The sequence below is a fragment of the Bacillus sp. IS1 genome (assembly GCF_032461585.1).
GTDB lineage: Bacteria > Bacillota > Bacilli > Bacillales > Bacillaceae > Bacillus > Bacillus velezensis.
In genome coordinates this window covers 804,538-862,208 of sequence record NZ_JAWCWR010000001.1, presented here as the reverse complement: position 1 = coordinate 862,208, position 57,671 = coordinate 804,538, and the positions used below count along the sequence as shown (strand labels likewise).

Genomic DNA, 57,671 nt, shown 5'->3' with positions numbered 1-57,671 from the left:
GAGGGATAAGCAGAATGTCCTTTTCTATCATTTCTATTTCATCCGGAAAACATCTCAGCGCGTAACGGCTGAGAAGAGCTGATCTGCTGATTGCCGGCCGATGTCCCGTATAGTTTTTCTGTTTATAAAAAACAGGGTGTTTGATAACGGACGTTGTATGAAGAAGCTCCCGTTTTGAATCAAATAACCGGGATGAATCCTCAACGTGAAGCGCGGCCGGCAGACCGCATTCATTAAGCATTTCGATGATGTTCTGTCTCATTGAACCGGAAAGTCCGGCCGCTTTTTTTGTTTCATACGCTATTGTTTCAAGAGTTGCGCCTTCTTTTAAAAGCTGTGCCGCTTTTTTGTAAGCCAGCTGCATTTGAAAAAAACCGGGTGTGATTCCGGAAATGGCAACGACTGCATGAGGGTTAATATATTCATTATGAGGCGAATAATACAAATCCAGATCTCCGTCCTTGGCTAAATGGAAAGCCGGAGTCAGCAAATCCGATTTTGTAAACCCTTCCGAAGAAGATGGTGATTTAAGCTGCTGCAAAAAAAGCTCAAGCCGCTCACGATCGCAAATCATGTTATGCCTCCTTGAATCCGCCGGTTTCTCTTAGTGTCATCAAAAACGTCGGGTGACATGCAGGCTCATACATCACTTTTACCGGCGTTCCAGAGCATTTTTAAGACGTGAGACGTTCCTTTAACTTCGGCCGCCGTCGTTTGCACGGCTGTTTTTTTAGTGAGAAAATCTTCCTGCAGTTCTTTTTGCTTTTGCGATAACAGATCGGTTTCTGTTTTGATTTCATCAACGGCCGTCTGCATGGACGCTGTCGCGGCATTAATTTTCTTTATATCAGGCGCTGTGTTTCTTTTAAAACGCACGGCGGATACGGCTGCATAAATTAAAGCGGCAGCCGCAACGGCAGCACTGATATACAAAATGATGATCATCTGCTTTTCACTCCTTTTTTTCAGTTGATACCCTTTACGGATCGTGTTGAATCATTTTATTTGCTAATTGTTTTTTTTCTGCTTATAATGTGAAATCGTACATAAGGACATTCAGAAAGGGTGAAAGACGTGGAAAGCTTACAAAACAAAACGGCTCTTATCACGGGTGCGGGCAGAGGAATCGGCCGCGCCGCCGCTATCGCTTTAGCCAAAGAAGGAGTCAATATCGGTTTAATCGGCCGCACAGAAGCAAATGTCGAAAAGGTTGCGGAAGAAGTGAAAGCCCTTGGTGTAAAGGCATCATTCGCTGCTGCCGATGTAAAAAACCAAAAAGAGGTTGAGCAAGCCGTCTCCTCTATTAAAGAAGAACTCGGTGAGATTGACATCTTGATTAACAATGCCGGAATCAGCAAATTCGGCGGATTTTTGGATCTTACGCCTGAAGAGTGGGAAGACATCATTCAAGTTAATGTAATGGGTGTATACCACGTGACACGCGCCGTTCTTCCAGAAATGATTGAGAGAAAATCAGGAGATATCATTAATATTTCTTCTACGGCGGGCCAAAGAGGCGCCGCGGCGACAAGTGCGTACAGCGCTTCTAAATTTGCCGTTCTCGGTCTGACTGAATCTCTCATGCAGGAAGTCAGAAAACACAATATCCGTGTCAGCGCAATGACTCCGAGCACGGTTGCCAGCGACATGTCTATTGAATTAAATCTGACAGACGGCAATCCGGAAAAAGTCATGCAGCCTGAGGATCTTGCAGAATATATGGTTGCTCAATTGAAATTACATCCGCGCATTTTCATCAAAACTGCCGGTTTGTGGTCAACTAATCCTTAAACAAAAGGGGACCTGTCTTCGTGACGGGTCTTTTTTTGTTTCCGCAACCCGAATAAATAGGCATAAAGATCCGTTTTTGCAGAAAAAAGAGTGAAAAAGAAACCGATATCAGTTATAATTAAACTAAATAAACTATGTACCAAATGTTCATTAAAATTATTTTCCCCGCTCTCCAAAAAACAAATCAATACAAATCAAACTGTCCGAACGATAAAAAGGAAAAACGGGATATAAAGAGAATATTTAGTACATGGAATAATTTGTTAGAAGGAAGGGTGTGCACATATTGAAAGAAGAAAAAAGAAGTTCAACCGGTTTTTTAGTGAAACAAAGAGCTTTTTTAAAGCTTTACATGATTACAATGACAGAGCAGGAACGGCTTTACGGACTGAAGCTTCTCGAGGTGCTGCGTTCGGAATTTAAACCCATCGGTTTTAAGCCGAATCATACCGAGGTGTACCGTTCACTTCACGAACTTTTGGATGACGGGATTTTAAAGCAAGTGAAAGTGAAAAAAGAGGGAGCCAAACTCCAGGAAGTCGTTCTCTATCAATTTAAAGACTATGAAGCTGCGAAGCTTTACAAAAAACAGCTGAAGACAGAGCTTGACCGCTGCAAAAAGCTGATAGAAAAAGCCATTTCAGATAATTTTTAAATCCGGCCGGAACGCACCCGGCCTCCCGGGCTCAAAAGATTTGTAAGGTTTGTTTTGTGATTCATTATACATAATAACAGGCTCGGAACAATACACATCAATAAAACCTTCAAACTTGACATCGACTCCTGAAGTGGTAACATAAAAAACGTGTGAAAAATACGAACAAAATACGAACAAGGGAGATGTTACCGATCTTAGATCAAAAGAAAATTGCTTTTATCGGAGCAGGATCAATGGCTGAAGGAATGATATCAGGCATGGTCCGCGCAAAAAAAATTCCCAACCAAAACATCTGCGTGACAAACCGCCGCAATACAGAGCGACTCGCTGAATTGGAACATCAATATGGAATTCAAGGCATTGCTTTTGACAGCATGAAAACCGAAGACATTGATGTCTTTATTTTAGCCATGAAACCGAAGGATGCTGAAATCGCTCTTGCTACGCTGAAACGGCGTATTCAACCTCATCAAATCATCCTGTCTGTTCTGGCAGGCATAACAACCTCATTTATACAACAATCATTACATGACCGTCAGCCAGTTGTAAGAGTGATGCCGAACACATCCAGCATGATCGGCGAATCGGCAACAGCTGCGGCTTTCGGAGACCATGTCTCTTACGGTTCAGCAAAAACCGCGGTATCCCTTTTGGAATGCCTCGGGGAAGTATACGTGATCAAGGAAGATCAGATGGACATTTTCACCGGCATCGCAGGCAGCGGACCGGCGTACTTTTATTATTTAATGGAGTTTATTGAAAAAGCAGGTGAAGAAGCCGGCTTAGACAAACGGCTGTCCCGCAAAATCGGCGCGCAAACGTTATTGGGCGCAGCTAAAATGCTGATGGAAACGGGTGAAAAACCGGATGTGCTTCGGGAAAACATCACCTCTCCAAACGGCACGACGGAAGCCGGCCTCGATGCGCTCAGGTCAGAAGGCGGCGGAGAAGCCATTGCCAAAGCCATTAAACACGCGACCGAACGTTCTATTGAGATCAGCAAAACAATTGAAAAAACGGCAGCACTATAATCGTTAAAAAACAGGAGTGATACAGTGACGTCTCGGACGAAGATCAAAAGAGTCGCGGTGAAAATCGGCAGCAGCTCACTGACGAGCCTGCACGGGGAAATCAGCAGAAGAAAGCTGGAAGCATTGGTGGATCAAATCGCACAGCTGAAAGACAGCGGCTATGAAGTGATTTTAGTATCTTCCGGCGCAGTGGCGGCAGGTTATCGGAAGCTCGGATTTATTCAGAAACCGGAAAGCCTCCCTGAAAAACAGGCTTCTGCTTCCATCGGGCAGGGATTATTAATGGAGGCTTATTCAAAGCTGTTTTTAGCGCACGGTTATGTCGCATCACAAATATTAATTACAAGAAGCGATTTTTCCGATGAATGCCGCTACCATAATGTCCGCAATACGATGAACGTCCTTTTGGAACGGGGCATTATTCCGATTATTAATGAAAATGACACGGTCACAGTCAACCGGCTGAAATTCGGAGATAACGATACACTCGCAGCGAAGGTGGCAGGTTTAATTGATGCCGACATGCTTGTAATTTTATCAGACATTGACGGTTTATATGATGATAATCCGCGCAGCAACCCGAAAGCGAAAAGAATCAGACATGTGAGTGACATCACTCCGGAAATAGAAGCAAGCGCGGGAGATGCCGGGAGTGAAATGGGAACCGGCGGAATGCGTTCGAAACTGGATGCTTTTAAAATTGTGATGGCCTCCGGTATTAAAGGCTTTCTCGGGCAGGCTAACATTCCGGACATTCTGCTTCAAGCGGTAGATGAGGCGGCTGAAGGAACTTATTTTGAAGCGGAAGGAACCCTGCCGTTAAACCACAAAGAACAATGGCTTGCGTTTAATTCCGGCCCCGAAGGCGAAATTGTGATGGAAAAAGAAAGCAGCCGTGATGTCGCGAACGGAAATATGGAGCTGTCACCGCAGGACATCGAGCAGATTAAGGGCAGATTCAGCAGCGGAGCGGTTGTCAGGCTGCTTGATCAGCAGGGAGAAGAGCTCGGACTCGGCATCGTCAACTATTCCTCAGCCCAGCTGAAGACATTTAAAGAAACGCCGCATAAACAGGGCGATCAATCAGTCATTGATCCGGAAGCATTTGTCTGCCACGTTGAACTATCCATTCCGATCGGCTGAGAAAGATCTATAAAAATATGAAAAAGCCCGAGGCTTCGTTTTGAAGCTCGGGTTTGTTTTTTATTGATATTGTTCAAGTTTGGAGAAAAATTGAATGACAAAATGATAGAAATCATTTGCAGACGGAGCCAGTTCCCTTCCTTTTGGTTTAATAATGCCTACGGTGCGCTTCACTTGAGGAAATTCAATCGGAATTTTGACCGTGAACCGGGGTGTGGTTTCTGCAAAGGTGCTTTCAGGTAATAAAGTCACTCCCATCCCCGCGGAGACTAATCCTTTAATGGCATCTAAATCCTCGCCCTCCGTCGATACAAGCGGCGCAAAGCCGGCCTGTCTGCAAGCGTCAATCGCCATGTTTCGGAGAATAAACCCTTCAGGAAATAAAACGAATTGGTCGCCGCGCAGATCAATTAAATGAATATTTTTCTGTTTGGCAAGCGGATGATGCAGCGGAACAAGCGCGTAAATCTTTTCCGTGAATAAGATATGGCCTGTTATGTCGGGGAATTCCGTCGGAACGGGGCCGAGCAGCGCCGCATCTATATCCCTGTTTCTTACGGCTTCAATTAAAAACTTATAAGACCCCTGACGGAGCAAAAACTCAACGTTCGGGTATTCCTCTTTAAATGCCGAAATCACCGTCGGCAAAAGCTGGCTTGCAAGGCTCGTCGGAAATCCTATTTTGACGGTTCCGCGATTCGGATCAAGATATTCATCAATTTGTTCCTTCGCGTAATCAATTGCTTTCATCGCCGTTTTAACATGTTCTAAAAATTGCTTGCCGATCGGCGTTAATTTAATATTTCTGCCTTCCCGTTCAAATAAAGTGACTTTCAGCTCTTCTTCAAGATTTGCAATCTGCCTGCTGATAGCGGATTGTGCGACATGCAGATGATCAGCCGCTTCTGACACATGTTCCCGTTCTGCTACCTCCATAAAATACCGAAGCTGGCGTAATTCCATTGCGTTCACACCCATCTATCTCATTTTGAGATGTATTTGATCTAAATTATATATTGTTTATATTGTTTTGAAAACTTACAATTAATTTAAAGTTGTCAGATTTTATGACCGATAATTAACGGAAACTGATCGGGGGAGAGGAATTATGACTTACAATCAAATGCCGAAAGCACAAGGTCTCTACCGTCCGGAATTTGAGCACGATGCATGCGGAATCGGCTTGTATGCCCATTTAAAAGGGAAACCTTCACATGACATTGTCAAAAAAGGACTGAAGATGCTTTGCCAGCTGGATCACAGAGGAGGACAGGGCAGTGATCCGAATACGGGTGACGGCGCCGGCCTGATGGTTCAGATCCCTGATGCTTTTTTTAAGAAAGAGTGCGGAGAAATGAGACTGCCGGAAAAAGGCCGTTACGGGGTAGGAATGGTCTTTTTCTCGCAAAATGAAGAGGAAAGAAAAAAGATCGAAAAACAGGTGAATGCATTCATTGAGCAGGAAGGACAGATCGTTCTCGGCTGGAGAACCGTCCCTGTAAATGTCGGAAAAATCGGAACAGTGGCACAAAGTACTTGCCCGTATGTGCGTCAAGTATTCATCGGCGCCGCAAACGATTTGAAAGACAGCCTTGCTTTTGAACGCAAACTGTATGTCATCCGGAAGCAGGCGGAAAATTGGGGCGTTCAAGAACAGCTTGATTTTTACTTCGCAAGCTTGTCAAGCCAGACTATTGTTTATAAAGGATTGTTAACGCCTGAGCAGGTTGACGCTTTTTATTTGGATTTGCAGGATGAAACCTTCGTATCTGCATTTTCACTCGTGCATTCAAGATTCAGCACAAATACCTTTCCTACTTGGGAACGTGCCCATCCGAACCGCTATCTGATTCATAACGGAGAAATCAATACGCTCCGGGGCAACATCAATTGGATGAGAGCGAGGGAGCAGCAGTTCGTTTCAGAAAGCTTCGGAGACGATCTTCACAAAGTACTGCCGATTTTAAATGCTGAGGGAAGTGACTCATCCATTCTTGATAATGCGTTTGAATTTTTCGTGATGGCGGGGCGGAAACCGGCACATACGGCAATGATGCTGATTCCGGAACCATGGACGGAAAACACTCACATGTCTAAAGCGAAACGGGCTTTTTATGAATATCACAGCTCTTTAATGGAGCCGTGGGACGGGCCGACCGCCATTTCGTTTACGGACGGAAAACAAATCGGCGCCATCCTTGACCGTAACGGCCTGCGTCCGGCACGTTACTATGTGACAAAAGATGACCATATTATTTTCTCATCTGAGGTCGGCGTTATTGAAGTAGAGCAGGAGAACATTCTTCATAAAAAACGTCTGGAGCCCGGAAAAATGCTGCTCATTGACTTAGAGGAAGGCCGGATTATTTCAGATGAAGAAGTGAAAACAGAAATCGCCAATGAATTCCCTTATCAAAAATGGCTTGAAGAAGAATTGGTTCAAGTGAATCCTGACCCGGAAATCCGGGAAGAGGAACAATTCGATGATCTTCTCGTCCGTCAAAAAGCGTTTGGCTATACGTATGAAGATATTCAGAAGTATTTAATTCCTGTTATTAAAGAAGGCAAAGACCCGCTCGGCTCTATGGGAAATGATTCGCCGCTCGCCGTTTTATCCGATCGCGCCCAATCACTGTTTCATTACTTTAAACAGCTGTTTGCGCAAGTCACAAACCCGCCGATTGACGCGATCCGCGAGCAGCTTGTGACCTCCACGGTGACATGGCTCGGAGCTGAAGGCGATCTGCTGCATCCGAGTGAAAGAAATGCACGCCGTATAAAATTGTATACTCCTGTATTATCAAACGAACAGTTTTATGCGCTGAAAACACTTGTGCATCCTGACATTAAGAGCCAGAACATCCGCACGCTGTTTTCCGATGACCTGGAAAAAGGCCTGAAGGATTTGTTTCAGCAAGCGGAAAAAGCGATCAAGGAAGGCGTATCTCTGTTAATTTTATCTGACAGGGCAATGAGTAAAGAGTTGACGCCGATTCCGCCGCTTTTGGCCGTCAGTGCGCTGCATCAGCATTTGATCCGCCAAGGTCTGCGAACAAAAGCAAGCATTATCGTTGAATCCGGGGAAGCGCGTGAAGTTCATCACTTTGCGGCTCTCATCGGATATGGTGCCGATGCTGTCAATCCGTATTTGACTTACGCTACGTATAAGCAGGAAATCGATGAAGGCCGGCTTGATATTCCGTATGAAGAAGCTGTCAGCAAATACGGAAAGAGCGTAACAGAAGGCGTCGTGAAAGTGATGTCAAAAATGGGAATTTCAACTGTGCAAAGTTACAGGGGCGCCCAAATTTTTGAAGCGGTCGGCATCGGTGAAGACGTTATCACCAAATACTTTACCGGTACTGCATCTCAGCTTGGCGGAATCGATATCGAGACGATTGCGCAAGAAGCGAAGAAGCGCCATCAAGCGGCGTACAAGGATGATTACAGCCAAACTCTTGATCCGGGAAGTGAATTCCAATGGCGGAACGGGGGAGAGCACCACGCTTTCAACCCGAAAACCATCCATACCCTGCAATGGGCCTGCCGCAAAAATGATTACAGCCTGTTTAAGCAGTATTCTCATGCAGCGGATGAAGAACGAATCGGATTTTTACGCAATCTGTTCGCCTTCAAAGAAGACCGCAAGCCTTTAAAATTAGAGGAAGTTGAATCAGCTGCGTCCATTGTGAAACGTTTTAAAACAGGAGCGATGTCATTCGGTTCATTAAGCAAGGAAGCCCATGAGGCTTTAGCGATAGCGATGAACAGGCTTGGCGGAAAAAGCAACAGCGGAGAAGGCGGCGAGGACCCGAAACGTTTCGTTCCGGATGAAAATGGCGACGACAGAAGAAGTGCGATTAAACAGATCGCTTCCGGCCGTTTCGGTGTAAAGAGCCATTATCTCGTCAATGCGGATGAATTGCAGATCAAAATGGCGCAAGGGGCGAAGCCGGGAGAAGGCGGTCAGCTTCCGGGCAACAAGGTATATCCTTGGGTCGCGGATGTCCGCGGTTCTACACCAGGTGTAGGGCTGATCTCACCGCCTCCTCACCATGATATTTATTCAATTGAAGATTTGGCGCAGCTGATTCATGATTTGAAAAATGCAAATCGAAGCGCGCGAATCAGCGTCAAGCTCGTGTCAAAAGCCGGTGTCGGCACGATTGCTGCCGGTGTGGCAAAAGGCACTGCGGATGTCATCGTCATCAGCGGCTACGATGGCGGAACGGGCGCGTCGCCGAAAACAAGTATTAAACATACGGGTCTTCCGTGGGAGCTTGGTCTTGCAGAGGCTCACCAAACGCTGATGCTGAACGGTTTACGGGATCGCGTGGTATTGGAAACGGACGGTAAGCTGATGACAGGCCGAGATGTCGTGATGGCCGCCTTGCTCGGTGCGGAGGAATTCGGCTTTGCTACAGCGCCGCTTGTCGTTCTCGGCTGTGTCATGATGCGCGCCTGCCATTTAGATACATGTCCTGTAGGTGTCGCCACGCAAAATCCGGAGCTCCGCAAGAAATTCATGGGCGATCCTGACCATATCGTAAATTACATGCTGTTTGTCGCAGAAGAAGTGCGTGAATATATGGCAGAGTTAGGCTTTAAGACGCTTGATGAAATGATCGGACGGACAGACGTTCTTCATGTCAGTGAACGTGCGAAAGCGCATTGGAAAGCGGGCCAGCTTGATTTAACCACACTGCTGTATCAGCCTGAAGGCGTACGCACTTTCCGTACGGCGCAAAATCATAAAATCGACCAGTCGCTTGATATGACGGTTATTCTTCCGGCGGTGCAGGCTGCAATTGAAGCCGGTCAGGAAGCGGAAGCTGAAATCAAGATCAATAATACAAATCGCGTAGCCGGAACCGTGACGGGAAGTGAAATTTCTAAACGCTACGGAGCGGAAGGCCTGCCGGATGATACGATCAGACTTCATTTTACCGGATCAGCCGGACAGAGTTTCGGAGCATTTGTCCCTAAGGGGATGACGCTTCATTTGAACGGGGATTCAAATGACTACGTAGGCAAAGGGCTTTCAGGCGGAAAAATCATCGTGAAAGCGCCTGATGCCTTCCATTGTGAAACACACGATAACGTTATTATCGGGAACGTCGCATTTTACGGAGCAACAAGCGGGGAAGCGTACATTAACGGGCGCGCCGGTGAACGTTTTGCAGTCCGTAACAGCGGAGTCAATGTCGTTGTAGAAGGTATCGGAGACCACGGCTGTGAATACATGACAGGCGGCCGGGTTGTCGTCCTCGGCGAAGTCGGCAAAAACTTCGGGGCGGGAATGTCAGGCGGTATCGCATACGTCCTGAGTGATGATGCCAAAGCATTTAAACGCAAATGCAACATGGAAATGATTTCATTTGAAAAGCTGACGGATGAGGCTGAGATCAAAGAAGTGCAAGAAATGGTCAAACGGCACGCGGCGCTGACAAACAGCAAAAAAGCCGCAGATCTCCTGGACAATTGGGAAAAAGCCGCAGAAACCTTTATCAAAGTTATTCCGAAAAACTATAAACAAATGCTCCTCAGCATCGAAGAACAAAAAGCGGCGGGTTTATCAGAAGAAGACGCAATTATGTATGCTTTTGAAGCCAATACAAAGGTTCACCAAACGCCTGCCAAAGACCATAAACAAGCGGTAGTACAGTAAGAAAGGGGAGAGGAACATGGGGAAACCAACTGGATTCATGGAAGAAAAACGAGAAAAACCGGCTGAGCGGGACCCTCTCACTCGCTTAAAGGATTGGAAAGAGTATTCGGCTCCATTTTCAGATGAAGCGTCAAAGCGGCAGGGGGCGCGGTGTATGGATTGCGGCACACCGTTTTGCCAAATCGGCGCTGATATCAACGGTTTTACCTCCGGCTGCCCGATTTATAATCTGATACCGGAGTGGAATGACCTCGTCTATCGGGGGCGCTGGAAAGAAGCCTTGGAGCGCCTTCTGAAAACGAATAACTTTCCTGAATTCACAGGGCGGGTCTGTCCCGCTCCTTGTGAAGGATCTTGTACGCTGGCCATTTCAGATCCGGCTGTTTCAATTAAAAACATCGAGCGGACGATCATTGACAAAGGGTTTGAAAACGGATGGATTCAGCCGAGAATTCCAGCGAAACGCACAGGTAAAAAAGTCGCTGTCGTCGGTTCAGGCCCGGCAGGTTTGGCAAGCGCTGATCAGCTGAATCAAGCCGGTCATTCCGTAACAGTCTATGAGCGTGCCGACAGAGCCGGCGGCCTGCTGATGTACGGCATTCCGAGCATGAAGCTTGAGAAAAATGTCGTCGAACGCCGTATAAAGCTTTTGACGCAGGAAGGTATAGATTTTGTGACAAATACCGAAATCGGCGTTGACATAACAGCAGATGAGCTGAAAGAACAATTTGATGCCGTCATTTTGTGCACAGGCGCCCAAAAGCAGCGCAATCTGCTGATTGAAGGCCGGGAAGCAAAAGGCGTCCATTATGCGATGGACTATTTAACACTGGCGACGAAAAGCTATTTAGATTCCAACTTCAAAGACAAACAATTTATAGACGCTAAAGGGAAAGACGTCATCGTAATCGGCGGAGGAGACACAGGAGCTGACTGCGTGGCAACCGCGCTGCGCCAAAAAGCGCGCAGCGTGCATCAGTTCGGGAAACATCCTAAACTTCCTCAGACGCGCACGAACGACAATATGTGGCCTGAACAGCCGCACGTCTTTACCCTTGAATACGCCTATGAAGAAGCGCAGGCAAAGTTCGGCAAAGACCCGAGAGAATATTCAATTCAGACAACAAAAATGGTGGCCGATAAGCAGGGCCGCTTACAAGAGATTCACACCATTCAAATGGAAAAAGTCAGAAACGAATTCGGAAAGTATGAATTTCATGAACTGCCCGGTACAGAAAAAGTATGGCCTGCTCAGCTGGTGTTCATCGCCATCGGTTTTGAAGGGACAGAACAGCCATTATTGAAACAGTTCGGTGTCGATTCGGCAAATCATAAAATTCAGGCGGCATATGGGGATTATAAAACGAATGTTGACGGTGTTTTCGCCGCAGGGGATGCGAGAAGGGGCCAAAGCCTGATTGTATGGGCGATTAATGAAGGCCGGGAAGCAGCGCGCGAAGTCGACAGTTATTTAATGGGGAGCACTGTTTTACCGTAAATAAAGGGGTTTATTTATAAAACCGGCTGGGATCAGCCGGTTTTTCGTATTGAAATGAAACCTCCTTCTTCCTGTATTGGTCATATATGGGAATGGAGGATAACAAATGGAATTTTGTTTTACAGGGTGGAGAGATTATTTTCGTAGAAATCAATCAGCAGTCAAGGAACTGAACTGTAAATATGATCAGCTTTCTGAAACTGAGCGCCGCGTTATTTGTTCTTCAGTTCAGATGTATAAGTTCCGGCCGCAATACAACACGACAAATTTAAGGATTTTTTAGGGATCTAATTCGAACAGCATAATCTGTTAGCTCAAAAATAATAAAATGTAATCAATGCTTTTTATATTTACAAAATATTTGAAATTAATTACAATTAATTCTATAATATATAAAAAAAGGATCCGCTAGGGGGATTGTAAATGAAAAATCCAGTAAATGTTAGGAATAGAGACTTAACTGTACAATCAACAAAAACAAGAAGAAATAAACTTTTATATGATTGGCTGACAGAAACTGGCCATATGAAAGTTATGGGGCGGACGTTTAAAAACATTCCACATCGTTATGTTTCTACTGCATATTCAGTAGAGTCCACTACGTCCCTTCCGAAAGAGGAACAGTATAAAAAACTGTTACACCTTGGTTCATATAACTATTCTGGACTCAATGGTCATCCCCTTGTATTAAAAGCATCTAAAGAAGCATTAGAAAAGTACGGAGTAACAACTAGTGGAGTTAGACTGCTGAATGGGACAACCGACTTACATGTTGAATTTGAAAAAAGACTTGCGAAATTCCTTTGTGTAGAAGACGTGTTAACATACAGCAGCGGATTTTCAGCAAATGTATCTGTGATTTCAGCTCTGTGTTCAGAACAAGATGTCATATTATCCGACGAGTTGAATCATCAATCAATTATTGATGGCATTAAATTATCTGGCGCTAAATATATTAAATACAAACATAGAGACCCGAACAGCTTAAAAGGTGCTCTAGAAGGATTGCCATACGTTCAGAGAAAGTTTATTATCACAGACGGCATTTTTAGTATGGATGGTGATGTAGTTAAGTTAGATGAGCTTGTTTTATTAGCCGAAAAATACAATGCATTTATTATCGTAGATGATGCGCACGCAACCGCAGCTTTTGGGCCTAATGGAAGAGGGACACCATCTCATTTTAAAGTTGAAAAAGAGATTGATATACTGACTGGAAGCCTTAGTAAAGGATTACCAGGTGTTGGCGGTTTTGCTGCTGGATCAAAAGAAGCAATAGATATTCTTCGCTGGGGATCAAATGGCTATATGTTCTCTGCATCATTGCCACCATCAGTTATCGGAGGTTTAATTGCGGCTATTGATATTCTTGAGAAAAATCCGGACATCCAGGACAAGTTACACGAAAACGAGAAATACTTAAGAGAAGGCATTCAACAAATGGGTCTTAATGTATTGCACAGTGAATCACCTATTATTCCAATTATTCTTGCAGATCGCGACACAGCTTTATGTTTTGCAGACTCACTTCATCAAGAAGGAATCTACGTTAACCCAGTTTTCTTTCCAGCCGTTTCAAGAAAATTGCCTAGACTTCGCTTAAATACGAGTGCAGCCTTAGAAAAATCCGATCTAGATTACACATTAAATGCACTTGAAAAAGTTGCGTTGTCTATTCTGAAATAAGGAGTGTAAGTATGAATTGGATAATGGACAGACGAAAAGATTTAACATGGATTATCGGCCCGGCAGTAATCAGCTTTATTGTGGTTATTTTATATTATGGTATGACGGGGTTGGGGCTAGGAGTAACTTTAACTCTAGGCATTCTTTATTTAAGTTGGACATTACTATTTGATGGCACCCATGTTTTTGCTACATATACAAGAACATACTTTGATAGCGAGTTTCGAAGCCAAAATAATAAAGCTTTACTTTATAGTCTTTTGATCTTAGTAGTTGGTCCTTTACTTATTTTATTTTTCTATATAACACAGGGGATAGAGACCACAAGAGCAGCCGCAATCACATTCAATCGCTTTGGTTTAATCTATGCCTATTATCACTTAGTTAGACAGCATTGGGGTTTTATTTCCTATTATAGAGGAAAAAACGGTGAGAAAGATTTTAAAACAAAGAGATATGATGCGTTCTTGCTAGGATTTGGGAGCCTGTATCCGCTTCTTCAAAATCATTTACTATACTATCATCCTTTTTCATTAGCAGAACACTTTTCAGTTTCCTATTTGTATTGGCAACAGACCGCAAATTCTTTATTTTTGATCGGTCTCTGTTTAGTGATAGGAGGATTGATTTTAAAGTATTTAAATAACTCTGAAAAAAGTAATGTTATGAATATTTTATTTAAAAGTTCTTTTGTATTCATAGGAATTACAGTTTTTATTCATCTTTCTCTAATCTATAGTTTATCTTCCGTTTTAAAAACATTGGCTGTTATATCATTGGTTGGGTTTTTCCTATCTGCAATTTTCGCAATATACCATGCATTATCAAATCTAAAACATAACGCTTTCAATTTACCTAAATGGTTACTAATTGGTGCTGTTTTAATAACTCATAATGTTATATTGCTGATTAATGTTCCTATCACTATCCCTTTTATAGCTCTAACAATATTTCATAATATTCAATACCATCGGTTTATTAGGTTTCATAATGTAAATAAATACTTAGTCAATGAAGGAAAAGTAAAGTTTGGTTTAGCTTTTTCAGTTACTGAAAAATTAATTTTATTTGCAGCCCTGGCTTTTTTGTTTGATATGTTCATAACTCTTCCAAGAGCAATAAACAATCAGATAATGACTTATGAGTTGCTGAACTACACATTAGGTGCTTTATTTTGGGGAGTGGCTTTTCATCATTATATTTTAGACGCTTTTATTTGGAGCAGGAGAAAAAACAAAGAACTTAGTCAAACATTAAAAATACAACAGGATATTCAAATGAGACATGGAGGTTAACAACTATATGAATTTGGAGTTTACAAATTGGAGAGAAAGATTTAAGAACGAATTAACAGATTTAGGGATATTATTTGAGGATGGGAGAATGCCTGTATCACCAATAATTTTAAAAAAAGAAAAAATATCTGAGTGGGAAAAAGAACTACCCAAATTATTAGAGTTGGGACGCAAGATTACATTTAAGAATAAATCTCAGGTGCGATCTGATCATAAAGAAATTGCGGAGTTATATAAGAATGAATTAATCCCTGGAATCATGCGTCCAGATGGTATATTAGTTGGTGATCAGCTTAAGATAATTGAAATGAATATTGAATCCGCAGTAGGAGGGACATGGGAAGTCGATTTCATTCAGTATTGGTTACAACAGAATCCATTAAGTCAATTACCAGGTCATGTTGAATACCCTAGTGTAAAAGACGGAATAAAGAGATTTTTAATCGATATAAAAAGGGAGATTCAAATAAATAAAAAGGAAGAAGAAATCAATATTGCACTAATGGGGTTTAACGATTTCGATCAATTTTATAAAGATTTAACGGAAGAAATGGTTGAATGGATTGAAGAGGCAGTTGGTATTAAAGCTTTTTTTGTTACACCGGAGAATTTAAGGGCAACAGCAGATTACATCACTGATGGTGTTCGAAATTTTCATATATTATACCGAATCGGAACGTTGGTACATCCTCAGGAAAAAGTAAAAGAAATGATTCGAGTTATAAAAGAGGCATGGAACACCGATACAAAAGTTTACTCAAATCCTACGGATCTTTTTATGGATCATAAAGGGATTGTTGCTGAACTGAGTGAGCAAATAGAAAATAATGCCCGTTTAGCATCTTGCGAAATTGATTTGATCAATAAATATATCCCTTGGACACGGACAATTAAGAAGAGGGATGTTATTTATAACGGCAAACAATATAACCTTCTTGATCTTATCCTCTCAAATAAAAACCAATTTGTCATAAAAAGATCGCATTCTCATATTGGAGAATACGTTTTTATGGGAGCTGAAACAAAGGAAGACAGGTGGGAAGACTTAGTTCATAAAATAGTTATGGATTCAACCCAGTGGATTGTACAGGAAAATCTGGAATCACCATTATATGATTTTAAATATTATCATTCTACAAAAGGTATTATAACTGAATCTAAAAGGTTTACACTAAGTCCCTATATATTCGGGTCACATTTGGGAGGGATTTTAGTGAGAATAGAGGATGATTCTAATAATCGAGTATTAGCATTACCTTCAAATAGTTGTATGAGCTCAACGGGGGTGGCTGTCATATGATTATACCAAATGAGATGTACTCAATTGATCAAAGAAAGATGAAGCAGGGTATTGAAGAGAAACAAATATTTTTTGATGGTAAAACTCCTATACCTGTTTCTTTAACTCCCTTTTTAATTGATAGATGTAAGTATGATCACCTAAAATCTAAATCAGAACTCGTTTTAGAAGCAATGGAAATATTCTTGCGAATCTATATTGAATATGATGATATCCAGGAGGAGTTTCCTGAATTATCTGTATTTAGAGAGCTGAGTAGGATAAAACCCCTTTATAAACACTGGATACACTTGGCACGATTTGATGTAGCTGAAACAATTGACGGACGTTTTAAACTTATGGAAACAAACTGTGATTGTCCAGGTGCCATTCTTTGGGTTTCTTATATTAAACAAATATACGAAACTCTTGACATTTTCAAAGAAATCTCGAATAAATATGAAATAAATGCACAGGCAACAGATGATCCGCAACTTTTTATAAGGAGTCTTATAGATGTTTATAAAGAAGTAAACGGAAAGAAACAAGATCCCAATATCGGATTTTTAAGTAGTGAGTATCACCCAGTGCTTACTGATTTGGATTTGCTTGAAAAACTTGCTACTACAATGGGACTTTCAGCAAAACATATATCTATTCAAAAATTACAGTCTGTTGATAACCTTCCTGGTTGGGGTAATAAACCTCTTCAGATGGCGTTCCATAAATTTGACGCATTTATCGATGAAAATGATCAATTTAAATATTGCCTTTACGAAGGATCAGTATCAGAGATCGAGAAGTATTGGAATGGATTAAAAAACAATCAATTTATTTATGTTAACTCATTTCCCTCTGCATTGGTCGCCGAAAATAAAAGAATATTATATCTACTAAAAGACAAACACATTCAATCTTTTTTCTCTAAGGAACAAAAAGATGCTATTGATATGTTGATTCCAGAAACATTTTCTTTAACATCACAAAAACCAGAGCAAATAAAAGAGGTTATAAATAATAAAGATCAATACGTTTTAAAGCGAGTTATTGATACAAGGGGTAGAGGAGTTATCTTGGGGAAATTTTGTCCTAATGACTTATGGAATAGACATGTTAGTCATGCTATAGACAAACCTTTTATTATGCAAAAGTATATTGATCAATCAAAGAAAACAATCATTAAACCAAATGGTGACCCTATCCCGATAAGTGTCTATCAAAGCTTAGCGCTATATTTAGTAAAAGGGAAAGCGTCTGGACTTTTATGCCGTTCATCTATCGATCCTATTACAAATGTCGGGAAAAGAGGGGCTGTTCAACCAGCTTATGTCATTAGTGAAAGGGAGATTTAATGTCTACTATTGTTCATATGTCTAAAACATATTCGATTGTGAATGTATCTGTTAATGATAGGGAGTATTTAGATTCCTCTTTAGATGTCATAATGAAGGGGCTAGAGGATATCTATTGCAAATTTAATTTTGATAACAATAACGGAAACAGAAAAAGAGTAGATAATCTTATTAAGAAAAGCTTAGAAGTCCCTGAGGGAGCGCTGTTACTTGCAAAAGCGGATCAGGGGATTATCGGATACTCTTTTTCAGGTAAGAGGGTAAATGAAATAACCGGCCTGAATTACCCTTTTATATACGCACTGTGGGTACATCCTGACTGGAGAGCAAAGTATGTCGGGGTAAGGCTATTAGGAAAAACCATTCAGTTATTAGAGGAAAGAGGCTTTAACATGATGGCAGCACAGGTGAATTATAATAACAAAATTAAAGAAACTTTTGCTCCGCGCTTTAAATTCGAGCCTAATAGTTTAATTTATACACTATCTATAGCTAATAAAAAGGAGAATGAAATTGATTCATAATGAATACAGGCAATCATTTTATTCGTTATTGAGCAGTCAGTTTTTTGCTATCTTAGGAAATGGAATCAGTCGTTTTTCTATAGTGTGGTGGATAACAACTGCTTATCATTCCGGAATCATAACATCGGTGCAGATGATTGCTGCGACTTTACCCGGAATAATATCAGGACCTCTTTTAGGTCCCCTGATTGATAAACTTTCCCGTAAAAAAATTCTTCTTTTTTGTAACGTGTCAAATCTTCTTATATTACTCTGTCTTTGGTTTCTTTTTAATTTTTCTTCAGTGAATGTGATTGTATTATCTTTATATGGATTTATAGCTAGTGTATTACTATCAATACAACAACCGGCCCTAATATCAAGCTGTTCTAGTATGGTATTGGAGCAAAAACAAGGAAAATTAGCGGGGTTACAAGAATTGTTAAATGCTTTAGGTATGGTCATTTCACCAATAATTGCAGGATACCTCATAGTTACCTTACAAATTCAGCATATATTATTTTTAAACCTGATTTTTTTTATGTTAGCTGTGGTTTTATTAGTTTTTACAAAGGTGCCTAAAAAAGATTTTGATATATGTGATCATGATGATGTTCTTATTGAACATATTGCAATGCTATATGAAGGTTTTCAATTCATTAAAAAGCGTAAATTATTAAAAGCATTGCTTCTATTGTTTTTCATTGTGAATATTTGTTGTGCCGTCCAACCAATTCTCCCTTTGTATGTAACAAATGATCTTTTAGAGGGACCTGTTATCTTAGCTCATTTGGAACTGTCCCTTGGAATCGGGCTAATAATTGGCAGCATCCTGAATGCTTTAACAATTGTTCGGATAGAAAAAGAAAAAGTAATTTTATTTAGTTTGATTGTTTGTGCTTTTATAGAAGTAGGACTTGGTCTCTTTGTAAACGTTTTTTGCTCCACTTTATTAATCGGATTCTTTGGATTTGTTCTTCCATTTATAAATGCAACAAGTACATCTATATGGCTGGAGGTTGTTCCTAACCATTTACAAGGCCGAGTATTCAGCATAAGAACAACTTTTGCTCAAATGGGAATACCTATTGGATTTTTATTAGGAGGAGCTTTCGCTGATATAACAAATGCTTCCTTTGTGTTTATAAGCGGTGGTCTGATTTTATTTCTTACATCAATCTGTTTTAAATTCAGCGGTTCATTACGTGCTTTAAACACTGAGTATCAAAAAGGAATAGAAGAAACGTTGTAGTTTTCTCATTCTTTTTAAGGAGATGGTATTATGAATCAAAAATTTGATATTGTAGATAAGTTTGACCTTTGGAATGAGCATTGTGAAAACTGGATAGACCGCTCATCTTTATTATCTCAAAAGGATATCCAAAGTTCAAAAGATGAACGTGAAAAAGCAGATGTTATTTTGAACGGTTTTATAAGCACTTATCTGCTTCTGTCAGCTGTTGAAATGAACCTGTTTGATGTACTATATGAAACTCCTTTAAATTTATCGGAATTAAGTGAAAGATTAAAGGTTCCAGAAAAGAATGTCTATCGTTTAGTATATATGTTAGAAAAAATACGGCTAGTCACTATTAAAGAAAAAGTAGAAGTAACGGACTTTGCGAAAAAGTTTTTTATTCCTGCCTCAGATAGTTTTGAACCTTATTTGTGGCCAAGAATCGGTTTTACACGACTTTTTTTAAAAAAGTACGGTCCCATGTTTTTAGAGATGGTAAAGACAGATGTCCAACTTGATGAGATTCATTGGCCACCGAAAAATGAGACAGAATCAAGAAATTTTGAACCTATTATGACGGCGGAAGTGCCTTACTTGGCTTCCTTTTTATCACAGCATTTACTTTCTATTGGACAGAAAGATGTAACCATGCTAGATGTTGGCGGAGGAGATGGAACCATGGCTTCTATATTAGTTAAGCAACATCTTGGTTTAAGCATTGACATTTTAAATCTTCCTAGCGCCTGTTCCATTATTGAAAAAACTTTAAGCAGATGGGATACAATGACTAAAATAACTGTCTATCCAGCTAATTTTCTGCAAGATAACTTCCCTAAAGGATATGATAAGATTTTATTTTCAAGGATTCTAGTAGATTGGGAGGATGTAATAGTATGTATGTTGTTAAAAAAAGCGTTTAATGCTTTAAAGCCAAAAGGGGAAATTTATATACTTGAACGAATAAACAAACCTGATGGTATCAGTCGTGCTTGGCTAACGTTTATGGCTATGGGTGTTGAAGCTCATGTTTTTGCAAGGTCTTTTGATGAATGGAAAAAATTATTGGAAACAGAGGGTTTTTCAAATGTTTCAAAAATAACAGATGGATCATTTGAAGGTTATGGTATTATTAAGGCAATAAAATGTTAATTAAAGTGAAAGCATTCAAATAAAATGAATGCTTTTCTCAATAATATAGCAGAGGTGTTTCCATATGTTGCGCGTAGAACGGGTTACAGGAGGTTATAAGCGTACTAAGAAAGCAAACCACAATATTTCTTTTGAGGTTGATAAAGGGGAAATAGTTGGTTTAGTAGGGTTAAATGGTGCGGGGAAAAGCACGATCATTAAGCACATTTTAGGTATATTAATACCTACTGAAGGACGTGTTACACTCGATGGTGTTTCATTAAGAGATAATCCCTCATATTTTAGACCGCGTATATCCTATATCCCTGAAGTTCCTCAATTATATCAAGAATTAACTCTTTGGGAGCATTTAGAATTTGCTGCTTCTGCTTATAGAATGAAAAGAGAAAATTTTGAATTAAGAGCGGCTGAACTTTTAAAAAAATTTAGAATGGAAAGAAGAATAAATGACTTTCCTCAGACTTTTTCGAAGGGAATGCAACAAAAGGTTATGATTATTTGTGCCTTCTTGGTTGAACCTGTTTTCTTTATTATTGACGAACCATTTGTTGGGCTAGATCCTTTAGCAATTGATACATTAATTGATTTAATGGTTGAAATGAAAGATAGAGGAATGGGAATCCTTGTTTCTACACATATTTTAACTATGGCTGAAAAATATTGTGATCGTTTTATTTTCCTTGATGAGGGGAAGGTTAAGGTGCAAGGAACTATTCAGGAAATTCAAGTTCAGACGAAAATGATTGATGTTTCATTGGAAGAAATATTTATTGGGGTTGTCAAAAATTGAGTTTACTATGGGGTAAATTGTTTATAGGACGATTAAAAGCTCAATGGGAAACAGAAAGAGTTTATCTTTTACGAGTATTTAGCAATAGCGGCATATTCATAGCTTTCGGATTGTTGATGTATGTCTATGTTAAATTGTTTAAATGGTTTGATCAGTTAGTAATGGACAGGTTTGAATTTATTTTATTTTTTTCTATTATAATGGCGGTTTTTTTAACAAGGAATTCACTCACAACCCTTTTGCGTGAAACAGACATTTACTTTATGCTACCAGCTGAATCAGAGTTGACTCCATATTTTAAATATGCTTTTTATTTTAGTTTGTTTATCCAAGCATTAAAAGTTATTGTGTTAATGCTTATTCTGTATCCATTATTTCAAAGCAAGACAGATAATCATATTCTGTTTTTAACAACATGTATAGTCTTGCTTTGTTTAAAATATTTAAATATGAATGCTGTTTTTTATGCAAATAAAGAAATCTATCTTCCTATTCAATTTACTGTAAATTGGATATTGCTGAATCTTTTCTTTTATCATCTTCTGTTATTTTTGCTGATTGTTGGAATCATCAGCTATGTTGTGATAACCAGGCAGACATATATATTGTCTAGCGATATGTGGCTTATGCAAATCAACAAGGAACAAAAGCGGAAGTCCTTCTATTACACTTTTTTGAACTTGTTTATTGATATACCGAGTGTGCAACATCGTGTTAGAGAAAGAAAGTATTTGTTCTTTTTGATTAAAAGGTCTTCGTTTATTTTCCGAAACCCTTTTTTATATTTACTAATTCGCTCTTCGTTGAGATATGGGGAGTTTTTTGGTGTCTATATTCGCCTTTCATTTGTCATGTTGATTGCTTTGTTAATCTCGACATATCCAATTTTAACCGTTTGTATTACGATGTTGGGCTTATTTCTAACAACATTACAAGTACTTCATAATTTCAAGCCTCACATATATCCGTTAATGCTACGTACATATCCAATAACAAATAGAGATGTGAAACTTGGACTCGAATATATTGTGTTTTCTTTACTTGTACTTCAAATTCTTTCACTGTTACTTTTGTTGATTTCATGTAGTATTAAGATTCAAAACATATTGTTGTTACAAGTATTATCCCTTGCTGTAGCTTATATTCTAAGTTTCTGGTATGTTCCAAAAAAGACAAAAGATATATTTAACGATTAAGCTCGGAATACCGTATCAAGATCTTGGCACTGCGTAATCCTAACTCTTACTGTCGCTGACAGTTTGGCTGTTCGCACCGCCGCAAAATAAAAAACATACTGAAAGAAGAGGCAGTGCCCGCACATAAAATCATTGAATTCGGTACGTTGGAAGCCATTATTGGGGCGGTGCAGGCGGGGATGGGAGTTTCCTTTCTGCCTGCATCAGCCGTCCGTTATTTTCAAAACAGGAAAAATCTTTTTCTTCATGAGCTCCCTGAACATTTTCGGGATATGAATATATCATTCATCTACCGGAGTGATTTATTTTTGACATCGGCGTTTGAAGAACTGCTGAATGGATTAAAAGCATTACCGAACGGAAGATGAGAAAACAGGACAGCTGTGTACGCCAATTTTTTTCGTTCTGGTTTTTCTTAAAAAAACTTTGTTTTTCGGAAAATTTATGTATAATAAAAGAAAGTTTTTCGGATAAAGTATCTGCAATGATAAGGACATGAGACATTTTAACCGGCCATACAGAGAGGGAGGGCGCGGCTGAGACCTTCCCGGCACGAAGAATGAGCTTACCGCCTTTTGAGCTGTATTGGTGAACGAAAGCAGCCGATACCGTATAGCCGCGTTACGGCAAAAATGAGCCGTCACTTGAAGTGGCGGGAATTTGGGTGGAACCGCGGGTCTGACACACACTCGTCCCTTTTTTGGGATGAGTGTGTTTTTATGTTTATATAAGAAAAATGGCAATGATAAAGGACATGAGACATTTTTACCGGCCATACAGAGAGGGGAGGCGCGGCTGAGACCTTCCCGGCACGAAGAATGAGCTTACCGCCTTTTGAGCTGTATCGGTGAACGAAAGCAGCCGATACCGTATAGCCGCGTTACGGCAAAAATGAGCCGTCACTTAAAGTGGCGGGAATTTGGGTGGAACCGCGGGTCTGACACACACTCGTCCCTTGCTTTGGGATGAGTGTGTTTTTTATTTTATTAAAAATAAAGGAGAGATCAGACCGTGAAGCAGCCACACATTGTGATTACTTTTCCTGATGGAAAACAAAAAAAATACCGGAAAGGTGTTACGTTAGAAGAGATCGCCCAATCAATCAGTCCGAGTCTGAAAAAGGCGTCTGCCGCCGGAAAGATAAACGGATCGTTATATGACCTTAGAAGAAGCATTCAGAAGGACGCGGCGATTGAACTGTGCAGTTTTCAGTCTGAAGCGGGACTGGAAGTGATGAGACACACAGCAGCACACGTATTGGCGCAAGCGGTAAAACGTCTGTATCCGAAGGTTTGTTTAGGGATCGGACCTGTTATTGACAATGGCTTTTATTATGACTTTGATATGGATGAAACGATTACTGAAAAAGACCTGGCCGTCATTGAAAAAGAGATGAACCGAATCATTTCGGAAAATCCGGAAATTATCAGAGAAGAAATCCCCAGAGAAGAGGCAGAGCAGCTGTTTGCTCATGAACCGCTGAAGCTTGAACTCTTAGCGGGTATTCCGCAGACTGATACAATCAGTATATACCGCCAGAGCGAATTCATTGATTTATGCCGGGGTCCGCACTTGGCGTCTGCCGGACAGATAAAAGCTTTTTCGCTCACTCATGTATCAGGGGCTTATTGGCGCGGCGACAGCAACCAAAAAATGCTCCAGCGCATCTATGGGAAAGCATTTTCCTCAGAAAAGGAGCTGAACAGACATTTTCAGCTGTTGAAAGAGGCGGAGATGAGAAATCATCGGAAATTGGGAGCGGAGTTACAACTTTTTATGTTTTCGGAAGAGGCACCGGGTATGCCTTTTTATCTGCCGAACGGTCAGTTTATCCGAAACACGCTTGAATCATTTCTGCGTTCAAAGCAGGATGCCTATCATTATCAGGAAGTGCGCACCCCTATGATGATGAACCAGCGTCTTTGGGAGCAATCCGGCCACTGGGATCATTATAAAGAGAATATGTATTTCTCAGAAGCCGATCATCAGCGCTTCGCGTTAAAGCCGATGAACTGCCCCGGCCACATGCTCATATTTAAAGAAAAGCTTCGTTCTTATCGTGATCTTCCGATTCGGATGGCTGAGTTCGGTCAGGTGCACCGTCACGAATTCAGCGGGGCGCTTAATGGCCTGCTCCGCGTCAGATCTTTTTGCCAGGATGACGCACACATTTTTGTAACGCAGGATCAGATCGAGAGTGAGATCGCTTCGGCGCTGCAGCTGATTCACGAGGTGTACACCGCATTTGGTTTTTCCTATGATATTGAGCTGTCAACAAGACCGGAAGATTACATGGGAAGCGAACGCTTGTGGGACAGGGCTGAGAGCGCATTAGAAAAAGTATTACAAGAACAGGGATATCGTTTTCGGTTTAATCGGGGAGATGGCGCATTTTACGGACCGAAAATTGATATTCATATAAAAGATGCGCTGAACCGGAGCCATCAATGCGCCACTGTCCAACTGGATTTTCAAATGCCGGAGAAATTTGATTTAACATATATTGATGAAAAAAACCAAAAAGTCCGTCCTGTTGTCATTCACCGGGCGGTATTCGGATCTCTCGACAGATTTCTCGGAATCATTACAGAACATTTCGGGGGAGCGTTCCCTTTATGGCTTGCACCGGTACAGGCAAAAATCATCCCAGTATCAAACACCGCACACCGGGACTGCGCAGAACAGGTGCACTTGCAAATGAAGAAAGCGGGTATCCGGGCTGAGCTCGATCAGCGCGATGAAAAACTCGGCTATAAAATCAGAGAAGCACAAATGAAAAAAATACCGTATATTGCTGTTGTGGGAGATCAAGAGTGCCGCCATCAATCTGTACATGTACGGCAATACGGGCGGGAAGACACATTTGAAGAGAATGTGAGTGATTTTATGTCCCGGATCATAAGAGAGGCAAAACAAAAAATAGAGATTGAAGAAAAACAACATTGACATATCGTAAAATCACGATATAATAAAGCGTATGAAACCTATTGATGTTTTTAAAGCGTTGTCTAATGAGTCACGGCTTGAGATTTTACAATGGCTGAAAGAGCCGGACCGTCACTTCGCCCCGCATGATGGCATTGATATGAATGAGATCGGAGTATGTGTCAGCCAGATCACCGATAAGCTTCAGATGACACAGTCAACGGCGTCTCAATATCTTTCCATTCTTCAGCGGGCGGGCCTTATCCAAACAAAACGGATTGGCAAATACACCTATTATAAAAGAGATGAAGAAGCGATAAAGGCGATGGCCGATTATTTTCAGCGCGAAATGTAGGGCTGAATCCTTTAGAAGAGGGATTCAGTTTCTTTTTCCGACTACACATCGACATATTGCGATTTGTTTCTGTTTGTTCAACCCTTTATATCGATATATCACAATATATCTTTATACAAATCATCAATGAAGGAGTGTGTCAGGTGCAAAATACCTGGAAGATTTACATTTTGGCAATTATCAGTTTTTTAGTGGGGACGTCTGAATATGTGATATCCGGGATGCTTGATAAAATTGCAGGGTCCTTGGGAGTTACTGTGGCAGCGGCAGGGCAGCTGATTACAATTTTTTCACTTGTTTATGCAATCGGAACGCCTGTCATGATGGCCCTTACAGCAAAACTGGACAGAAGGAAGCTCATGATCTATGCTCTTGGATTGTTTGTAATCGGAAATATCATTTCTTTCCTTGTGCAGGGATTCGGCTTATTTGCGGGAGCGCGGGTGATTATGGCGCTTGGAGCAGGAACCGTGGTGGTCACCGCGCTTACGATCGCAGCAAAAATCGCTCCCCCGGGAAAACAGGCAAGTTCTCTCGCAACCGTCATTATGGGGTTTACGGCGGCGCTCATTATCGGTGTTCCGATCGGAAGAACCGTGTCTGAAGCTTTCGGCTGGAAGGTGGTTTTCGCCGGAATTGCGGCAATCGGAATCATTGCCATGCTTATTATACGTTTCGCGCTGCCTGAGATAAAAGGAGATAAACCGGTGCCGCTCATTCAGCAATTTTCTCTTTTGAAGAAACGAAAGGTGGCTGTCGGGCTGGCCATTACGTTTTTTTGGCTCGGAGGCTATTCGGTTGCGTATACGTACCTTTCTCCGTATTTACTGAACGTCACTCATATCGGCAGCGGAATACTGAGTACATTGCTGCTTATTTTCGGTGTTGCAAGTCTTGCCGGTTCTAAAGCAGGCGGTTTCAGCGCAGACAAATGGGGGGCGCGTATGACATTAACCGGCGGAATGGCGCTTCATGCTATCATGCTCATGTTATTGCCGTTTGTCACACATTCTGCTTTCGGAGCGGCGGCAGTGCTTATTTTTTGGTCCTTCGCCGCCTGGTCATCTGGGCCTGCTCAGCAGTATCATTTGGCAACGATGGAGCCTGAATCATCGGGTGTATTACTTGGCCTCAACCAGTCTGTGATGCAGCTGGCTATGGCAGCCGGGGCGGGCATCGGGGGCATTGTTGTCACTCATCTGTCTCTTGCGTCAGTGACATGGATCGGATCAGCGGGTGTTGTCATCGCGATGTGCGGCGTGCTTTCGCTTGCATCATTAACGTCTGAAAAAACCTCATCTGAATACAGTGCAGAATAAACAAAAGCCTCATTTCTCAGCTTGAGAAACGAGGCTTTTTGTCTTGTTATTTTTTATAATTTTTCAAGTTTACGCCGATTGCGGCTCCGTTTCGGCTTGAGTCGGCGACTCCGGTGAAGGTGCCGTTTTCACGGTCGATCAGGATGCTTTGCACATTACCGATATCAACCGGGCTGCTGCCGAATTTATGCCCCATTTCGTTCAGTTTTGTGCGGGCTTCTTCCGGCACTCCTTTTTCATATCGATAGGATGTCATGCTGTTTGTGTAAATTCTCGGCTCTTCGACTGCCGCTTTCAGATCCATGCCGTACTCAACTTTGTTCAGGATCGTTTGCAGGACGGAAGAAATAATCGTTGCTCCGCCGGGGGAGCCGACAGTCAGGACAGGTTCGTTATTTTTGAATAAAATAGTCGGAGTCATGCTGCTGAGCGGACGTTTATTCGGCTGCACTTCATTTGCGCCGCCAGGCACCGCATCGAAGTCTGTTAACTCATTATTCAGCACAACGCCGTATCCGGGAACCATAATGCCGGAACCGAACAGCTGTTCAATTGTTGTCGTATAAGATACGACATTGCCGAAGCGGTCGGTTACCGTGAAGTGAGTCGTTTGACCTTCCTGTTTGTCAGTCGGCTGCTCCACTTGTTTATAGTTTGCAGAACCTTCCTGATAGGCCCAAGGATCGCCGGCTTTCGGTTTTTTATTGACTTTATCAATATCTATCAGCTGTCTGCGGGCATTGATATAATCTGGATTCAAGAGACCTTTGAGAGGGACGTTGACGAATTCTGGGTCCCCGGCAAATGCGGCGCGGTCAGCATAAGCCAAATGCATCGTTTCTGCGAGAAGCTGATATTTTTGCCAAGAACGGATATCATATTGAGAAAGCTTAAAATCATCCAGGAGGTTCAGCATTTGCAACAGGAAAACACCGCCCGAGCTTGGAGGAGGAGCAGTTGCGATATGATAGCCCTGGTAATCTCCCCAGATCGGTTCGTCAATCGTCACATTGAAGTTTTTAATGTCTTTTTCTGTCATTGAGCCGCCGAATTCCTGCACTGTTTCTGCAAGCTTTTTGGAGAATGCACCGTCATAGAATGCTTTTGTGCCTTTGTACTTAATAGCTGTAAATGTTTTGGCTAAGTCTTTTTGGATGAGTGTGTCTCCTTCTTTCAGAGGTTCTCCGTTCGGAAGAAACACGTCTTTTGCAGCAGTGTGTGATAATTTGTCTTTATAATCTGAGATGGCATCAGCTAAAACCGAATCGATCGGAAAGCCTTTTGAGGCAAGTTTAATGGAAGGGGTGATGAGTTGTTTCATGGAGCGTGTGCCCCATTTGTCTAGCGCTTTTTCAAGTCCTTTTAATGTTCCCGGAACACCGACTGCAGTCCCTTTCGTAACGCGTTCGGAGAAAGGAATGGCTTTGCCGTTTTCGTCAAGGAACATATCCGGTGTTGCGCCTGCCGGTGCGCGTTCCCTGCTGTCGATAATGGTGGTGTCTTTCGTCTTCGCATCATAAACCATCATAAATCCGCCGCCGCCGATTCCTGACATCATAGGTTCAGTTACGTTTAATGCGAATTGAATGGCAACCGCGGCGTCAATTGCATTGCCGCCTTTTTTCAGCACGTCGGCACCGATTTGTGAAGCGAGAGGATGGGCGGTGGCAACCATGCCGTCTTTGCCGACATCTACCTGTTTGTAGTCGTCATAGGAAAACGGGTGTTTCTTAGCCTGAGCGTGATAAGGGATGCTTCCGGCCGCGAGCAAAGTACTGAGCAGAACGATAAAACAGAGATTCATAAACTTTTTCTTTTTCATAGTCTGCCTCCTTTGTTTTCCGCTTACAATTATAGAGTAAGTAAAATGTGCTGTTTTCACAAGTGACAAACGGAATAGTCCGGTGTCAAAAAGTTGGGGTTTCTGTGTGAATGTAATCAGTCGCAAATAGGCTAAATGGGAAACCGGACTGAAAAAGCTGTGAAACAAGCATAAAGACAAAAAATAAGCTACAATAAACAAAACAGAATTCACTCACATGACATATGAAAGGAACGTGAGCCATGTATTTAACGATCAAAGAGACAGCTGAGTTTACCAGTCTTCCTGAAGAATATGTGCACAATCTTGTTTTGACGAATAAAATAAGAGCCGTCCATGACGGACAGCAATATTTAATCAACAAGGAACAATTTCAAACACATCTCGAGCAGCTGGAAAAATATAAGGAAATGATTCAAGAGTTTTTAAATGAGCCGCTTCCTGAGGACATTGATGTAAAAGATGAAGATTAGGACACAATTTCATATTGTGTCTTTTTTTGCATTTTTTTCGGTTGCTCACAAAAAAACGGATGCTCAGATTTCGTTTTAAGGCCGCCGTTTTCATTTTTTAATACCTTGAGTATCTATTTGTTTAAAAGCTTGTCAACGGGCTGAAAATGATGTTTTTGAGGAATTCGTTGAAACTGCTTATCTGATTCACCTTATGTAACACTATGTATATTATGTTACATAAGACCCTTTATCCTTTATCATTCAACGGGTTTCGGTTATAATAGTAACATAATGCTCAATATGTTACTTTACCAATTATAAGGGGTTTTTTGATGCATATCGTACAGCCGATCCGAAGTTTGGAGAAGATCCAGGAAGTCAAACAGTATTTAATGAAAAAAAGTGATCGTGATTATTTTTTATTTATTTTCGGCATGAACAGCGCACTGCGGATTTCAGATGTTCTGCCGCTTCGCGTGAGGGATGTAAGGAACAAAGACCATGTGTGGGCAACCGAAAGCAAAACGAGAAAGAAAAGAAAAATTCTGATACTGGAGTCTTTAAAGGCCGACATATACGCTTATACAAAAGACATGAAAGAGGATGACTATTTGTTTAAATCAAAACGGACGAATAAGCCCATATCCCGGATTCAGGCATACAGAATATTAAAGGAAGCGGCTGCCGCTTGCGGGTTGGAGGAAATCGGGACGCATACGCTTAGAAAGACGTTCGGGTATCATTTTTATCAGAGGACAAAAGACATTGCTGAACTGCAGAGGATTTTGAATCATTCTTCTCCGTCTATTACAATGCGTTATATCGGAATAGATGAAGATACGACGAGAGCCGCCTATAAAGTGTTCGGAGGGCTGTAGACTTGAAAAAAACGGCCGCCAGCGTTACTATAATAGAAGCAGGCTCTAGTAGCACAGCGGATAGTGCAGCAGTTTCCTAAACTGCAGGTCGGGAGTTCGAATCTCTCCTAGAGCGTTTTTTGTATGAGAAAGGCGCAGCTGAATAATGTCGGTAAAACAAAAACCCCCTTGTTATACAAGGGGTTTTTGAGTTGAATATTTTGTGAGACCTGGTGGAAATGATGTGAAAAAAGCCCGCTGTAAGTAAGCGGGCTTTTTCTTATATGACAGCATCAAATTGATTGACTTTCCAAACGTTGTTTTCTTTTACGAATGTTACATCGCGTTTTGCTGACGGAGAACCGTCAAGAGTCGGTACAGTGAAGCGGTATGTTTGGACGCTTCCTTTTTTAGAAAGAAGAGTCATTTTTGCTTTTTTCCAATTCAGAAGGTTATCTCCGTCGCCGACCGGAACAGCCAATTTGCCGTCTTTTACAGTGAAGTGGTAATCGTTAAGCCCTTTGTCAATCGCTTGCTTTGTAAAAGCGGGTGTCAGATATTTTACGGCTTTCGCTTTTGTTCCGAGGTCTTTGCACATAAATACATATTGCAGATTTTGATATTCAAACGGTTCAGAAGTGCAATTTGCGTTTGATTTAAGTGAACCGCCGCTCATTGTGTTCCAGAAATGTTCTCTCGCTGACAAGGCCAGCTGAAGTGCTTGTTTTTGTGTAAGGTCATTAGGTGCATTTTTGGCGGTCGCCGCAGTGCCCAGTGACAGAATCAATGTAATAGTAGTGAGGAATAATAGCCATTTTTTCATGATATAATCTCTCCTTCAATCAATCTCTTTCTCTTATGTTACAAATGTTACAATAATTACGGTAAGATTACAATACCTTTTCAGAAATATTTTCCGGACTTTTTATTTTTATGGTTTATTTCCATGTAAGACGTGAGAAAAAGATAAAGAGTTTCATTGAACAAAAGGTTTTTACAAGCTGTCTGCTGAATAATAAAATGGAAGAAAATCAAAAAAGGAGTCCTACATATGGAAGTACAAGATCATTTAGAAACAGCGGAAGGCCGCGGCCAGTCTGTCTGGCGATCGATGTCACTGTTTTTAGTGCCGCTGCTTTTAAGCAATGTATTGCAATCTGTCGGCCAATTGGTCGGAATGGTATTTGTCGGAAGGTGGCTCGGAGTTGATGCGCTTGCCGCCGTATCGTCTTTTTTTCCGCTGTTTTTTCTGCTGATCTCCTTTACGATCGGAATCGGTTCGGGAAGTTCCATTCTGATCGGGCAGGCTTACGGCGCGAAAAACGAAGAGAGGATGAAGGCGATTGTCGGCACTACACTGACTTTTACCTTTATGCTCGGTGTTGTTCTGGCAGTTGTCGGCAGTGTGTTTACGCTTGATATTCTGCGGCTGATGGGAACGCCGGAAAACGTAATAGATGTCAGTGTCCGATATGCGCGCATTTTGTTTTGCGCAATGCCGCTGATGTTTTTATATTTTGCGTATACGACATTTTTACGCGGAACGGGAGATTCAAAGACCCCGTTTTATACGTTAATCGTCAGTACAGTCATAAACATCGGGCTCTTGCCCTTATTGATTCTCGGGCTTTTCGGACTTCCGAAGTTCGGCATTTACGGTTCGGCGTATGCAACCGTGATTTCAAACATCGTGACATTTATCGTACTCATGGTTTATTTACGGAAAAGAAAACATCCATTGGCATTTGACCGGACTGCGCTCCGTTCTCTTAAAATGGACAAAAAGCTGCTCGCGCTTTTACTCCGTCTCGGTATTCCGTCGAGCATCAATATGATTCTCGTGTCACTTTCTGAAATTGCGGTCATTTCATTTGTCAATCATTACGGATCAAACGCGACGGCTGCTTACGGGGTCGTCAACCAAGTGGCGAGTTATGTGCAGATGCCGGCGGTAAGCCTCGGTATCGCCGTTTCAATTTTTGCCGCCCAATCCATTGGCGCCAATCAATTCGGCCGGCTGAAACAGGTCATCAAAGTCGGCATCGGCCTGAATTATTTGATCGGCGGGGTGTTGATCCTGCTGATTTACACCTTCTCCCGGCAGATACTGGCTTTGTTTTTAACAGATCAGGATACACTCCACATTGCCCGCAATCTGATTATGATTACCCTTTGGAGCTATTTGATTTTCGGTCACGCTCAGATCGTTTCAGCAACAATGCGGGCGAGCGGTACGGTGCTATGGCCGACGATTATCAGCATTTTTGCGATTTGGGGAATTGAAGTGCCTGTGGCCTTTATTCTTTCTCATTATACGAATCTCGGCATTCTCGGCATTTGGGTCGGTTATCCGGCGGCTTTTGTCGTCAGCCTGCTGCTGCAATACGGATATTACCGGTTTGTATGGAAGAAAAAACAGATTACCCGGCTGATTCAATAAGGTTTTACGGCACATCGCTCAGTTCATACGGGCGATGTTTTTTTTAGAGAAGGAAAATGAGTTTAGAAAATGGAATTCCTATACATGCTAGAAAACAAGGAAAGGGCAGGTGCTTATGACGATTGAACATACGACTTATTTAGGGGTTTCAGCCATAAAAGCGGAGACTGATCAGGCTGAATGCATCATTGTGCCGGAGTGGGGATCAAATGTCATATCGCTTCGGGATAAAAGAACCGGCATGCGGCTTCTCAGAGAACCGGAAACTGCGGAGCAATTCCGCGCAAAACCGATGCTGTACGGCATTCCCGTTTTATTCCCGCCGAACCGGATTACGGACGGGACGTTTCGTTTTGACGGCCGCGCGTATCAATTCGAGATAAACGAAGAGGATAAACATAATCATATTCACGGCTTTCTTCACAATCAGCATTGGAAAGCGGCGGCAGCGAAAGAAGAGGGGGATGGAATGACAGTCGAAACAGAAATTGATCTTTCAAAGATTCCCCGTGTTCATAAACAATTTCCGCACGATGTCATTGTCCGGATGACCTATACATTAAAAGACAGTGTGTTTACGCAGCGGGCGCTGATTACCAACAAGGGAACGGAGGCTTTTCCTTGGGGGCTCGGCTATCATTCCACATTTGTTTTCAATGAAGAGCGATCACGTCTTTTTCTGACGGCTGACCGCATGTGGGAATTAAATGAACGTTTCGTGCCGACGGGCCGTTTATTGGATGTGCCTGATAAAGAAGCGTTCCGTCATGGGATGTCTTTGAAAAATAAACAGTTTGACGATGTTTTTCTTTCTTCCGGACGGAACGGCGGCAATAACGAAGCTGTTATTTATTATCCGGATGAGAAATTATCCGTTTTGTATCAGGCAGACACGTCTTTCAAGCATTGGGTGGTATATAACGGTGACGGAAAGCAGGGGTTTGTCAGTCTTGAGCCTTATACTTCCGTTACAGATGCTTTTAATCTGAATCAGCCTGCATCACTGACAGGGCTTCAGATTCTGAAACCGGGCGAAGAAGCGGCTGCGTCATCCAGGATCACCATTTTGCATGACGAAGAATAGGAAAGAGGCGGGATAACATTGAAAATATATGTGAAACGCTTGAGCGCGGTGATTCTGCTTTTGATCATTGCCGCAGTTCCTTATATTGATGATGCGGCTAAGGCGGCTGAACAAAAAAATACTCTGCAAAAAGAGCTGGAACACATTCTGGATGAAGAACCTGCTTTAAAGGGGGCTTCAGCGGGCGTCAGTGTCCGGTCAGCAAAAACAGGGGAGGTGCTGTTCGGCAGCCGGGAAGATATGCGGCTGAGGCCTGCATCACTGATGAAGCTGCTGACGGCATCTGCGGCGCTTTCCGTTCTCGGAGAAGATTACACCTTTAAGACAGAAGTACGGGCAGACGGCGCCGTGAAAGGAAAACAGCTGCGCGGAAACCTTTATCTCAGGGGAAAAGGCGATCCGACCCTATTGGTTTCTGATTTTGAGAAGATGGCTAAACAGGTCAAAGCCAGAGGCATCCATGTCATTAAAGGAGATCTGGTCGGGGATGACTCGTGGTATGACGATACCAGGTATTCAGTTGATCTTCCGTGGAGCGATGAAGGCCAATATTATGGTGCGCAAGTATCAGCTCTTACCGCTTCCCCAAATGAGGATTATGATACCGGAACGGTGATTGCGGAAATCAGCCCGGCAAAACAGCCCGGTAAAAAGCCGCGCATTTCGATTTCTCCCCATACGGACGTCGTTCGTGTGAAAAATGAAGTGAAAACCGTCGCTTCTGATGAAAAGAAAGAATTGACGGTTGAACGGGAGCACGGTGGCAATGTGATTACGATAAAGGGAACCATACCTGTCGGCTCGGCACAGGCAAGAGAATGGGCGGCGGTGTGGGATCCGTCGTCCTATGCTTTAGATTTATGGAAACAAGCGCTTACTAAACAGGGTATAACTGTAAAAGGGAAAATCAGAACAGGGCGAATGCCGCACCGCACCCAACTTGTCACATCACGGACATCCATGCCTCTTTCAGAATTATTGATTCCGTTTATGAAACTGAGCAACAACGGGCACGCCGAAATTCTGATCAAGGAAATGGGAAAAGTGAAAAAAGGGGAGGGCAGCTGGGAAAAGGGCTTGGACGTGATGAAATCGGAGCTTAAATCGTTCGGGCTGAATCCGGATGAATTGATTGCAAGAGACGGATCCGGCGTTTCTCATATTAACGGCGTATCCGCCGGCCAAATCGGAGAGCTTTTGTATGCGGTTCAGAAAGAAAAGTGGTACCCGTCTTTCCTTCGGTCGCTCCCTGTCGCTGGCGCAAGTGACAGAATGACGGGAGGAACCCTTCGGAACCGGCTGAAGGGCACCCCGGCGGAGGGCAAAATTAAAGCGAAAACCGGGTCACTAACATCAGTCAGTTCGATTGCCGGCTATGCAGACACAAAAACAGGAGATACGCTTATTTTTTCCGTGCTTCAAAACGGGCTGCTTGACGAAGATGACGGAAAAGACATTGAAGACAAAATTGCAGTCGTGCTGGCAAATCAATAAGAAGGGCCGAATCCTTAGAGGATTCGGCTTTTTTGATGTCTGTAAAACATTATATTGCGATTATGAATCAATCTTTTCAAAAAGTAATATCGGCAATATACTTCCTTTTTTTTACATGATACTTTCTTACTTGTTCACCGATTTTTCATTTTTTAACGTAAAACTTCTTTTAAGGAGGCAAAACCTTTTTAAAAGCGCAATTAATTATACATTTTATTCCTTATTATAGTGTTTAAGAACCAGTTTGTAGTGTGCATACATACCGTTTTACATGGTATAAAGATTATAGAAATGAAGAAATGAAGTGAGGAATATATACTATATTCTAAAAAATGTTAGAGAAAATTTAATTTTTTATTGTGATTTCTAAAATATGTTTTAAAATAATGCTTATATGGATGATTTAGTCATATGCTGTCGAAATTTAATTGTAATTATTTCACTTTCTTATCCTCTTAAATTGAAATGGAGGGATTCCATTGAAGAACACTGTTTATTCTTTAACTCACGCCCAAAGAAGAGTCTGGTTTACAGAGCTGCTCGAGCCGGGCACAAGTATCTGCAATCTCGCGGCGTGCGTCAAATTCAGGGGGGACATCGATTTTGACGTACTGCGCCATGCTTTAGATTTTTCTATCTCGCAAAATGATTCACTCAGGTTTCAACTGACAGAAGGGGACGGATCAGAACCCCAGCTGTATCTGGCGGGGCATCGGCCGATTTCTCTAGAGACTGTTGATTTTACTCATACTGATCAGGCAGAGCGGGACGCATGGATTGACACGCAGACCCGTGTTCCGTTCAAGCTGTTTCATTCACCTCTGTATCAATTTACTCTGCTTGTCATGTCAGACGAAGAAGTTTGGCTTTATTCAAAATTTCACCATATTATCATGGACGGCATCTCGCTCAACCTGCTCGGCAACCAGCTCATTGATATCTACCAAAAGATTATGCGGGGCGAGGATTTAGCTGAACATCACAGACCTTCCTATCTCAGCTACATGGAAAAAGAACAGCAATACTTACAGTCTTCCCGTTTTCAAAAAGACCGTTCATTTTGGACTGAAACATACCGAACCGTTCCGGAACACCTTTCACTGGCGGAACGAACCTCTCATCTTAGACAAAGCACTGCGGCTTCCAGAGATACAATCACTCTTTCTCACTCCTTAGAACAATCTATCCGGCGTTTTTGCAAAGAAAATAATATCAGCATCATCTCTCTGTTTATGGCTTCGTTATACATATGCATCAGCCGTCTGACGGCTAAAAAGGATATTGCCATCGGCACTTATTACGGAAACCGGGGCTCCAGGCTCGAAAAGGATATGCTCGGCATGTTCGTCAGCACACTGCCGATCAGAATGACGGCAGATCCTGATGCGGAGTTCCTGTCCTTTGTCCGCAGCGTAGGAAAAGAGCAGCTGTCTGTTATGCGGCACCAGAAATATCCTTACAATCTTTTTGTGAATGAATTAAGGCAGACTCATCACGACCTGCAAAATATCATCGGGATTTCGATGCAATACCAGCCTCTCGCGTGGCGTCAGGCAGAAGGTTTCGATTATGAAACGGCGATGTTTTTCAGCGGACATACGGCAAATGAGCTGTCCATTTTAATTAAGGAGCGGACAGATACGGGATTGATTGAGCTGAATTTTGATTATCAATCCGCTTTATTTACTAAAACATCGATTAAACGAATTCAAACTCATTTGCTGACGATCGTTGAAAATGCCGTTAGAAATCCAAACCAGCTGATTCGGCATATTGATATGGCGGATGAAAATGAAAAGAAACGGGTGTTAACTGCGTTTAACCGTACAGAAACGGTTGAACCGCCGGCTCCGACGCTTCACGGACTGTTTGCCCGCCGCGCCGCGCTTTCGCCGCATCGTCCGGCGCTCCGTTTTCCGGGCGGTATGCTGACGTACGCTGAGCTCGATCAGTACACAGACAGGCTCGCTGTTCGGCTCCGCCAAAAAGGCGTCCGCAAAGAAAGCATGGTCGGCGTACTCGCTGAACGCTCGCCGGAGATGGTGGTTTCAGTGCTTGCCGTGTTAAAAGCGGGCGGCGCCTATGTGCCGCTTGACCCGGAGTATCCTGAGGACAGGCTGCGCTATATGCTCGATGACTGCGGCGCTTGTCTCCTGCTTGCACAGCCGGGATTATCCGTTCCCGGTTTTTCCGGCGAAACGCTAGAAGTGTCTCTTTCTGCTCTGACAGGCGAGACGGAGACAGGGGCTGTCTCTGAAGAAGCGGATGCTGATTCGCTCGCTTATATCATTTATACGTCCGGTTCGACGGGAACACCGAAGGGAGTGGCTGTTGAACACCGTCAAGCCGCCGCCTTTTTATCAGGGATGCAAGGGCAGTTCCCATTAACGGAAGAGGACATCATCGTGCTGAAATCATCCTTTTCATTCGACGCCTCCATCTGGCAATTGTTTTGGTGGACGATGTCCGGCGCTTCCGTGTATCTGCTTCCGGCCGGATGGGAGAAAGATCCTGTGCGGATGATTGAAGCTTTTTCTTCTGAAAAGGTGACGACCGCGCATTTTATTCCGGCGATGGTCAACAGCTTTTTAGACGCGCTGGAAACAGAGCCTGCGGAAACAAGAACACGCCTCGGCAGAACACTGACACGCGTGTTTGCCGGAGGGGAAGCTCTTTCCCCGCTTACGGCTGCCCGGTTTGCCGATCTGTTGCCGGAGACCATGCTTATTCACGGCTACGGACCGACAGAAGCGACGGTTGATGCGGCGTTTTACGTCTGTGACCGAAAACGGGACAGCGGACGGACAAGGCTTCCGATTGGTAAACCCGTTCCTGGTGCCCGTCTGTATGTATTAGATAGCGGAGGAACCATCCAGCCTGCGGGTGTGGCAGGAGAGCTGTACATCGCGGGGACAGGGGTGGCCCGGGGCTATCTGAACCGGCCTGAGCTGACGGAGGAGCGCTTTCTCGATGATCCGTTTTATCCGGGAGAGCGCATGTATCAGACAGGCGATATCGCACGCTGGACAGAAGACGGCCTTGTTGAATGGCTCGGGCGTTCAGACGGACAGGTGAAAGTCCGCGGCTACCGGATTGAACCGGGAGAAATCGAAGCGGCGATCCGGCGCATCGACGGCATTCGTGAGGCGGCGGTCACCGCCCGGACCGAACACGGCGAAACCGCGCTTTACGCCTATATCGAAGGACGGGAAAGCGATGACGTGCGGGCGGAGCTTGCGACACGCCTTCCGGCCTACATGATGCCGGCTCAGTTCATAAAGATGACCGAGTGGCCGGTCACGCCGAGCGGAAAACTTGACCGCCGCGCGCTGCCGGCTCCCGGCGGAGCGGCAGACAGACAGGCGTACACCGCCCCGCGGAACGTCACGGAAATGAAGCTTTGCGCCCTTTGGGAAGAGGTGCTGAAAAACGGCCCCGTCGGCATCCGGGATCACTTTTTTGAGCGGGGCGGCCATTCGTTAAAAGCGACAGCTCTCGTCTCCCGCATCGCCAAGGAATTCGGTGTTCAGGTGCCGTTACAGGACATCTTCGCCCGGCCGACGGTGGAAGAGCTCGCTTCGGTTATTCAGGACTTGGAAGAGAGCCCGTATGAAGCGATTCAGCCTGCGAAAACACAGGACACCTATCCGGTGTCTTCGGCGCAGAAACGGATGTATGTGCTCCAGCAGCTTGAAGACGGCGGTGTCGGCTACAATATGCCGGCTGTGCTGGAACTGACGGGCCCGCTTGACCGCGGCCGGCTGGAGGAGACGTTCCGGCAGCTTGTGGAGCGGCATGAGTCGCTCAGAACGTCCTTTGAAACGGGGCCTGACGGCGAACCGGTGCAGCGCATCCATGACAGCGTACCGTTTCAGCTCGATGAGGCCGAGTCAGCTGACGCATTCGTCCGGCCGTTTTGTCTGGAGGAAGCGCCGCTCTTCCGTGCGGCCCTCGTGAAAGAATCAGACGAACGTCATCTTTTATTAACGGATATGCATCATATTATTTCTGACGGTGTGTCCGTCAACACCTTGATTAAAGAATTCGGCGAGCTGTACGCAGGCCGTTCGCTTGCGCCGATGCGCCTTCAATATAAAGACTATGCCGTCTGGCAGCGGTCGTTTCAGGAGAAGGAAGGATATCAGAAGCAGGAAGCGTATTGGCTGAAGCGGCTAGAAGGAGAGCTTCCGGTGCTTGAGCTTCCGGCTGACAAGCCCCGTCCGGCTGTCAGAAGCTTTGCGGGCGGCAGCGTATCGTGCACGCTTGACGCTGAAACCGCATCCGGCCTTCACCGCATCGCCCGGGATCACGGCTCCACTTTGTATATGGTGCTTCTCGCCGCGTACAATACGTTACTCGCGAGATTGAGCGGGCAGGAAGACATCATCGTCGGCTCGCCGATTGCCGGGCGTCCGCACAAAGACCTTGAACCGATTCTAGGCATGTTCGTCAACACGCTGGCCATCAGAACGGAGCCGAAAGGAGACAAACGGTTTACCGATTACTTGGCGGAAGTCCGCCAGGCCGCGCTTGAGGCGTATGAGCATCAGGACTACCCATTTGAGGAGCTTGTGGAACGGCTCGGCGTGCAGCGGGACATGAGCCGCAATCCGCTGTTTGATGCGATGTTTATTCTTCAGAATATGGAGCGAGAGGAGATAAATCTGGCCGGTCTGAAGGCGTCACGATCAGAGCATACCGAACATGATGTATCAAGTTTTGACCTGACCTTATCAGCGGCTGAATCCGATGGAAACATCCGCTTTGAAATGGAATTCAGCACCGAGCTTTTTATGAAAGAAACGATTGAACGATGGATGGGCCACTTACTGAATCTCTTGCGCCATGTTGCCGCCGAACCGGAAGTCACACTATCGAAAGCTGACATTTTGGATGAAGAAGAAAAACAAAAGTTACTGATTGAGTTTAATAACACACAAACCGAATTCATGGAAAAACACAAACTGTTTCACCAGCTGTTTGAAGAGAAAACAGAAGAAACGCCTCATCAGACCGCTGTTATTGAAGGAGCACAACAGATCAGCTATTCGCAGCTTAATGAGCGGGCAAATCGGCTTGCGCGAACATTACACAAAAATGGATTCGGTCCGGGAAAAAGAGCAGCTATATTGGCAAACCGTTCGATTGAAGCGATCGTCAGTGTTCTTGCCGTCATGAAATCGGGAGGGGCGTATATACCGATTGACTCCCATTATCCCGAGGAAAGGATTCGCTATTTATTAAAAGACAGCGCGGCATCCGTCTTGATGGTGCAGTCAGAATACAAAGAACTTGCTTCACAGCTGACGGATCACAATTTATTTCTCATTCAGCTTGATCATGAAGATCAATACGATATTTGTGCAAAGAATATTCAGCCGGCAGCGTCACCGGATGATACTGCATATATCATATATACTTCGGGAACAACGGGAACGCCGAAGGGAGTCGAAGTCAGAAATCGCAGCTTTACGCATGCAGCACTTGCATGGCGCAGGATTTATGAGCTTGATCTTATACCGGTCAGAGTGCTGCAGATGGCGAGTTTCTCATTTGATGTATTTTCAGGGGATCTTGCACGCGCCCTGCTAAACGGGGGAACGCTTGTCATTTGTCCGGATGACGTCCGGCTTGAGCCACAACAGCTTTATCGGCTCATTGATCAGCACCGTATCACGTTTATGGAGTCGACACCCGCGCTGATTGTTCCGTTTATGGAATATATATATCGCCGGAAGCTCGCGCTGCAAAGTGTAAAAGTACTGGTACTGGGTTCAGATATGATCAAGTCGCAGGATTTTTATACGCTTCATGAACGCTTTGGGAAAGAAATGCGGATCATTAACAGCTACGGTGTAACAGAAGCGACAATTGATTCTTCGTATTATGAAGCCGAAATGAGCGAAAAGCCGCGGGAAGATGATGTGCCGATCGGTGTTCCGCTTCCGAATGTACAAATGTACGTCTTAAACAAAGACAAACAGGTCCAGCCGATCGGCGTTTTCGGAGAGCTGTATATCGGGGGCGCCGGCGTCGCCAAAGGATATTGGGGACAGCCTGAGCTGACAGAGGACGCATTCAGTGATCCGTTACAAACGGGAGAAACGCTTTACAGAACCGGAGATCAGGCTTGCTGGCTGCCGGATGGCACTCTTCGTTTTCAAGGGCGGATTGATAAGCAGGTAAAAATCAGAGGATACAGAATTGAGACGGGAGAAATAGAAAGTGTGCTTTTGAAACACGATCAAGTCAAAGAAGCGGCTGTTACCGTGATGAAAGACGCCGAAGGACAAGCCCGATTAGCGGCATACATCGTTCCTAAAGAGGCCGATATCTCATCACTTCGCCAGTCTCTTATGCAGGAGCTCCCGGCTTATATGATGCCGTCTCATATTATCGGTTTAGACAGCATGCCCCTGACACTGAACGGCAAACTTGATAAATCGGCATTGCCGGCAGAAGAGATACATTCATCACAGGCATTTGTCGCGCCCGGCGATGAAAAACAGGCGATGTTATGCCGGATTTGGGAAGATGTGCTTCATATTCAGAAAGCGGGAATTCATCACTCTTTCTTTGAGCTTGGGGGAGATTCCATTAAGGCGCTTCAAGTGTCAGCCCGACTCGCCGGAGAAGGCTGGAACATGTCGATCCGCGATTTGTTTCAGTTCCCGACGATTGCAGAACTCGCGAAGCACCTCACGCCGGCTGTTGCAACGGCTGATCAGGGGCCGATAGAAGGAAGCGCTCCGCTGACACCGATCCAGCAGAGATTTTTTGAGGAGCCGGGTGCGTTTGAGCTTCATTATAACCAATCAGTCATGCTGTGCACTGAAGACAGCCTCCAAATAGATGCGCTGTACCAGGCGGTTTGCGCGCTGACAGAACATCATGATGCGCTGCGAATGACTTTCACTGAAAATGAGCATGGGGAAGCCGTTCAATATAATCGCGGAATCACAAAGCAGCATGAAGAAATATTTACGCTTAACGTCATAGATATTTCAGAAGAAACGCAGCCCGAAAAACGGATAGCCGCTGAGGAAAAAGAAATACAGCAGGCTATGCGCCTTGATCAAGGTCCTCTGCTTCATCTCGGAGTGTTCAGGCAGAAGGATGCCGACCATCTTCTTATAACGATTCATCATCTTATCGTGGACGGCGTGTCATGGAGGATATTGCTTGAAGATCTGCAGACAGCTTATCAGCAGGCATTAGAAGGCAAACAAATCGAACTGCCGCCGAAAAGCGATTCTTATATAAAGTATGCCGAAGAGCTTTTTGACATTTCCAAGAGCAAAGCATTGCTGGAGGAAGCCGCATACTGGGACAGCGTGATGTCTGGTGAAACAGCGCCGCTGCCGAAAATAACTGATGAAAACGCCGGACGATTGCAGGAAAACGCGCGCACTGCATCGTGGATATTAAGCAGCGAAGTCACGAAACAGCTGCTGTTGGAAACACAGCAGGCATACGGAACGGATGTTCATGAATTGCTTTTAACGGCGCTTGGAATGGCGCTTCATGAGTGGACGGGTTCTGAACAGATCCTTATCAGCACTGAGGGGCACGGGCGCCAGGGGCATATTCCTGACATTGATATGTCAAGAACGGCAGGATGGTTTACATCTGTTTACCCGGTGCTTTTGGATATGAGAGTGCCGGGCGGCTCAGGCGAAAAAACCGCTCACCGCATAAAGACGGTAAAAGATATGATGAGACGGGTTCCTCATCACGGAACCGGCTACGGGCTGCTGAGATATTCGCGAAACATTCTTTATAAAGACCCAGAAATAAGCTTTAACTATCTCGGTGCGTTTGACGGTCTTGAGGGAACGCTGAAGATGTCACCGTTCAAGCCGCAGCATGATATAGCGGCCGGGCGCATCCGCGAGTTTGATCTGGATATTAACGCGATGGTGGCGGCCGGGCAACTGGAGGTAAAAGCCGTTTATACCGATGTATTTGCACCGGGGGCAATCGAGTTTTTCATGAATCGTTTCCATACTCACCTCGAGGACATCATCGCCCACTGTTCCGGCAAGAAAGAGCGGGAAAAAACATTAACGGATTACAGCCATACAGAATTGACCGCTCAAGCACTATCAAGCATTGAAGATCTCGTAAAAGGACTTTAATTTCATAAAAAGGTGTGTGGCATTCGTGACACAAGCGACAGAAATTCAAGATATTTACCCTTTATCATATATGCAGGAAGGCATGCTGTTTCATTCGCTTCTGGATTCCGGATCAAACGCATATGTCGAGCAGATTTCGTTTACAGTCAGCGGGGATTTATGCTTTGATACATTCCAAAAAAGTCTGGATATGCTTGTCAGCCGCTATGATATTTTCAGAACGATTTTCATAAAAGAAGTGCCTGACCTTGAAGGTCCGCAGCAGGTTGTCCTTTCACGCCGTGACACAGCCGTACAGACTGAGAACATTTCAGACTATTCGGAAGAACGGCAGCAAAGCATCATTGACAAATTCAAGGAAACCGACCGGCATAAGGGGTTCGATCTGCAAAAAGGCCCCTTAATGCGCCTGACTCTTTTTCAAACAGGAGAAAACCGCCATACATGCGTTTGGACTCATCATCACATTATGATGGACGGCTGGAGCTTGGGCATTGTGCTGAAAGATTTCTTCAGCATGTATTATGCGATCCGGAACGGGCGGCCTGTAAACCTCGGCAGTCCGGCTCCTTACAGCTCTTATATCAAATGGCTCCGAAGCCGGAATAAAGAAGAAACGTCAGCGTTCTGGTCGCGCTGCTTGGAAGATTACGGAGAAGTCGTTTCCGTTCCGCAAACGAAGGATAAGCCGGTGCAAAACGGTTATGCATCTGAGCATTTTCAATTTTCCCTTGAGTCTGAAACCGTGCAAAAGCTGACAGACATTGCCCGAAGCACCGGGGTCACGCTGAATACTTTATTTACGAGCATTTGGGGACTGCTTCTCCACCGTTACAACGGCACTGAAGATGCGGTATTCGGTTCAGTTGTTTCCGGCAGGCCGTCAGCTATCGCCGGCATCGAATCCATGGCCGGGCTGTTTATCAATACCGTGCCGGTAAGGGTGCGCGCGGCTGGGGATATGACTTTTTCTTCTCTTCTCAAAAAGGTGCAACAAGAGTCACTCGCTGCGGAAGAGCACAGCTATTATCCGCTGTATGACATCCAAAACGAGAGCGGCCTGCAAAAAGATCTCTTGAATCACATCCTGGTCTTTGAGAATTATCCGGTTCAAATGCAGACTGCGGTAAACGGCTGGCAGCAAACTGAAAGCAGTGCGCTCTCACTTGAAAACTTTTCGATGGCGGAAGAAACCAATTACGATCTTAACGTCGTCATCGTTCCGGGAGAAGAGTTTTATGTGAAATTCAGCTACAATGCGGGCATCTACGATCAGGAAGACATGAAACGGATCAAAGGACATATTCTGGAGGTCATCTCCTGTGTAACGGAAGATCCGGACAGGCTTTTATCAAGCATCAGTCTCGTGCCTCCGGAGGAAGAAGCCCTGATTCATTCGTTTAACGAAACGAACCGTCCGTACCCTGAGACAACCGTTCATGGGCTGTTTGAAGAACAGGCGGCAAAAACGCCTGACCAAGAGGCGTTGAGATATAACGGGGTAAGCTGGAGCTACAAGAAATTAAATCAGCGGGCGAATCAGATTGCGCATGCGTTAAGGGAAAAAGGCGCCCGTTCCGATCAGATCACCGCTGTTATGCTGCGCCGATCAATGAGTACGGTTGCCGCTCTGCTCGGAATTTGGAAGTCGGGCAGCGCCTATATGCCGATTGATGCGGAATTTCCGCCTGAACGGATTTCATTTTTACTGAGAGACAGTGAAGCCTCACTGCTCGTGACTGAAAAAGACCTGCTCCCCCTCATTCCGCCGCATTTCAAGGGCAGCGTCGTCATCATGGAGGAAACGGTTTCCCAGCAGACTGCACCGCTTCCGCCGATATCTGACAGCGGAAATTGGGCGTATGTCATTTACACCTCCGGAACGACAGGCCGGCCGAAAGGGGTGCTTGTACAACACAAAGCGATCAGCAATACATTGCAATGGCGGCGTGAAGAATACGGGATGACAGAAGGGGACATAGCGCTTCATCTTTTTTCATACGTATTTGACGGGTCATTAACGAGTCTTTTCACTCCGCTTCTGTCGGGCGCCTGTGTATTGTTAACTGATGAAGATGATGCGAAAGACGTCCTTTCAATAAAACAGAAAATCGCCCGCCACGGGGTGAGCCATCTTCTGATCGTTCCGTCTCTGTATCGCGTTCTGCTTGATTCGCTGACGAAAAAGGATGCGCAGACGCTTCGGGCGGTGACATTTGCCGGGGAAGCGGCCACTCCCGATATCGTAGAAGCGAGCCGCGGCATATGCCCGAATGCCGAGCTGCTGAATGAATACGGTCCGACGGAAAACAGTGTGGCTACGACGATTCTGCGCAACCTTCAAAAAAGCAGCCGGATTACGATCGGACGCCCGATCGCCAACACTTCTGTCTATATGATGCACGGAGATCGGCTGCAGCCGGTCGGAGCCGTCGGTGAACTGTGTATTTCCGGAAAAGGTCTGGCGGACGGATATTTTCAGCAAAAAGAGCTGACGGACAAAGTCTTTACCCCTCATCCGTTTCGTGAAGGTGAACGGCTGTACAGAACGGGAGATGCAGCCCGATTTTTACCGGATGGAACGATTGAATATATGGGACGCTTTGACGATCAGGTGAAGATAAGAGGTTACAGAATTGAATTAGGAGAAATCGAAACGGCACTCAGAAGTCTGTCCGGGGTAAAAGAGGCGGCAGTCACCGTGCGCAAAGCGGCGGACGGGGAACAGGAGCTTGCAGCTTATGTCGTACTGGAAAACGCGGGTGTGACATTTGACCCTCATGCCGAATTGGCCGGGAGATTACCTGCTTATATGATACCGGGAAGCTTTACCAAATTAACGGAGATGCCGCTTTCTGTGAGCGGAAAACTTGATCGGGCCGCACTTCCTGAGCCGAAAGAAGCTGAGAGAACCGGTGATTATCAAGCTCCGCGCACAATGCTTGAGACTGAGCTGCTGTCTATTTGGCAAGAAGTGCTGAAACGGGAACACATCAGTATGAGAGATGATTTCTTCCAAATCGGCGGACAGTCGCTGAAAGCCGCGTCGCTTGTTTCAAACATACATAAACGGCTGCAAATTGAGCTTGCCGTCCGCCATGTTTTTGAACATCCGACAATCGAGAGCATGGCCCGCTTCCTTGAACAGAGGAAAAGAGGAGAATATGCAGAAATCACGCCTGCTGTGGCAAAGGACTTGTACCCGCTATCTTTTGCGCAAAAAAGGCTCTATGCCCTTCACCAGCTTGCGGCGGACAGCACGGGCTATCATATGCCCGCTTGTCTGGAACTGAGCGGCAGACTCAACCGGGATCGTCTGCACGAAGCCTTTTCAGCGCTGTTACAAAGGCATGAAGCGTTACGCACATCATTTGTTTTACGAAACGGGGAGCCGATGCAGCACATACATGCACATGTCGATCTTGACCTCACAGAGATTCACATGCCATCCGGGAACCTTCTTCAAGAGGTGATGGAAACTTTCGTCAAACCGTTTGACGTGGAAAAAGCGCCGCTTTTGAGAGTGACTTTAGCCAAAGTTACTGAAGAACGTCATTTTCTTCTGCTTGATATGCATCATCTTATCGCAGACGGTGTGTCAATGAGCGTTCTGATTCAAGAATTGACGGATTTATACAGAGGAAAAGAGTTGCGGCCGTTAAAACTCCAGTACAAAGATTTTTCCGTCTGGCAGCATGAGCGGTTTGCCGCTGAAGAATTCAAAAGACATGAGAGTTATTGGCTGGAGACGATCGGGGAAAACATTCCCGTACTTGATCTGCCGCTCGATAAAAAGCGCCCGCAGCTTCCTGATTTCAGCGGGTCCGCGGTTCGAACGCGCCTACAAAAGGAAACGGCGGAGAATTTGCGCCGGCTCATGGATGAGACGGGTTCGACGCTGTATATGATTCTTTTGGCAAGCTACTCCTTGTTCCTTTCTAAATTGAGCGGGCAGGAAGACATTGTCGTCGGTTCACCTGCGGCCGGCAGAAGCCGCGCTGAGCTTGACGGGGTCATCGGCATGTTTGTAAATACCGTGGCAATGAGAAGCAGGCCGAAAGGGGATAAGACATTCCGCGCTTATTTAGAAGAGGTGAAAATGCTCGCCCTCGGCGCGGCCGAACATCAGGACTTCCCGTTTGAAGAACTTGCCCAAAAGCTTGATACACACCGGGAAGTCAATCGCAATCCGCTGTTTGATGCCATGCTCGTTTTGCAAAACAGTGATGATTTCGAAGTGAACCTTCCGGGCTTAGCCGTTTCTTCACATGCAGTGAAACATGACATTTCAAAATTCGACTTGACGCTTCATGCCGAGGAACGGCCGGATGGCTCACTGGATTTTCATTTTGAATACAGTACCGCGTTGTTTGAAAAAGATACGATTGAACGGTGGGCCGGTCATTTTAAAGAGCTTTTAGGACAAATCGCATCGGTTGATGAGCGGAAGCTGTCTGACATTCATTTGCTGGGCATAAACGAGCGGCAGATGCTTCTTCAAGCGGAAAATCAAACGGCGGAGTATCCGAGGCATGAAACGATCGTCAGTTTATTTGAAGCACAGGCGGAAAAAATGCCGGATCAAATTGCAGCCGTCATGTCTGATGAGCGTCTCACCTACCGCGAGCTCAATGAAAAGGCGGATCGAATCGCCGATATGCTGTCGGAAAACGGCATCCGCTCCGGACAGATTGTCGGAATTATGACCGAACGATCTCCGGATATGCTGATTGGGATTCTCGGTATTTTAAAAGCGGGAGGAGCTTATCTGCCGATTGATCCTGACTATCCGGACGAGCGGATTTCATTTATGCTGACTGACAGCGGCGCGCGTGCTCTGTTGACGCAATCGGGTCTTGGGATATCCGGAATGGACGGGCTGCCGGTATTATACATCGATAAGCCTGAATCCGTTTCAGCAGACAGAACGAAAAAAATGATAACGCCTGAACAGCCGGCTTACGTGATTTACACATCGGGCACAACCGGAAAACCGAAAGGCGTTATGACGGAACACCGCAATGTCATCAGCCTTATCACACATAAAGGACTGCCGTTTGATTTCGGCTCTGAAGACGTCTGGACGCTGTTCCATTCCTATTGCTTTGATTTTTCTGTCTGGGAAATATTCGGCGCGCTCTTATACGGCGGAAAGGTAGTCATCGTGCCGAAAGACACAGCCCGTGATCCGCATTTGTACCGGCAGCTGCTGCAAAGTGAAGGCGTAACGGTGCTGAACCAAACGCCGACGGCTTTTTCCGGACTCATTCATGAAGAAGCCGGGCATACGGACAAGCTGAAGCTTCGATATGTCATTTTCGGCGGAGAGGCGCTTCAGCCCGGCATGCTGAAAAGCTGGAAAGAGAAGTACCCGGAGACGGAGCTTGTTAATATGTACGGCATTACGGAAACCACGGTTCACGTCACATCCAAAAAACTGAATATGGATGATATTGAGAGAAACAAAAGCAATATCGGCAGACCGCTGGAAACCCTTCATGCTTTTGTCATGGACGCTTATATGAATCCGCAGCCGATCGGAATTCCCGGTGAGCTTTATATCGGCGGGGAAGGCGTCGCGAGGGGGTATGTAAACAGGGATGATTTAACCGCCTCCCGTTTCATCACGAATCCGCACGGCATGCGGCTCTACCGGACGGGCGATATCGCCAAAAGGCTCTCAAATGGCGAGCTGGAATATGTCGGGCGGAAAGATGCGCAAGTAAAAGTCAGAGGCCACAGAATTGAGCTGGGAGAAATTAAATCAGCGCTGCAAGAGCTTTCCTCCGTGAAAGAGGCCGCCGTGATCACACGTGCTGATCAGCATGGTCAGCACTCCATTTACGCTTACGCGGTCTTACACGGAAACGAAAAGATAAAAGAAGCAGAGATTCAGGCCTCTCTCAGAGCTTTTCTGCCGGAATATATGATTCCCGCCCGCTTGATAGAGCTTGATGAACTGCCTTTGACGGCGAATGGGAAGCTGGACGAGAAGGCGCTCCCGCAGCCTGAATTAAATGATAGCCTTGGAGATGATATCAGCCTGAGAAATGAAACTGAAGAAATGATGGCTGACATCTGGGAAGAACTCTTAGGTGTTGAAGGACTCGGTCCCAATGCTCACTTCTTCCATCTCGGCGGGGATTCGATTAAAGCGCTGCAAGTATGTGCGAGGCTGAAACAGCAGGGCTATGAAACGACCGTCCGCGAGCTGTTCGAGCATCAGACACTGGGAGAAGTATCGATGCGGCTCCGGAAAGTCCGCCGCGTGATTGATCAGGCTCCCGTCACGGGAGACGTGCCGCTGACGCCGATCCAGCACTGGTTCTTGTCGCAATCATTGCCGCACGATCATTTTAATCAGTCCGTTATGCTCCGCAGTGCGGACAGAATCAATGAATCTGCTATGAGAAAATCGTTGGCACAGCTTGCGGTTCATCATGACGCATTACGGATGGTATGCGGCACGCAAAACGGATCGGTGATTCAATACAACAGGGCGGCAGACCTTTCTGAAGAAGAACTCTTTACGTTTGAAACGCATGACGTGAGAGGGAAAGGTTCATTACAAGAGGAGCACGCCGCAATTGAACAGGCGGCCGCCCGTATTCAAACTTCCATTCGGCTGGAGACGGGGCCGCTCGTAGCTGTCGGATTATTTCACGCTAATGATGGCGATCATCTGCTGCTTTCCATTCATCACCTTGTCATTGACGGTGTATCATGGCGGATTTTATTTGAAGATCTCACCGCGTGCTACAGGCAGGCGCTCGAAGGAAAAGAAGCCGCGCTTCCGGCAAAAACCGATTCCTATCAGACTTACGCGAAGCAAATCTGTGATTATGCAAAAAGCCGCCGGCTGTTACAGGAAGCAGACTACTGGTCCGAAAGAGAAAAAGCGGCGGTCGAACCGCTTCCGAAAGATGCCAGCATCTCTTCTAATCTTCTGAAAGATACAGATGTGATGACCGTTACATTGACAAAACAGGAGACTGAGCAGCTGTTAACGGAAGCAAACAGAGCATACACAACAGAGACGGGCGAATTATTGCTTGCCGCGTTAAGCCTTGCGCTGAACAGATGGACCGGAAACGAGACATTCAAAATCAGCATGGAAGGCCACGGAAGGGAAGAGCACTTGGAGCATCTTGATATCAGCAGAACCATCGGCTGGTTTACGTCAATTTATCCGGTATTGGTTGACGCAAGTTTTCAAGATCAGGCTGATGACGGCGAGCGGCTCGGCTATCACATTAAACGGACAAAAGACATGATGCGCCGCATTCCGCATAAAGGAGCGGGATACGGGGTGCTGAAATATATAAGCAAACTCTGGGAAGAAACTGAATCTGATTCTCCTAAAATCAGTTTTAACTATCTGGGGCAGTTTGACAGGGAGATCCGTTCCAGCGGCTTTGGTGTTTCTCCCGTAAAAGCGGGAAATGAAGTCAGCCCGGACTGGGAACGTCCGTACACACTTGATATCAGCGGCTCCGTATCGTCGGAATGTCTCAGCATGCATGTCGTGTACAACCGTTTTCAGTATCAAAAAGAAACGATTGAAGTTTTGACGGGACATTTTCATGCCTTTCTCAAGCAGATCATCACGCATTGCACAGGCAAAGAGGAGCGTGAATGGAGCGCCGCTGATTTCAGTGACGAGGAGTTAACGCTGGAAGATCTGAGTGACATTATGGGAGCCGTCAACAAACTATAGAAAAGGAGTGGCGCAATGGGGCAGCAACCGGAAATACAAGATATATATCCTTTATCTTTTATGCAGGAGGGCATGCTTTTTCATTCTCTGTTGGATCATGACTCAAGAGCCTACTTCGAACAAGCGGTGTTTACGATCAACGGACAGCTTGACCGGGAACGATTCCAAAAAAGTTTAGATGCTGTTTTTGAACGATACGATATTTTCCGTACGACATTTATTCATAAGAATGTGGCGAAGCCCCGCCAAGTCGTGTTGAAAAACAGGCCGAGCCGCGTTCAGTTTCATGATATTTCTCATTTGGATGAGAAGGCACAAGACAAATATGCCGACCGGTTCAGAAAAGAAGATAAAGATAAAGGCTTTGATTTGCAATCAGACCCTCTCATGAGAGTCTCTATTTTGAAAAAAGCGCCTGAACGCTATGTTTGTATATGGAGCCATCATCATATTGTCATGGACGGCTGGTGCTTCGGGATTGTCATGAAGGAATTTCTGATGATCTATCAATCTCTCGGAGACGGACGGCTTCCGTCTCTCGAGCCTGTTCAGCCATATGGAAAGTATATTAAATGGCTCATGAAGCAGGATCGTAAAGAAGCCGAGATTTTTTGGAAAACGAGACTTGCCGATCTTGAGCAATCGGCGTCTCTTCCGAAAAAATCCGCGGAACCAAATGGCGAACTTGAGCAGGCGGTTTTCACCATTTCTGAAGAGCAGACAAATGAGCTGAAGAACATTGCGGCAAGGGCGGGAGCAACGCTGAATACAGTGTTCCAGGCACTGTGGGGCATTTTGCTGCAGCGTGTCAGCCGCTGTGATGACGCCGTTTTCGGTTCTGTCGTTTCCGGCCGGCCGTCGGATCTCGCAGGCGTGGAAAAAATGGTGGGACTGTTTATTAATACGATTCCCGTGCGGGTGAAAAGCGGTTCATTTTCTTTTCTGGAGCTCGTCAGGCATTTGCAGCAGGAGACGCTGCAAGCAGAAGCGTACAGCTATTATCCGCTGTATGACATTCAGGCGCAAAGCCCTTTGAAGCAAGCGCTGTTTGACCACATTATCGTGTTTGAAAATGTGCCGGCCCAGCGTGAAATTGAAAATGTGAGTCAGGCCGGTTCATTTGATTTTGCGGTAGAAGATTTCACGATGGAGGAAGTCACAAACTACGGATGCAGCATAAAGGTGATTCCGGGAAGTTCTCTTTATATCCGCTTAAACTTTGATACCGGTATATACGATCGTGTTTTTATGAAGAATATCGAAACATTTTTACGGCATATGATGAAGTCAGTCATTTCCGACCCTGAAATGAGCGCCTCCGAGATCGCATTGCTGGATGCGTGTGAAGCCAGAAATATGCTGGATGCGTTTAACCGTACAGAAGCGGTTGAACCGCCGGCTCCGACGCTTCACGGGCTGTTTGCCCGCCGCGCCGCGCTTTCGCCGCATCGTCCGGCGCTCCGTTTTCCGGGCGGTATGCTGACGTACGCTGAGCTCGATCAGTACACAGACAGGCTCGCCGTTTGGCTCCGCCAAAAAGGCGTCCGCAAAGAAAGCATGGTCGGCGTACTCGCTGAACGCTCGCCGGAGATGGTGGTTTCAGTGCTTGCCGTGTTAAAAGCGGGCGGCGCCTATGTGCCGCTTGACCCGGACTATCCTGAGGACAGGCTGCGCTATATGCTCAATGACTGTGCCGCTTGTCTTCTGCTTGCACAGCCGGGATTATCCGTTCCCGGTTTTTCCGGCGAGACGCTAGAAGTGTCTCTTTCTGCTCTGACAGGCGAGACGGAGACAGGGGCTGTCTCTGAAGAAGCGGATGCTGATTCGCTCGCTTATATCATTTATACGTCCGGTTCGACGGGAACACCGAAGGGAGTGGCTGTTGAACACCGTCAGGCCGCCGCCTTTTTATCAGGGATGCAAGGGCAGTTTCCGTTAACGGAAGAGGATATTATCGTTATGAAATCATCCTTTTCATTCGACGCCTCCATCTGGCAATTGTTTTGGTGGACGATGTCCGGCGCCTCCGTGTATCTGCTTCCTGCCGGATGGGAGAAAGATCCTGCGCGGATGATTGAAGCGTTTGCCTCAGAAAAGGTGACGACCGCGCATTTTATTCCGGCGATGGTCAACAGCTTTTTAGATGCGCTGGAAACAGAGCCTGAGGAAACAAGAACACGCCTCGGCAGAACACTGACACGCGTGTTTGCCGGAGGGGAAGCTCTTTCCCCGCTTACGGCTGCCCGGTTTGCCGATCTGTTGCCGGAGACCATGCTTATTCACGGCTATGGACCGACAGAAGCGACGGTTGATGCGGCGTTTTACGTCTGTGACCGAAAACGGGACAGCGGACGGACAAGGCTTCCGATCGGAAAACCCGTTCCTGGTGCCCGTCTGTATGTATTAGATAGCGGAGGAACCATCCAGCCTGCGGGTGTGGCAGGAGAGCTGTACATCGCAGGGACAGGGGTGGCCCGGGGGTATCTGAACCGGCCTGAGCTGACGGAGGAGCGTTTTCTCGATGATCCGTTTTATCCGGGCGAGCGCATGTATCAGACGGGCGATATCGCACGCTGGACAGAAGATGGCCTTGTCGAATGGCTCGGCCGTTCAGACGGACAGGTGAAAGTCCGAGGCTACCGGATTGAACCGGGGGAAATCGAAGCGGCGATCCGGCGCATCGACGGCATTCGTGAGGCGGCGGTCACCGCCCGGACCGAACATGGCGAAACCGCGCTTTACGCTTATATCGAAGGACGGGAAAGCGATGACGTGCGGGCGGAGCTTGCGACACGCCTTCCGGCCTACATGATGCCGGCTCAGTTTATAGAGATGAGCGAATGGCCGGTCATGCCGAGCGGAAAGCTTGACCGCCGCGCGCTGCCGGCTCCCGGCGGAGCGGCAGACAGACAGGCGTACACCGCCCCGCGGAACGTCACGGAAATGAAGCTTTGCGCCCTTTGGGAAGAGGTGCTGAAAAACGGCCCCGTCGGCATCCGGGATCACTTTTTTGAGCGGGGCGGCCATTCGTTAAAAGCGACGGCTCTCGTCTCCCGCATCGCCAAAGAGTTCGGTGTTCAGGTGCCGTTACAGGACATCTTCGCCCGGCCGACGGTGGAAGAGCTCGCTTCGGTTATTCAGGACTTGGAAGAGAGCCCGTATGAAGCGATTCAGCCTGCGCAAAAACAGGACACCTATCCGGTGTCTTCGGCGCAGAAACGGATGTATGTGCTCCAGCAGCTTGAAGACGGCGGTGTCGGCTACAATATGCCGGCTGTGCTGGAACTGACGGGCCCGCTTGACCGCGGCCGGCTGGAGGAGACGTTCCGGCAGCTTGTGGAGCGGCATGAGTCGCTCAGAACGTCCTTTGAAACGGGGCCTGACGGCGAACCGGTGCAGCGCATCCATGACAGCGTACCGTTTCAGCTGGATGAGGCCGAGTCAGCTGACGCATTTGTCCGGCCGTTTTGTCTGGAGGAAGCGCCGCTCTTCCGTGCGGCCCTCGTGAAAGAATCGGATGAACGTCATCTTTTATTAACGGATATGCATCATATTATTTCTGACGGTGTGTCCGTCAACACCTTGATTAAAGAATTCGGCGAGCTGTACGCAGGCCGTTCGCTTGCGCCGATGCGCCTTCAATATAAAGACTATGCCGTCTGGCAGCGGTCGTTTCAGGAGAAAGAAGGATACCAGAAGCAGGAAGCCTACTGGCTGAAGCGGCTTGAAGGAGAACTTCCGGTGCTTGAACTTCCGGCTGACAAGCCCCGTCCGGCTGTCAGAAGCTTTGCGGGCGGCAGCGTATCGTGCACGCTTGACGCTGAAACCGCATCCGGCCTTCACCGCATCGCCCGGGATCACGGCTCCACTTTGTATATGGTGCTTCTGGCCGCGTACAATACGTTACTCGCGCGATTGAGCGGGCAGGAAGACATCATCGTCGGCTCGCCGATTGCCGGGCGTCCGCACAAAGACCTTGAACCGATTCTCGGCATGTTCGTCAACACGCTCGCCATCAGAACGGAACCGAAAGGAGACAAACGGTTCACCGATTACTTGGCGGAAGTCCGCCAGGCCGCGCTTGAGGCGTATGAGCATCAGGACTACCCGTTTGAAGAGCTTGTGGAGCGGCTCGGCGTGCAGCGGGACACAAGCCGCAATCCGCTGTTTGACGTTATGTTTGTGCTCCAAAATATGGAGCGTGAATCCCTGGGGTTAAATAAGCTGCATTTGGCTCAAGCTGCGGATACAAGTCATAAAACCGCAAAGTTTGATGCCACGCTTTACGCGTCAGAAGGGTCTGACGGTTCCATCAGCTTTGATTTTGAATTCAATACAGATATCTATCAAAAACAGACAATTGAAAAATGGCTTTCTTATTTTACCCGTATTCTTACAAAAGTAATTGAAAACCAAGCGATACCGCTTGGTGACATTCATGTACTGGATGATGCTGAAACAAATCGCGTCATTTATCAGTTTAATCAGACGAAAAGCGATTACCCAAGACACGAACCCATCAGCCGTTTATTTGAGCGTCAGGCAAAAGAAACCCCCGATGCCCGGGCAGTTGTATATGATGGACAAATCTTGACATACCGTGAGCTGAACGAACGGGCTAACAGAATAGCGGCGGCTCTCCGATCAAATGGCGTCGGTCCGGAAAGCGTTGTCGCCTTATTAACCGGCCGCACAACAGAGCTTGCTTCCGGAATCCTCGGAATATTAAAAGCGGGAGGCGCCTACTTGCCTATCGGTGACGATGTGCCGCGGGAACGGGCTGAATGGATGCTTAAAGACTGTAAAGCTGATATTCTTCTCCAATCTGATAAACTTGACGGTCTGCCGCTTTCAGGAAAACGTTTATTCATAGAGGATATTCAAACAAAGGCCGGCTTGAGTTCGGAAAATCCCGAACCGCTCGGCGGACCTGAATCGTTGGCCTACATGATTTATACGTCCGGGTCAACAGGTGCGCCAAAAGGCGTCATGATTGAACAGCGAAGCGTGATCCGCCTTGTGAAAAACAGCAATTATATTGATTTTACGCCGGAAGACAGACTGTTGTTTACTTCATCATTAGGATTTGACGTTACGACATTTGAAATATTCGGTCCGCTTTTAAACGGCGCTTCTTTATATGTAAGTGACCAGGAAACCTATCTCGATTCTGATGTTCTGGAAACATTTATACAGCAAAACGGCATTACGACACTGTGGCTGACATCGTCTCTGTTCAACCATTTATCAGAACAAAATAAAGACGTGTTTTCCGGATTATCCCGATTGATTATCGGCGGGGAAGCACTGTCCCCGAGCCATGTAAACCGGGTTCGGAATGCGCTGCCGCATCTCTCAGTATGGAATGGATACGGACCGACTGAAAACACGACGTTCTCGACTTGCTTTTTGATTGAACAATCATACGATCATTCAATCCCGATCGGGCGCCCTGTCGGAAATTCAACCGCATATATCATAAACAGCAGGGGAACACCGCAGCCGATCGGCGTCATCGGCGAATTGTGCACGGGGGGAGACGGTGTGGCAAGAGGATATTTCGGCCGCCCTGAGCTGACGGAAGAAAAATTTGTCCCTAATCCTTTTGTTCCCGGAGAACGGATGTACCGCACCGGAGATTTAGCCCGCTGGCTGCCGGACGGAACGATCGAATATGCCGGGCGGATGGATGATCAAGTGAAAATCCGCGGTTATCGGGTCGAGCTGGGAGAGATTGAAGCCGCACTGAGGAGCCTGGACGGTGTGAAAGAAGCTGCCGTGTCAGTCAGAACCGGGCAGTCCGGCAATAAAGAACTGATCGCATATATGAGTCTGCAGGCGGACATGGATACAGAAAAAGTGCGTTCTTCACTTTCTCAGCAACTGCCGAATTACATGGTTCCGGCTTATATGATGGAACTTGAGAAGCTGCCGCTTACGCCGAACGGTAAATTGGATCGGAAAAATCTGCCCGAACCGGAGCTTACGCTTCAAACCGCGTACACAGCTCCCCGCAATGAGCTTGAAGAACAGCTTTCCGTGATCTGGCAGGAAGTGCTCGGCACAAAACAAGTCGGGATTGAGGACTCATTTTTTGAATTGGGCGGCGATTCAATCAAAGCGCTGCAAGTTTCCGCACGGCTCGGACGCTATGGGTGGAAAATGACGGCAAGTGACTTATTCCGGCACCCGTCCATTAAGGAACTCGCGCCTTTTATCCGGAAAGCGGAAAGAGTCATCGATCAGCGGCCGGTGGAAGGAGACATACCTTGGACACCCGTTCAGCACTGGTTTTTATCACAGCGGATGGAAAACAGAAATCATTTCAATCAGTCCGTCATGATGTTCAGCTCTGACGCATTGCATAAACAGCCGCTCAAAGAAGCCTTGGAGCATCTTGTCATTCATCATGATGCACTCCGGATCACCGTCAGTGCAGAAAACGAAAGTTTCAGACAAATCAATCACGGTATTCAAAAAGCTGAACTGTACACCTTGGACATTTGGGATATGTCTGAGACAGATACTTGGGAAAGAGAAATAGAAACTGAAGTGGCTGCGCTCCAACAGCGGATGGATATTGAAAAAGGGCCGTTATTAAAAGCCGGCTGGTTCAAAACCCGGTCCGGGGATTATTTATTCATCACCGTACATCACCTGGCGGTTGACGGAGTGTCATGGCGTATTCTGCTGGAGGATTTATCTGCCGCTTACACTCAAGCCGTAAAAGGTCAGCCGGTCCAGCTTCCGCCAAAGACCGATTCGTTTAAACAATACGCCGTAAGGCTT

31 protein-coding genes, 1 tRNA gene, 1 pseudogene and 1 other annotated feature (2 of these 34 only partly in view) are annotated in these 57,671 nt (G+C 45.4%); of the genes and pseudogenes, 28 read left to right on the top strand and 5 right to left on the bottom strand.

The genetic code is table 11. The annotated features are described in order from the left end of the window. On the bottom strand, positions 1 to 574 hold the 5' portion of the coding sequence (locus tag RUW00_RS03575) for a hypothetical protein (protein WP_280145164.1). It extends 188 nt beyond the left edge of the window; only the first 574 of its 762 coding nucleotides appear in the window; its start codon is at positions 572 to 574; its stop codon lies off the left edge, out of view. A 65-nt stretch (positions 575 to 639) separates the two neighbouring features. After that, on the bottom strand, positions 640 to 945 hold the full coding sequence (locus RUW00_RS03570) for a DUF948 domain-containing protein (RefSeq protein WP_280145163.1): 306 nt from the start codon (positions 943 to 945) through the stop codon (positions 640 to 642). A gap of 129 nt (positions 946 to 1,074) precedes the next feature. On the opposite strand from RUW00_RS03570, the gene RUW00_RS03565 reads away from it, so the two are divergent. From RUW00_RS03565 to proB, 4 genes are all read left to right on the top strand, one after another. After that, positions 1,075 to 1,791 carry a 3-ketoacyl-ACP reductase gene (locus RUW00_RS03565; RefSeq protein ID WP_007407344.1) on the top strand — a complete coding sequence of 239 codons (717 nt, stop codon included), beginning with the start codon at positions 1,075 to 1,077 and terminating at the stop codon, positions 1,789 to 1,791. A gap of 286 nt (positions 1,792 to 2,077) precedes the next feature. Beyond that, a complete protein-coding gene (gene rtp, locus RUW00_RS03560) occupies positions 2,078 to 2,446 on the top strand; it encodes a replication termination protein (protein WP_003153833.1) in 369 nt (122 codons plus the stop codon). A 185-nt stretch (positions 2,447 to 2,631) separates the two neighbouring features. After that, on the top strand, positions 2,632 to 3,480 hold the full coding sequence (gene proC, locus RUW00_RS03555) for a pyrroline-5-carboxylate reductase (protein WP_021494173.1): 849 nt from the start codon (positions 2,632 to 2,634) through the stop codon (positions 3,478 to 3,480). A 24-nt stretch (positions 3,481 to 3,504) separates the two neighbouring features. Beyond that, positions 3,505 to 4,623: a glutamate 5-kinase gene (gene proB / locus RUW00_RS03550; protein ID WP_029974622.1), complete on the top strand. Its 1,119-nt coding sequence runs from the start codon at positions 3,505 to 3,507 to the stop codon at positions 4,621 to 4,623. A gap of 60 nt (positions 4,624 to 4,683) precedes the next feature. Here the strand turns inward: proB and gltC are convergent, their stop codons facing one another. Then, a complete protein-coding gene (gene gltC, locus RUW00_RS03545) occupies positions 4,684 to 5,586 on the bottom strand; it encodes a glutamate biosynthesis transcriptional regulator GltC (RefSeq protein ID WP_014418086.1) in 903 nt (300 codons plus the stop codon). A gap of 145 nt (positions 5,587 to 5,731) precedes the next feature. Here gltC and gltB point away from each other — a divergent pair, with 145 nt between their 5' ends. The 15 genes and pseudogenes from gltB (at position 5,732) to RUW00_RS03470 (ending at position 26,875) form a co-directional block, all read left to right on the top strand. Further along, a complete protein-coding gene (gene gltB, locus RUW00_RS03540; protein WP_280145161.1) occupies positions 5,732 to 10,291 on the top strand; it encodes a glutamate synthase large subunit in 4,560 nt (1,519 codons plus the stop codon). 16 nt (positions 10,292 to 10,307) lie between these two features. Further along, positions 10,308 to 11,789: a glutamate synthase small subunit gene (gltD, locus tag RUW00_RS03535; protein WP_003153838.1), complete on the top strand. Its 1,482-nt coding sequence runs from the start codon at positions 10,308 to 10,310 to the stop codon at positions 11,787 to 11,789. Between the two features lie 423 nt (positions 11,790 to 12,212). Then, the gene (locus RUW00_RS03530) at positions 12,213 to 13,475 is read left to right on the top strand and encodes an aminotransferase class I/II-fold pyridoxal phosphate-dependent enzyme (RefSeq protein ID WP_280145160.1); all 1,263 of its coding nucleotides are present in this window, start codon (positions 12,213 to 12,215) and stop codon (positions 13,473 to 13,475) included. A gap of 11 nt (positions 13,476 to 13,486) precedes the next feature. Further along, a complete protein-coding gene (locus RUW00_RS03525; RefSeq protein WP_280145159.1) occupies positions 13,487 to 14,770 on the top strand; it encodes a hypothetical protein in 1,284 nt (427 codons plus the stop codon). A 7-nt stretch (positions 14,771 to 14,777) separates the two neighbouring features. Beyond that, positions 14,778 to 16,070 carry a hypothetical protein gene (locus tag RUW00_RS03520; protein WP_315956493.1) on the top strand — a complete coding sequence of 431 codons (1,293 nt, stop codon included), beginning with the start codon at positions 14,778 to 14,780 and terminating at the stop codon, positions 16,068 to 16,070. Then, entirely contained in the window at positions 16,067 to 17,401 is a 1,335-nt protein-coding gene (locus RUW00_RS03515; RefSeq protein ID WP_280145157.1) for a glutathionylspermidine synthase family protein, read from the top strand. Before RUW00_RS03520 ends, RUW00_RS03515 begins: the two co-directional genes overlap by 4 nt. Continuing rightward, on the top strand, positions 17,401 to 17,925 hold the full coding sequence (locus RUW00_RS03510; protein ID WP_280145156.1) for a GNAT family N-acetyltransferase: 525 nt from the start codon (positions 17,401 to 17,403) through the stop codon (positions 17,923 to 17,925). The genes RUW00_RS03515 and RUW00_RS03510 overlap by 1 nt, the downstream gene beginning before the upstream one ends. Continuing rightward, complete coding sequence (locus tag RUW00_RS03505; RefSeq protein WP_280145155.1) at positions 17,915 to 19,156, top strand: MFS transporter; 1,242 nt, start codon at positions 17,915 to 17,917, stop codon at positions 19,154 to 19,156. The genes RUW00_RS03510 and RUW00_RS03505 overlap by 11 nt, the downstream gene beginning before the upstream one ends. 30 nt (positions 19,157 to 19,186) lie before the next feature. After that, positions 19,187 to 20,290: a methyltransferase gene (locus tag RUW00_RS03500; protein WP_280145154.1), complete on the top strand. Its 1,104-nt coding sequence runs from the start codon at positions 19,187 to 19,189 to the stop codon at positions 20,288 to 20,290. A 64-nt stretch (positions 20,291 to 20,354) separates the two neighbouring features. Continuing rightward, on the top strand, positions 20,355 to 21,080 hold the full coding sequence (locus RUW00_RS03495) for an ABC transporter ATP-binding protein (protein ID WP_280145153.1): 726 nt from the start codon (positions 20,355 to 20,357) through the stop codon (positions 21,078 to 21,080). Further along, positions 21,077 to 22,276, top strand: a complete 1,200-nt coding sequence (locus tag RUW00_RS03490; RefSeq protein WP_280145152.1) for an ABC transporter permease — start codon at positions 21,077 to 21,079, stop codon at positions 22,274 to 22,276. The genes RUW00_RS03495 and RUW00_RS03490 overlap by 4 nt, the downstream gene beginning before the upstream one ends. Positions 22,277 to 22,341: 65 nt before the next feature. Next, positions 22,342 to 22,644 (top strand): annotated as a pseudogene (locus RUW00_RS03485) (LysR substrate-binding domain-containing protein); the annotation flags it as partial. Between the two features lie 365 nt (positions 22,645 to 23,009). Further along, positions 23,010 to 23,235: a binding site (T-box leader), on the top strand. A gap of 52 nt (positions 23,236 to 23,287) precedes the next feature. After that, positions 23,288 to 25,222: a threonine--tRNA ligase gene (gene thrS / locus RUW00_RS03480; RefSeq protein WP_280145151.1), complete on the top strand. Its 1,935-nt coding sequence runs from the start codon at positions 23,288 to 23,290 to the stop codon at positions 25,220 to 25,222. A gap of 31 nt (positions 25,223 to 25,253) precedes the next feature. After that, positions 25,254 to 25,556: an ArsR/SmtB family transcription factor gene (locus RUW00_RS03475; RefSeq protein ID WP_007407355.1), complete on the top strand. Its 303-nt coding sequence runs from the start codon at positions 25,254 to 25,256 to the stop codon at positions 25,554 to 25,556. Between the two features lie 143 nt (positions 25,557 to 25,699). Then, a complete protein-coding gene (locus tag RUW00_RS03470) occupies positions 25,700 to 26,875 on the top strand; it encodes an MFS transporter (RefSeq protein ID WP_007407356.1) in 1,176 nt (391 codons plus the stop codon). Between the two features lie 46 nt (positions 26,876 to 26,921). Here the strand turns inward: RUW00_RS03470 and ggt are convergent, their stop codons facing one another. After that, positions 26,922 to 28,697, bottom strand: a complete 1,776-nt coding sequence (gene ggt / locus RUW00_RS03465; RefSeq protein WP_280145150.1) for a gamma-glutamyltransferase — start codon at positions 28,695 to 28,697, stop codon at positions 26,922 to 26,924. A gap of 242 nt (positions 28,698 to 28,939) precedes the next feature. Between ggt and RUW00_RS03460 the strand changes: the two genes are divergently transcribed. The 3 genes from RUW00_RS03460 (at position 28,940) to RUW00_RS03450 (ending at position 30,145) form a co-directional block, all read left to right on the top strand. Then, a complete protein-coding gene (locus tag RUW00_RS03460; RefSeq protein ID WP_003153848.1) occupies positions 28,940 to 29,170 on the top strand; it encodes an excisionase family DNA-binding protein in 231 nt (76 codons plus the stop codon). Positions 29,171 to 29,484: 314 nt separating this feature from the next. After that, positions 29,485 to 30,030: a site-specific integrase gene (locus RUW00_RS03455; protein WP_003153850.1), complete on the top strand. Its 546-nt coding sequence runs from the start codon at positions 29,485 to 29,487 to the stop codon at positions 30,028 to 30,030. Positions 30,031 to 30,072: 42 nt separating this feature from the next. Then, positions 30,073 to 30,145: transfer RNA gene (locus tag RUW00_RS03450), tRNA-Arg, on the top strand. Positions 30,146 to 30,289: 144 nt separating this feature from the next. Here RUW00_RS03450 and RUW00_RS03445 read toward each other — a convergent pair. Next, on the bottom strand, positions 30,290 to 30,832 hold the full coding sequence (locus RUW00_RS03445) for an IseA DL-endopeptidase inhibitor family protein (protein WP_280145149.1): 543 nt from the start codon (positions 30,830 to 30,832) through the stop codon (positions 30,290 to 30,292). A gap of 228 nt (positions 30,833 to 31,060) precedes the next feature. Between RUW00_RS03445 and RUW00_RS03440 the strand changes: the two genes are divergently transcribed. From RUW00_RS03440 to RUW00_RS03415, 6 genes are all read left to right on the top strand, one after another. Next, a complete protein-coding gene (locus RUW00_RS03440; RefSeq protein WP_014418076.1) occupies positions 31,061 to 32,449 on the top strand; it encodes an MATE family efflux transporter in 1,389 nt (462 codons plus the stop codon). 115 nt (positions 32,450 to 32,564) lie between these two features. Further along, complete coding sequence (locus RUW00_RS03435) at positions 32,565 to 33,533, top strand: aldose 1-epimerase (protein WP_280145148.1); 969 nt, start codon at positions 32,565 to 32,567, stop codon at positions 33,531 to 33,533. An 18-nt stretch (positions 33,534 to 33,551) separates the two neighbouring features. Further along, the gene (dacB, locus tag RUW00_RS03430; RefSeq protein WP_280145147.1) at positions 33,552 to 35,027 is read left to right on the top strand and encodes a D-alanyl-D-alanine carboxypeptidase/D-alanyl-D-alanine endopeptidase; all 1,476 of its coding nucleotides are present in this window, start codon (positions 33,552 to 33,554) and stop codon (positions 35,025 to 35,027) included. 479 nt (positions 35,028 to 35,506) lie between these two features. After that, on the top strand, positions 35,507 to 43,165 hold the full coding sequence (locus tag RUW00_RS03425) for a non-ribosomal peptide synthetase (protein ID WP_280145146.1): 7,659 nt from the start codon (positions 35,507 to 35,509) through the stop codon (positions 43,163 to 43,165). Positions 43,166 to 43,190: 25 nt separating this feature from the next. Beyond that, positions 43,191 to 50,882: a non-ribosomal peptide synthetase gene (locus RUW00_RS03420; protein ID WP_280145145.1), complete on the top strand. Its 7,692-nt coding sequence runs from the start codon at positions 43,191 to 43,193 to the stop codon at positions 50,880 to 50,882. A gap of 15 nt (positions 50,883 to 50,897) precedes the next feature. After that, positions 50,898 to 57,671 carry the 5' portion of a non-ribosomal peptide synthetase gene (locus RUW00_RS03415; protein WP_280145144.1) on the top strand. It continues 876 nt past the right edge of the window, so the window shows 6,774 of its 7,650 coding nt (coding positions 1-6,774); its start codon is at positions 50,898 to 50,900; its stop codon lies off the right edge, out of view.

Excerpts from the sequence above, each read along its gene's own strand:
- RUW00_RS03570 (WP_280145163.1), bottom strand. The coding sequence starts at position 945 with ATGATCATCATTTTGTATATCAGTGCTGCCGTTGCGGCTGCCGCTTTA.
- proC (WP_021494173.1), top strand. The coding sequence starts at position 2,632 with ATGTTACCGATCTTAGATCAAAAGAAAATTGCTTTTATCGGAGCAGGA.
- gltC (WP_014418086.1), bottom strand. The coding sequence starts at position 5,586 with ATGGAATTACGCCAGCTTCGGTATTTTATGGAGGTAGCAGAACGGGAA.
- gltB (WP_280145161.1), top strand. The coding sequence starts at position 5,732 with ATGACTTACAATCAAATGCCGAAAGCACAAGGTCTCTACCGTCCGGAA.
- gltD (WP_003153838.1), top strand. The coding sequence starts at position 10,308 with ATGGGGAAACCAACTGGATTCATGGAAGAAAAACGAGAAAAACCGGCT.
- RUW00_RS03530 (WP_280145160.1), top strand. The coding sequence starts at position 12,213 with ATGAAAAATCCAGTAAATGTTAGGAATAGAGACTTAACTGTACAATCA.
- RUW00_RS03525 (WP_280145159.1), top strand. The coding sequence starts at position 13,487 with ATGAATTGGATAATGGACAGACGAAAAGATTTAACATGGATTATCGGC.
- RUW00_RS03520 (WP_315956493.1), top strand. The coding sequence starts at position 14,778 with ATGAATTTGGAGTTTACAAATTGGAGAGAAAGATTTAAGAACGAATTA.
- RUW00_RS03515 (WP_280145157.1), top strand. The coding sequence starts at position 16,067 with ATGATTATACCAAATGAGATGTACTCAATTGATCAAAGAAAGATGAAG.
- RUW00_RS03510 (WP_280145156.1), top strand. The coding sequence starts at position 17,401 with ATGTCTACTATTGTTCATATGTCTAAAACATATTCGATTGTGAATGTA.
- RUW00_RS03500 (WP_280145154.1), top strand. The coding sequence starts at position 19,187 with ATGAATCAAAAATTTGATATTGTAGATAAGTTTGACCTTTGGAATGAG.
- RUW00_RS03495 (WP_280145153.1), top strand. The coding sequence starts at position 20,355 with ATGTTGCGCGTAGAACGGGTTACAGGAGGTTATAAGCGTACTAAGAAA.
- RUW00_RS03475 (WP_007407355.1), top strand. The coding sequence starts at position 25,254 with ATGAAACCTATTGATGTTTTTAAAGCGTTGTCTAATGAGTCACGGCTT.
- ggt (WP_280145150.1), bottom strand. The coding sequence starts at position 28,697 with ATGAAAAAGAAAAAGTTTATGAATCTCTGTTTTATCGTTCTGCTCAGT.
- RUW00_RS03460 (WP_003153848.1), top strand. The coding sequence starts at position 28,940 with ATGTATTTAACGATCAAAGAGACAGCTGAGTTTACCAGTCTTCCTGAA.
- RUW00_RS03455 (WP_003153850.1), top strand. The coding sequence starts at position 29,485 with ATGCATATCGTACAGCCGATCCGAAGTTTGGAGAAGATCCAGGAAGTC.
- RUW00_RS03445 (WP_280145149.1), bottom strand. The coding sequence starts at position 30,832 with ATGAAAAAATGGCTATTATTCCTCACTACTATTACATTGATTCTGTCA.
- RUW00_RS03440 (WP_014418076.1), top strand. The coding sequence starts at position 31,061 with ATGGAAGTACAAGATCATTTAGAAACAGCGGAAGGCCGCGGCCAGTCT.
- RUW00_RS03435 (WP_280145148.1), top strand. The coding sequence starts at position 32,565 with ATGACGATTGAACATACGACTTATTTAGGGGTTTCAGCCATAAAAGCG.